The 56662-nt window shown below is 70.0% G+C and carries 54 protein-coding genes (1 of these 54 running past the window's edge); 29 read left to right on the top strand and 25 right to left on the bottom strand.

All coding sequences use genetic code 11. The features are described 5' to 3' along the window. The first annotated feature begins 111 nt into the window (after positions 1–111). From AC3RX1_RS15035 to AC3RX1_RS15020, 4 genes are all read left to right on the top strand, one after another. Positions 112–1368, top strand: a complete 1257-nt coding sequence (locus AC3RX1_RS15035) for an ABC transporter substrate-binding protein (protein ID WP_491502071.1) — start codon at positions 112–114, stop codon at positions 1366–1368. A 61-nt stretch (positions 1369–1429) separates the two neighbouring features. Next, positions 1430–2371 (top strand): carbohydrate ABC transporter permease, encoded by a 942-nt coding sequence (locus tag AC3RX1_RS15030; RefSeq protein ID WP_491502070.1) that lies wholly within the window; start codon positions 1430–1432, stop codon positions 2369–2371. Further along, positions 2368–3189 (top strand): carbohydrate ABC transporter permease, encoded by an 822-nt coding sequence (locus AC3RX1_RS15025; protein WP_491502069.1) that lies wholly within the window; start codon positions 2368–2370, stop codon positions 3187–3189. The genes AC3RX1_RS15030 and AC3RX1_RS15025 overlap by 4 nt, the downstream gene beginning before the upstream one ends. Before the next feature lie 75 nt (positions 3190–3264). Beyond that, positions 3265–4512 (top strand): alpha/beta fold hydrolase, encoded by a 1248-nt coding sequence (locus AC3RX1_RS15020; protein ID WP_491502068.1) that lies wholly within the window; start codon positions 3265–3267, stop codon positions 4510–4512. Between the two features lie 155 nt (positions 4513–4667). Here AC3RX1_RS15020 and AC3RX1_RS15015 read toward each other — a convergent pair whose 3' ends face one another. Beyond that, a complete protein-coding gene (locus AC3RX1_RS15015) occupies positions 4668–5690 on the bottom strand; it encodes a zinc-dependent alcohol dehydrogenase family protein (RefSeq protein ID WP_491502067.1) in 1023 nt (340 codons plus the stop codon). Between the two features lies 1 nt (position 5691). Beyond that, on the bottom strand, positions 5692–6309 hold the full coding sequence (locus tag AC3RX1_RS15010; protein ID WP_491502066.1) for an NAD-dependent epimerase/dehydratase family protein: 618 nt from the start codon (positions 6307–6309) through the stop codon (positions 5692–5694). 65 nt (positions 6310–6374) lie between these two features. Between AC3RX1_RS15010 and AC3RX1_RS15005 the strand changes: the two genes are divergently transcribed. The 14 genes from AC3RX1_RS15005 to AC3RX1_RS14940 all read left to right on the top strand — a co-directional run bounded on the left by AC3RX1_RS15005 (position 6375) and on the right by AC3RX1_RS14940 (position 21571). After that, positions 6375–7541: a trans-sulfuration enzyme family protein gene (locus AC3RX1_RS15005; RefSeq protein ID WP_491502065.1), complete on the top strand. Its 1167-nt coding sequence runs from the start codon at positions 6375–6377 to the stop codon at positions 7539–7541. Between the two features lie 235 nt (positions 7542–7776). After that, complete coding sequence (locus AC3RX1_RS15000) at positions 7777–8451, top strand: acyl-CoA synthetase (RefSeq protein ID WP_491502064.1); 675 nt, start codon at positions 7777–7779, stop codon at positions 8449–8451. Next, positions 8448–8813, top strand: a complete 366-nt coding sequence (locus AC3RX1_RS14995; protein ID WP_491502063.1) for an amino acid transporter — start codon at positions 8448–8450, stop codon at positions 8811–8813. The genes AC3RX1_RS15000 and AC3RX1_RS14995 overlap by 4 nt, the downstream gene beginning before the upstream one ends. Positions 8814–8949: 136 nt before the next feature. After that, positions 8950–9570 carry a TetR/AcrR family transcriptional regulator gene (locus AC3RX1_RS14990; protein WP_491502062.1) on the top strand — a complete coding sequence of 207 codons (621 nt, stop codon included), beginning with the start codon at positions 8950–8952 and terminating at the stop codon, positions 9568–9570. 131 nt (positions 9571–9701) lie between these two features. Next, positions 9702–11072: a flavin-containing monooxygenase gene (locus AC3RX1_RS14985; RefSeq protein WP_491502061.1), complete on the top strand. Its 1371-nt coding sequence runs from the start codon at positions 9702–9704 to the stop codon at positions 11070–11072. Beyond that, positions 11072–11497 (top strand): RidA family protein, encoded by a 426-nt coding sequence (locus AC3RX1_RS14980; RefSeq protein ID WP_491502060.1) that lies wholly within the window; start codon positions 11072–11074, stop codon positions 11495–11497. The genes AC3RX1_RS14985 and AC3RX1_RS14980 overlap by 1 nt, the downstream gene beginning before the upstream one ends. Next, positions 11494–12165, top strand: coding sequence for a DUF1028 domain-containing protein (locus AC3RX1_RS14975; protein WP_491502059.1), 672 nt, complete (start codon positions 11494–11496; stop codon positions 12163–12165). Before AC3RX1_RS14980 ends, AC3RX1_RS14975 begins: the two co-directional genes overlap by 4 nt. A gap of 6 nt (positions 12166–12171) precedes the next feature. Then, on the top strand, positions 12172–13353 hold the full coding sequence (locus AC3RX1_RS14970; protein WP_491502058.1) for a M20 family metallopeptidase: 1182 nt from the start codon (positions 12172–12174) through the stop codon (positions 13351–13353). Between the two features lie 124 nt (positions 13354–13477). Beyond that, positions 13478–15037, top strand: coding sequence for an APC family permease (locus AC3RX1_RS14965; RefSeq protein ID WP_491502057.1), 1560 nt, complete (start codon positions 13478–13480; stop codon positions 15035–15037). Continuing rightward, positions 15037–17067, top strand: a complete 2031-nt coding sequence (locus AC3RX1_RS14960) for a primary-amine oxidase (protein ID WP_491502056.1) — start codon at positions 15037–15039, stop codon at positions 17065–17067. The genes AC3RX1_RS14965 and AC3RX1_RS14960 overlap by 1 nt, the downstream gene beginning before the upstream one ends. 3 nt (positions 17068–17070) lie before the next feature. Then, positions 17071–18552, top strand: a complete 1482-nt coding sequence (locus AC3RX1_RS14955; protein ID WP_491502055.1) for an aldehyde dehydrogenase family protein — start codon at positions 17071–17073, stop codon at positions 18550–18552. A 10-nt stretch (positions 18553–18562) separates the two neighbouring features. Beyond that, positions 18563–19048, top strand: a complete 486-nt coding sequence (locus tag AC3RX1_RS14950) for a hypothetical protein (RefSeq protein ID WP_491502054.1) — start codon at positions 18563–18565, stop codon at positions 19046–19048. A gap of 89 nt (positions 19049–19137) precedes the next feature. Next, positions 19138–20055 carry a LysR family transcriptional regulator gene (locus AC3RX1_RS14945; RefSeq protein WP_491502053.1) on the top strand — a complete coding sequence of 306 codons (918 nt, stop codon included), beginning with the start codon at positions 19138–19140 and terminating at the stop codon, positions 20053–20055. 148 nt (positions 20056–20203) lie between these two features. Next, positions 20204–21571: an MFS transporter gene (locus tag AC3RX1_RS14940; RefSeq protein ID WP_491502052.1), complete on the top strand. Its 1368-nt coding sequence runs from the start codon at positions 20204–20206 to the stop codon at positions 21569–21571. A gap of 213 nt (positions 21572–21784) precedes the next feature. On the opposite strand, the gene purB is transcribed toward AC3RX1_RS14940, so the two are convergent. Both purB and AC3RX1_RS14930 read right to left on the bottom strand, forming a co-directional pair. Continuing rightward, positions 21785–23161 carry an adenylosuccinate lyase gene (gene purB, locus AC3RX1_RS14935; protein ID WP_491502051.1) on the bottom strand — a complete coding sequence of 459 codons (1377 nt, stop codon included), beginning with the start codon at positions 23159–23161 and terminating at the stop codon, positions 21785–21787. A 31-nt stretch (positions 23162–23192) separates the two neighbouring features. After that, positions 23193–23696, bottom strand: coding sequence for a low molecular weight protein-tyrosine-phosphatase (locus tag AC3RX1_RS14930; RefSeq protein ID WP_491502050.1), 504 nt, complete (start codon positions 23694–23696; stop codon positions 23193–23195). A gap of 126 nt (positions 23697–23822) precedes the next feature. Between AC3RX1_RS14930 and AC3RX1_RS14925 the strand changes: the two genes are divergently transcribed. Both AC3RX1_RS14925 and AC3RX1_RS14920 read left to right on the top strand, forming a co-directional pair. Continuing rightward, positions 23823–24095, top strand: a complete 273-nt coding sequence (locus AC3RX1_RS14925) for a hypothetical protein (RefSeq protein ID WP_491502049.1) — start codon at positions 23823–23825, stop codon at positions 24093–24095. 86 nt (positions 24096–24181) lie between these two features. Further along, positions 24182–25585 (top strand): alpha/beta hydrolase family protein, encoded by a 1404-nt coding sequence (locus AC3RX1_RS14920; protein ID WP_491502048.1) that lies wholly within the window; start codon positions 24182–24184, stop codon positions 25583–25585. 24 nt (positions 25586–25609) lie between these two features. Here AC3RX1_RS14920 and AC3RX1_RS14915 read toward each other — a convergent pair whose 3' ends face one another. Together AC3RX1_RS14915 and xylA are read right to left on the bottom strand one after the other, a co-directional pair. After that, positions 25610–26992: an FGGY family carbohydrate kinase gene (locus AC3RX1_RS14915; RefSeq protein ID WP_491502047.1), complete on the bottom strand. Its 1383-nt coding sequence runs from the start codon at positions 26990–26992 to the stop codon at positions 25610–25612. Between the two features lie 124 nt (positions 26993–27116). Next, on the bottom strand, positions 27117–28304 hold the full coding sequence (gene xylA / locus AC3RX1_RS14910; protein WP_491502046.1) for a xylose isomerase: 1188 nt from the start codon (positions 28302–28304) through the stop codon (positions 27117–27119). A 143-nt stretch (positions 28305–28447) separates the two neighbouring features. Here xylA and AC3RX1_RS14905 point away from each other — a divergent pair, with 143 nt between their 5' ends. Further along, the gene (locus AC3RX1_RS14905; protein WP_491502045.1) at positions 28448–29611 is read left to right on the top strand and encodes an ROK family transcriptional regulator; all 1164 of its coding nucleotides are present in this window, start codon (positions 28448–28450) and stop codon (positions 29609–29611) included. A 184-nt stretch (positions 29612–29795) separates the two neighbouring features. Here AC3RX1_RS14905 and AC3RX1_RS14900 read toward each other — a convergent pair whose 3' ends face one another. From AC3RX1_RS14900 to AC3RX1_RS14860, 9 genes are all read right to left on the bottom strand, one after another. Then, the gene (locus tag AC3RX1_RS14900) at positions 29796–31061 is read right to left on the bottom strand and encodes a sugar ABC transporter permease (RefSeq protein ID WP_491502044.1); all 1266 of its coding nucleotides are present in this window, start codon (positions 31059–31061) and stop codon (positions 29796–29798) included. Continuing rightward, the gene (locus tag AC3RX1_RS14895) at positions 31058–31870 is read right to left on the bottom strand and encodes an ATP-binding cassette domain-containing protein (RefSeq protein ID WP_491502043.1); all 813 of its coding nucleotides are present in this window, start codon (positions 31868–31870) and stop codon (positions 31058–31060) included. The genes AC3RX1_RS14900 and AC3RX1_RS14895 overlap by 4 nt, the downstream gene beginning before the upstream one ends. A 67-nt stretch (positions 31871–31937) precedes the next feature. After that, positions 31938–33050: a sugar ABC transporter substrate-binding protein gene (locus tag AC3RX1_RS14890; RefSeq protein ID WP_491502042.1), complete on the bottom strand. Its 1113-nt coding sequence runs from the start codon at positions 33048–33050 to the stop codon at positions 31938–31940. A gap of 174 nt (positions 33051–33224) precedes the next feature. Beyond that, a complete protein-coding gene (locus AC3RX1_RS14885; RefSeq protein WP_491502041.1) occupies positions 33225–34415 on the bottom strand; it encodes an ROK family transcriptional regulator in 1191 nt (396 codons plus the stop codon). A gap of 114 nt (positions 34416–34529) precedes the next feature. After that, positions 34530–35894: an FAD-binding oxidoreductase gene (locus AC3RX1_RS14880; protein WP_491502040.1), complete on the bottom strand. Its 1365-nt coding sequence runs from the start codon at positions 35892–35894 to the stop codon at positions 34530–34532. A 390-nt stretch (positions 35895–36284) separates the two neighbouring features. Beyond that, positions 36285–36818, bottom strand: coding sequence for a bifunctional nuclease family protein (locus AC3RX1_RS14875; protein WP_498239551.1), 534 nt, complete (start codon positions 36816–36818; stop codon positions 36285–36287). A gap of 48 nt (positions 36819–36866) precedes the next feature. Next, the gene (locus AC3RX1_RS14870; RefSeq protein ID WP_491502038.1) at positions 36867–37202 is read right to left on the bottom strand and encodes a HepT-like ribonuclease domain-containing protein; all 336 of its coding nucleotides are present in this window, start codon (positions 37200–37202) and stop codon (positions 36867–36869) included. Beyond that, the gene (locus AC3RX1_RS14865; protein ID WP_491502037.1) at positions 37199–37645 is read right to left on the bottom strand and encodes a type II toxin-antitoxin system Phd/YefM family antitoxin; all 447 of its coding nucleotides are present in this window, start codon (positions 37643–37645) and stop codon (positions 37199–37201) included. The genes AC3RX1_RS14870 and AC3RX1_RS14865 overlap by 4 nt, the downstream gene beginning before the upstream one ends. Before the next feature lie 48 nt (positions 37646–37693). Then, on the bottom strand, positions 37694–38995 hold the full coding sequence (locus tag AC3RX1_RS14860) for a M18 family aminopeptidase (RefSeq protein ID WP_491502036.1): 1302 nt from the start codon (positions 38993–38995) through the stop codon (positions 37694–37696). Positions 38996–39081: 86 nt separating this feature from the next. On the opposite strand from AC3RX1_RS14860, the gene AC3RX1_RS14855 reads away from it, so the two are divergent. Further along, positions 39082–39762 (top strand): SDR family NAD(P)-dependent oxidoreductase, encoded by a 681-nt coding sequence (locus tag AC3RX1_RS14855; protein WP_491502035.1) that lies wholly within the window; start codon positions 39082–39084, stop codon positions 39760–39762. A 67-nt stretch (positions 39763–39829) separates the two neighbouring features. Here AC3RX1_RS14855 and AC3RX1_RS14850 read toward each other — a convergent pair whose 3' ends face one another. The 9 genes from AC3RX1_RS14850 to AC3RX1_RS14810 all read right to left on the bottom strand — a co-directional run bounded on the left by AC3RX1_RS14850 (position 39830) and on the right by AC3RX1_RS14810 (position 48484). After that, a complete protein-coding gene (locus AC3RX1_RS14850) occupies positions 39830–40900 on the bottom strand; it encodes a TM2 domain-containing protein (protein WP_491502096.1) in 1071 nt (356 codons plus the stop codon). A 179-nt stretch (positions 40901–41079) separates the two neighbouring features. Next, positions 41080–41433, bottom strand: coding sequence for a DUF2695 domain-containing protein (locus AC3RX1_RS14845; protein WP_491502034.1), 354 nt, complete (start codon positions 41431–41433; stop codon positions 41080–41082). Positions 41434–41961: 528 nt separating this feature from the next. After that, positions 41962–42258, bottom strand: a complete 297-nt coding sequence (locus AC3RX1_RS14840; protein WP_491502033.1) for a DUF503 domain-containing protein — start codon at positions 42256–42258, stop codon at positions 41962–41964. Positions 42259–42282: 24 nt separating this feature from the next. Then, positions 42283–42627 (bottom strand): type II toxin-antitoxin system PemK/MazF family toxin, encoded by a 345-nt coding sequence (locus AC3RX1_RS14835; RefSeq protein WP_491502032.1) that lies wholly within the window; start codon positions 42625–42627, stop codon positions 42283–42285. Continuing rightward, positions 42620–42859: a hypothetical protein gene (locus AC3RX1_RS14830; RefSeq protein WP_491502031.1), complete on the bottom strand. Its 240-nt coding sequence runs from the start codon at positions 42857–42859 to the stop codon at positions 42620–42622. The genes AC3RX1_RS14835 and AC3RX1_RS14830 overlap by 8 nt, the downstream gene beginning before the upstream one ends. Positions 42860–42878: 19 nt before the next feature. Then, entirely contained in the window at positions 42879–43829 is a 951-nt protein-coding gene (speB, locus tag AC3RX1_RS14825; protein WP_491502030.1) for an agmatinase, read from the bottom strand. Positions 43830–43872: 43 nt separating this feature from the next. Then, positions 43873–45465, bottom strand: coding sequence for a thiamine pyrophosphate-binding protein (locus AC3RX1_RS14820; RefSeq protein ID WP_491502095.1), 1593 nt, complete (start codon positions 45463–45465; stop codon positions 43873–43875). 13 nt (positions 45466–45478) lie between these two features. After that, complete coding sequence (locus tag AC3RX1_RS14815) at positions 45479–47149, bottom strand: amidohydrolase (RefSeq protein WP_491502029.1); 1671 nt, start codon at positions 47147–47149, stop codon at positions 45479–45481. A gap of 12 nt (positions 47150–47161) precedes the next feature. Continuing rightward, on the bottom strand, positions 47162–48484 hold the full coding sequence (locus tag AC3RX1_RS14810; RefSeq protein ID WP_491502028.1) for an MFS transporter: 1323 nt from the start codon (positions 48482–48484) through the stop codon (positions 47162–47164). A 249-nt stretch (positions 48485–48733) separates the two neighbouring features. Between AC3RX1_RS14810 and AC3RX1_RS14805 the strand changes: the two genes are divergently transcribed. Both AC3RX1_RS14805 and AC3RX1_RS14800 read left to right on the top strand, forming a co-directional pair. Next, a complete protein-coding gene (locus tag AC3RX1_RS14805) occupies positions 48734–49624 on the top strand; it encodes an Lrp/AsnC family transcriptional regulator (RefSeq protein WP_491502027.1) in 891 nt (296 codons plus the stop codon). Between the two features lie 262 nt (positions 49625–49886). Next, positions 49887–50522, top strand: coding sequence for a cyclodeaminase/cyclohydrolase family protein (locus AC3RX1_RS14800; RefSeq protein WP_491502026.1), 636 nt, complete (start codon positions 49887–49889; stop codon positions 50520–50522). Between the two features lie 15 nt (positions 50523–50537). On the opposite strand, the gene AC3RX1_RS14795 is transcribed toward AC3RX1_RS14800, so the two are convergent. After that, positions 50538–51344 (bottom strand): DeoR/GlpR family DNA-binding transcription regulator, encoded by an 807-nt coding sequence (locus tag AC3RX1_RS14795; protein ID WP_491502025.1) that lies wholly within the window; start codon positions 51342–51344, stop codon positions 50538–50540. Between the two features lie 215 nt (positions 51345–51559). On the opposite strand from AC3RX1_RS14795, the gene AC3RX1_RS14790 reads away from it, so the two are divergent. From AC3RX1_RS14790 to AC3RX1_RS14770, 5 genes are all read left to right on the top strand, one after another. Beyond that, positions 51560–52855, top strand: a complete 1296-nt coding sequence (locus AC3RX1_RS14790) for an ABC transporter substrate-binding protein (RefSeq protein WP_491502024.1) — start codon at positions 51560–51562, stop codon at positions 52853–52855. A 71-nt stretch (positions 52856–52926) separates the two neighbouring features. Continuing rightward, complete coding sequence (locus tag AC3RX1_RS14785; RefSeq protein WP_491502023.1) at positions 52927–53877, top strand: carbohydrate ABC transporter permease; 951 nt, start codon at positions 52927–52929, stop codon at positions 53875–53877. Continuing rightward, the gene (locus tag AC3RX1_RS14780; RefSeq protein ID WP_491502022.1) at positions 53874–54725 is read left to right on the top strand and encodes a carbohydrate ABC transporter permease; all 852 of its coding nucleotides are present in this window, start codon (positions 53874–53876) and stop codon (positions 54723–54725) included. Before AC3RX1_RS14785 ends, AC3RX1_RS14780 begins: the two co-directional genes overlap by 4 nt. A gap of 40 nt (positions 54726–54765) precedes the next feature. Continuing rightward, positions 54766–55629: a ketose-bisphosphate aldolase gene (locus tag AC3RX1_RS14775; RefSeq protein ID WP_491502021.1), complete on the top strand. Its 864-nt coding sequence runs from the start codon at positions 54766–54768 to the stop codon at positions 55627–55629. Between the two features lie 28 nt (positions 55630–55657). Beyond that, positions 55658–56662: the 5' portion of an ADP-dependent glucokinase/phosphofructokinase gene (locus AC3RX1_RS14770; RefSeq protein WP_491502020.1), read on the top strand. Its footprint extends 183 nt past the window's final position; only the first 1005 of its 1188 coding nucleotides appear in the window; it begins with the start codon at positions 55658–55660; its stop codon lies off the right edge, out of view.

Below are 56662 nucleotides of genomic sequence, written 5' to 3'. Positions count from 1 at the left end.
CAACTGTGAAACCGCTTTCAGGAAGGGTGGCTTGCACCGGCCGCGTTACGCGGGTAGATTCCGACTACCCGCCCGATCCAGCCGAGTTCACGATCACAAGGGAGTGAAGACATGAACGCACGCAGGGTAGCACTCGTCCTCAGCGCCACCGCTGGGCTCGCCGTCGTGGGTGTCGTCGCGACCGGCTGCGCCGGTGGCAGCGGGGGGCCGGGCGGTGATGCCAAGCTTGAGATGCAGACCGGGCTCGGCGCTGCCGACCCCACGCTCGCGGTGCTCAAGGAGGTCACGAAGACGTGCACTCCCGACGGCACCACGATCGACCTCGTCCCCATGACGAACACGTACGAGGCCGACATGAAGACCCGGATGGCCTCGGGCGATCTTCCCGACATCTGGTCGACGCACGGCTGGTCTCTGCTGCGGTACAGCTCGTTCCTCGAACCCCTGAACGACCAGGCGTGGGCGAAGAACTTCAACAAGGCCCTCGCGCCGGCGATGCAGAACAAGGACGGGCAGTTCTTCGCCCTGCCCATCAACACCGACCTCGCCGGCATCCTGTACAACAAGGACACGCTCAGCAAGGCCGGGGTCGACCCGTCGACGCTGAAGACGTGGGATGCGTTCACTCAGGCGCTCGCCACGCTGAAGGCCAAGGGCGTGACGCCGATCTCCTCGTCGTCGAAGGACTCCTGGATGGCCGGCAACATCGCCGACTTCATGGCCTCCGGGGCGTTCACCGAGGCCGACCTCGAGCAGTTCACCAAGGGCACGTTCGTCTCCGACGGCTACACCACGATGCTCGACCAGGTGAAGACGTGGGCCAAGGCCGGCGACTTCAACGCCGACTTCTCCTCGATCACGATGGACGAGATCGGCAAGGGCCTGGGCAAGGGCGATGTGGGCTTCGTGTTCGTGCAGAACTCGCTCGTGAACACGGCGCTGGAGCAGAACCCCGACGCGAAGCTCGGCTTCATCCCGATCCCGTCGTTCGTCGGCGACCCGTACTTCGTGGGCGGCGAGGGCACCGCCTACGGGGTGTGGAAGGACTCTCCGCACAAGAAGGAGGCGCTCGAGTACATCGACTGCCTCGCGAAGCCCGACAACATCAGCAAGCTGGCGAAGGCGCTCGGGGCCATTCCCGGACTGACCGACGCCACGGCCGACCTGGGGGTGCTGCAGGACACCTACGACACCCTGGTGAAGCCGAACACGTTCGCACTGGAGCCCTACTTCGACCGGGTGTATCTGCCGGGCGGGATGTGGGACACCATGGTGACCACCACGGGAGCGGTCATCAGCGGACAATCCGAGCCGGCCGCGGCGACGAGTCAGGTGAAACAGCAGTTCGCGTCGCTGTACGGCCAGTGATCGCTGGGGGCGGTCACACGTGGCCACGCGTGGGGGCGCGCGGCCACAGGGAGGCGGGGGGATGACGGGGGTCGCCCCCCGCCTCGGTCGCGCGCGCAGCGCCGGCCGTGCGGGGCGCCGCGCGCATCCGGCCCCCTTCGCCCGGCGAGGGATCAACCTCCTGTACCTTCCGGCGCTCGCCGTGTTCGGCGTGTTCACCGTGTACCCGCTCGTGAGCGGCATGCTGATCTCGCTGACGAAGTGGGACGGCTACAGCCCGAACCGGGTCTTCGTGGGCCTCGACAACTACCTGCACATGTTCGCCGATCCGCTCGTCGGGCAGGCGCTGCTGAACACGTTCGTCTACGGATTCGGCTCGACGATCGTGCAGCAGGTGCTCGGCCTCGCGCTCGCCCTCGCTCTCGACCGGGCGCTGCGGGGCCGCAACGTCGCACGGGCGATCGTGTACCTGCCGGTGCTCGTCTCGCCGGTCGTGATGGGCACGATGTACTACCTGCTGTTCTCCTACTCGTACGGCGGGCTGAACGACATCGTCGTCGCGCTCGGCGGCCAGCGGGTGGCGTGGCTCAGCAGCTCGGCCTCCGGGGTGGCGATCATCGTGATCGTGAACTCCCTGCAGTTCGTGGGCATCTCGATGGTCATCTATCTTGCCGGACTGCAGTCGATCCCGGTCATGTACTACGAGGCCGCGCGCATCGACGGCGCAGGTGGTTGGCAGCAGTTCACCGGGATCACGGTGCCGCTGCTGCAGCCCGCGTTCGCGACCAGCATCGTGCTGAATCTCATCGGCGGGCTGAAGCTTTTCGACGTGATCCGGGTGATGACCGGGGGCGGCCCGGGCTACTCGACCGATTCGATGTCGACGCTCATCTCGAAGTTCTACTTCGACAACCAGAACGCCGGATACGCCTCGGCGGTCGGTGTCGTGCTGTTCCTCATCATCGCCGTGTTCACCCTCGCGCTGAACACGGCGCTGAACCGCCGCCGCCTGGAGATCTCGTGAAGCGCCGGCTCGGAGCGGTCGGACTGATCGCCGGCCTCGTCGTCGCCTGCGTCGTGCAGCTCGTGCCGTTCTACATCACGCTCACGACGGCGATGAAGCCGCGCACCGACTTGTCGTCGCAGTGGATCTTCCCGACGCAGGGCATCTACTGGCAGAACTTCCAGACGGCGATCGTCGACGGGAACATCCTGCTCGCGATCGGCAACAGCGCGGTCGTCACGGTCGCCTCGACGGTGCTCATCTGCCTGCTCGGCGCGCTCGCCGCGTACCCTCTGGCGCGGCGGCCCACGCTCGGCAACCGGCTCGTGCTCGGCGGCATCATCGGGCTCATCATGATCCCGCCGCTGTCGATCCTCGTGCCGGTGTACACGCTCATGGCGCAGCTGCACTGGATCAACACGTACTGGGGCGCCGTCGCGCTCATGGTCGCGTCGCAGCTGCCGCTGAGCATCTTCCTCTACGCGAACTTCATGCGGGGACTGCCTCTGTCGATCGAGGAGGCGGCGACCGTCGACGGCGCCGGCGTGCTGCAGGTGCTGTTCCGGGTCGTGTTCCCGATGCTGAAGCCGGTCACGGCGACCGTCATCATCCTCACCAGCGTCTCGGTGTGGAACGAGTATGCGTTGAGCGTCTTCATCCTGCGCGACCCGTCGGTGCGGACCACGGCACCGGCGATCGGCACGTTCTTCGCGAGCCAGGGGAGCGACCCGAACGCCGCCGCGGCCGCCGCGCTGCTGACCGTCATTCCGGTGCTCGTCGCGTACCTCGTGCTGCAGCGGTACTTCATCAAGGGCATGGTCGCCGGCTCCGAGAAGTGACCCTGCCCGGGTGCGGCGGCGGAGCCCGGGGGCGCGCCGCGGGGCGCACGACAGGGCGACTCTAGACTCGAGCGCATGACCGTCACGACCCGCCGCATGCAGGACCTCACCGTCGAGGATCACACGATCACCGTCCCCCTCGTGTGGGGCGACGCATCCGACACCCGCACGATCGAGGTGTACGCGGCCGTCGTGGCACGGGAGGGCGGCGAGAACCTGCCGTACCTCGTGTTCCTGCAGGGCGGGCCCGGGTTCGAGGCGCCGCGCCCGTACCACTCTCCGGCTGCGCCGCCGTGGCTGGATGCGGCACTCGAGCACTACCGCGTCGTGCTCATCGACCAGCGCGGCACCGGGCGGTCGACGCCGCTTGGCGACGCCGACCTCGCGCGGGGCACCGATGAGCTCGTCGAGTACATCACGCACCTCCGGGCCGACAGCATCGTGCGCGACTGCGAGGCGCTGCGCGAGCACCTGGGGGTGGCCGGCTGGAGCGTGCTGGGTCAGTCGTTCGGCGGGTTCACGACGCTCGCATATCTGTCGACGGATGCCTCGGCCGTGCGCGAGGCGTTCTTCACGGGCGGTCTCCCGGCGACCGGGCGGCATCCCGACGAGGTCTACGCGCTCACGTACGACAAGATGCGCGCGGCGTCGGAGCGGTACTACCGGCGCTTCCCGCACCACCGCGACGTGGTGCGGCGGCTCGCCGATCTCGCGGCGGCGGGGGACATCGTGCTGCCCGACGGCGAGGTGGTGTCGGTGTCGCGACTGCGCTCGCTGGGGATGCTGCTGGGGACGAACGACGGTTGGCAGACGCTGCACCATCTGCTCGAGGAGGAGCCGAGCACGAACGCGTTCCGCTACGACCTGGCCGCGGCGCTGCCGTACTCGGCGCGGAATCCGCTCTACCTCGCGTTCCATGAGTCGAGCTACGCCGATGGGCATGCCACAGGGTGGTCGGCCGATCGGGTCGAGCCCGACGACTTCCGCTCCGACCCGACGCTGCTCACCGGCGAGCACGTGCGCCGGGACTGGCTCGACACCGTGCCCGGGCTTCGGCCCTGGAAGGACGTGACGCTGGCGCTCGCCGAGCACGAGTGGCCGTCGCTGTATGACGCCGACGCGCTGCGGGGCTCCGGAGCGCGCGGGGCGGCCGCGGTGTATGCAGGCGACGTCTACGTGCCGATTGAGTTCTCACTCGAGACCGCGGCGCTCATGCCGGGCGTGACGCCCTGGGTCACGAGCGAGCACGAGCACTCGGGGCTGCGTCAGGGCGACGTGCTGCCGCACCTCATCGACCTCGCGCAGGGGCGCCGCGTCCGTTGAGCTGGGCGATTCGGCGCGGTGCGCCGTCGCGAGATCAGGCGATGTGGTGCCGCTTCCGTTGTGCGCCGTCACGAGATCAGGCGACGTGACGAGATCAGGCGAATTCTCGGGGAAATCGCCTGAATCCGTGTCATCGCCTGAATCGAGGGCGGCTGCTACGGCTGGAGCAGGGTCTTGATCGCGCGGCGCTCGTCCATCGCGCGGTAGCCCTCGGCCACCTCCGACAGCGGAAGGGTGAGGTCGAACACGCGGCCGGGGTCGATCTCGCGCCGCTCGATCCGCCCGATGAGGTCGGGAAGGTAGCGGCGCACGGGCGCCGGACCGCCGAACAGGTGCACTTCGGCGTAGAAGAGCAGGTCGCCGGGCAGTGATACGTCGTGCGAGACGCCGACGAAGCCGACGTGTCCGCCCGCCCGGGTCGAGCGGATCGCCTGCAGCATCGACTCCTGCGTACCCACCGCCTCGATCGTCGAGTGCGCGCCGAGACCGTCGGTCAGGTCCTTGATGCGGGCGATGCCCTCGTCGCCGCGCTCCTCCACGACGTCGGTCGCCCCGAACTCGCGGGCGAGCGCCTGCCGGTCGGCGTGCCGGCTCATCGCGATGATCCGCTCCGCTCCGCGCTCCCGCGCCGCCAGCACACCGAGCAGTCCCACCGCGCCGTCGCCCACGACCACGACGGTCTTGCCCGGGCCCGCCTCCGCCGCCTCGGCGCCGAACCAGCCGGTGCCCAGCACGTCGGATGCGGCGAGCAGCGAGGGGACGAGATCGGCGTCGGGCTCGCCATCCGTCGCCACCAGGGTGCCGTCGGCCCAGGGCACGCGCAGCAGCTCGGCCTGGGCGCCCAGACGCCCCATCGGCACGACGTTCACGCAGCGAGACGGATAGCCGGCGCGGCAGATCTCACACGTGCCGTCGGATGCCATGAAGGATCCGACGACCGTGTCACCGGGCTTCACGGTTCGCACATCTGCGCCGACCTCTTCGACGACGCCGACGTATTCGTGGCCCATCGGCGTCGGGCGGCGCACCGGATTCGCGCCGCGGTACGACCACAGGTCGGATCCGCAGACACACGTGGCGGTCAGCCGGATGACGGCATCCGTCGCCTGCTCGATGCGCGGATCGTCGCGCTGTTCGTACCGCACGTCGCCCGGCGCGTGGATCACCGCTCCGTACATGTCAGTCCTCCTGTCCGCCCGCGACGCGGCGGGTTCCTTCGTCGGTGATCTCGAGGATGCCGGTGTCCTCGTGCAGCGCGGCGACGGTCGCCTCCGCGGCCCGGTCGATCTGCACACGCGGCCCCTCCGGGAGGGCACCGGGATGGAACGTGCCCTCGCCGTAGAACTGGCCGTAGCGCAGCACCACCCCGCCGAACGCGAGCGTCGCGCGCTCCAGCTCGGCGGTGGCCTCCTGCGCGGGGCCCGGCGCCATCGGCCACGCGACGCTCTGCGCGAGGAACCGGGCGGCCGATGCGGCGCGCGCCGCCGCGATGAGGTTGTGCGTGCCCTCGGTGCGGATGCGGGCGTGACGCTCGCGGAACTCCGCGATCTTGCCCGGATCGTCGGGCAGGTCGGTGAGCTCGTGGATGACGAGGTTCGGCTCGAACGCGACCATCGCATCGGTGAGGCCGGCGCTGTCGTACACGTCGCACACGACCGGCTCGGCACCGAGCTCGGCGAGCCAGGCCGCCTTCGCCTGAGTGCGGGTCAAGCCGGCCACTGTGTGGCCGCCCACGCGGAGCAGGGGGATGAGGCGACTGCCGATCACGCCGGATGCCCCGGCCAGGAACACGCGCATGCTCCGATCGTAGGACGACCCGCCGCTCGGCGGGCCGCCGCATCCGACGCCATAGTGTGGTGCCCATGGGACATGATCTCGATTTCGACACCCGTGCCGTCCATGCCGGCCGCGACGACCTCGCCGCCCTCGGAGTGCACGCCCTTCCGATCGACCTCTCCACGACGAATCCCCTGCCCGACATCGAGCGCGGCGGGGATTCCTACGAGTCGATGGCCACCGGCGGCCATCCGCTCGAGGCAGGCGGCATGGTGTACGCGCGCCTGTGGAATCCGACCGTCGCCCGGTTCGAGGAGGCGCTCGCCGATCTCGAGGGCGCCGAGGCGGCCGTCGCGTTCGCGTCCGGGATGGCGGCGACCACGGCGATGATCATCGCCCACACGGGCACGACGGGAAAGCGCCACATCGTCGCGGTGCGTCCCCTGTACGGCGGCACCGACCACCTGCTCGAATCGAACCTGCTCGGCACCGAGACCACGTACTGCGCCGAGGATGCGGTGGCCGACAGCATCCGGGATGACACGGCGCTCGTCGTGATCGAGAGCCCGGCCAACCCGACGCTCGACCTCGTCGACATCGCCGCGGTGGTCGCGCAGGCCGGATCCGTGCCGGTCGTCGTCGACAACACGTTCGCCACCCCGGTGCTGCAGAACCCTCTCGCGCTCGGCGCGCGCATGTCGCTGCACAGCGCCACGAAGTACATCGGCGGGCACGGCGACGTGATCGCCGGCGTGATCGCGTGCGACGAGGGGACCGCGGTGCGACTGCGCAGCGTGCGCGCGATCACCGGCGCGCTGCTGCATCCGCTCGCCGCGTACCTGCTGCACCGCGGACTGCAGACGCTGCCGCTGCGGATGCGGGCCCAGCAGGAGTCGGCCCGCCGCATCGCGGAGTGGCTGCAGACGCACCCTGCCGTGAAGACCGTGCACTACCCGGGTCTCGACGGCGATCCGCGCGGGATCGTCGCGCGGCAGATGCACGGCACCGGCGCCATGATCGCGGTGTCGCTGCACGGCGGATACGCGGCCGCCGACGCGCTCACCTCCCGGGTGCGGCTGTTCACGCACGCCGTCTCGCTCGGCGGCGTGGACTCGCTCATCCAGCTGCCCGCCGCGCTCACGCATCGGCCTGTGGCGCCCGAAGCGAGGCCGGGGGCGGATGTCGTGCGCATCTCGGTCGGCCTCGAGAGCGTCGACGACCTCATCGCCGACCTCGCCCAGGCCCTCGACTGACCGGAGCCTGCCGGCGCTCGCGTGCCCGAGCGGCAACAACTCAGGCTGGGCGCGCCGCGCCGCCGGGAGCCCACACGGAATCACGCGGGCTGCCTCTGCACCGGCCGGCTGCCAGCCTGAGTTGTTGCACGAGCGCAGGGGCAGCCGCCCGGGCGGGGCCACACTCAGGCGCGGGAACTAGACTGGACGCATCCGTCGCGCGTTCTGCGCGCCCCGTCTGCCGAGGATTCCGTCCGTGTCGCCTGCCACCGTCGCGCGCCCGCTCCAGGTGCGTCACCTGCAGATCGCGCGCGCCGTCGTCGCGGCGATCGCGGCCGCGATGATCACGTTCTCGCCGGATCACTCCGCGGTGCTCGGTCTGTCGGTGTTCAGCGGATTCGCGATCACCTCGGCCTTCGTCCTGTTCGCGTCGGTGTGGCTCGTCTTTCCGGCGGGCTCGCGCGGCCGCGGGCTCGCGGTGCTGCTCGCGATCGTCGACGTGGTGGCGGGCATGGTCGCCGGCGTTGCGACGATCCGCACCGACACCCTGTTCTTCGTGCTGCTGATCGTGTGGGCGCTCGCATCCGGCATCGCCGAGGGAGTCGCCGGGCTCCTCGCGCGACGGGCGGCAGCGGGTAGCACCACCCAGGCCCGTGCCGACGCCCGCGACGGCATCGTGATCGGCGCCCTCGGGGTCGTCTTCGCGATCGCGCTGCTGTTCGTGCCGGCCGGGTACGCGCTCAACTACCATGTGGAAGAGGCGCATCGCACGTTCACGCTGACGGGCATCACCATCGGCGTCGGGATCTTCGGCTTCTACGCCGCGATCCTCGCCGTCTACCTCGGTATCGCGGGATTCTCGCCGCGGGCCGACACCGAACTCGCGGCCGACGCCGCCGCATCCGACGAGCACTCCGGAGGTGCCGCATGAGCGAGAAGCGCCCCACCACCCGCCGCGATCTGATGAAGCCCGCGCAGCTGCTCGGCCTGGCGCTGATCGCCGCCCTGTTCGCCGGCGTCGTGACCCTGATCTCGATGGGTTTCTTCCAGTCGCGCTTCCCGGGGGAGTCGCAGCACGCGCTGCTGGTCGGCTCGATCGTCGCCGGCATCACATTCATCGTGACGATCGTCGTGATCGCGCTGCTGTTGCTTGCCGTGCAGCCCGACCAGGTGACGCACGCCGTCGACAAGCCGGTGCTGCTCGCCCGCGACGAGGCCGTCGCCGCGGAGAAGGCGGCGAAGGATGCCTCGGCCAAGCCGGCCGACGGGGAGAGCCCCCGTTCGGGCCGCTGACCGGCCCTTCGACTCGCTGCGCTCGCTCAGGGACCTGCGCTTCGCGCGCTCGCTGACCTGAGCCTTCCGTCAGGTCACTGAGCGAGGAGCGCAGCGACGAGTCGAAGTGCCGGCCCCTTCGCCGGATAATGGCGTGGTGGCGAGGGTCAAGAATCAGGGTGCCCGACGTGCCGAGATCGTCGAGGCCGCGAAGCGGGCCATCGCCGAGCGCGGCCTGACCGGGCTGCGTCTCAAGGACGTCGCGGCGCACAGCGAACTGACCGCGGGCGCGGTGGCGTACTACTACCCCGACCTCGAGGACCTCATCCGCGAGGTGCATCAGCACGCGCTCGATCGGTTCTACTGGGGGCGCAAGCGCGAGACCGAGCGCGACGAGGACCCGCGCATCACCCTTCGACGCACGATCCGCAGCGGCGTGCCCGAGTCGGCGCACGACACGGACTTCCAGGTGCTCAACGAACTGCACGTCCACGCGTATCGCGATCCGTTCCACGCGCAGCTCATGGCCGAACTGTTCGACCGCGAGGTCTCGCTCTACGTCGACGTGCTCGAGAAGGGCGTCGCCGCCGGCGCGTTCGACCTGAAGGCCTCGACGCTGACCGTCGCCCGCAACCTCGTCGCGCTCGAGGACGCCTACGGCCTGCACCTGCTCGGCGGGTCGCATCTGGGCCGCGGCGACATCCGCGATCTCATCCTGGCCAACGCCGGAGTCCTCACGGGGTGCGACCTCGCCGCCGTTCGCGTCCCGGCCCGGTAAGCCATCGACCTGATCGATACCCTCCTCCTGCTCTTTCTGATTTATCTTTGGCGTCCATCGCAATAGCGTGACCTCAACGAGGGCCCAGCACGAAGCTGTGCGGAAGGCCGGCCCACGAGAAGAGGAGCACCATGTCGTACACCGACACGGACCACCACCCCCGCACCGACGAGGCGATCGAGCAGACGGATGTCGTCGTCATCGGCGCCGGCCAGGCGGGCGTCGCGATGAGCGAGCACCTGAGTGCCCGCGGCATCCGCCACATCGTGCTCGAGCGCGGCCGCATCGCCGAGCGGTGGCGGTCGATGCGGTGGGACTCGCTCGTCGCCAACGGGCCGGCATGGCACGACCGCTTCCCCGGGCTGGAGTTCTCGGACGTCGCTCCCGACGGCTTCGCCACGAAGGACCAGGTCGCCGACTACTTCGTCGATTACGCCGAGCACATCGCGGCCCCGATCCGCTGCGGCGTCGAGGTGACCGCCGTCCGCAAGCAGGAGGGGCGTGCGGGCTACCGCGTCGAGACGAGCGACGGCACCATCGACGCCCGCTACGTCGTGGCGGCCACGGGACCGTTCCAGCTTCCGGCGATCCCGTCGATCGTGCCCGAAGGCAGCGGCATCGCGCAGCTGCACTCCAGCGCCTACTTCCGGCCCGAACAGCTCGCCCCGGGCGGCGTCCTCGTCGTGGGGGCAGGCTCCTCGGGCGTGCAGATCGCCGCCGAGCTGCAGCGCGCAGGCCGCGACGTGTACCTCTCGGTCGGGCCGCACGACCGACCGCCGCGCGCATACCGCGGCCGCGACTTCGTGTGGTGGTTGGGCGTCCTCGGCCTCTGGGAGATGGCGACGCCCCCGCAGGGCGCCGAGCACGTCACGATCGCGGTGAGCGGCGCCGACGGCGGGCACACCGTGGACTTCCGCCGGCTCGCGGTCGAGGGCATCACACTCGTCGGCCGCACGAACGCGTACGAGGGCGGGACGATGCGCTTCGGCGACGATCTGCGCCGCAACGTCGCGCTCGGCGACGAGAACTACCTCTCGCTCCTCGACGCCGCCGACGAGTTCATCGAGCGCAACGGACTCGACCTGCCCGAGGAGCCGGAGGCGCGCGAGATCATCCCCGATCCGCCGTGCCTGGCGGACCCGCTGCGTGAGCTCGGCCTCGCCGAGGCCGGCGTGACCACGATCATCTGGGCGACGGGCTTCCGCGCCGACTACAGCTGGATGCACGTCGACACGTTCGACGAGGCGGGCCGGCCGCTGCACAATCGCGGCGTCGCACGCGTGCCCGGCATCTACTTCCTCGGGCTCCCGTGGCAGTCCCGCCGCGGATCGAGCTTCATCTGGGGCGTGTGGCACGATGCGAAGTACCTCGCCGACCAGATCCAGATCCAGCAGGGCTACCTCGCCTACACCGCGCCCGACGCCGCCGCGAGCGCACAGCCACACGAAACCGACCGCGCGCACGGCGAGGGCGCCGCGGTCCTGTCGGCAGGAGCCGCCTGATGCCCACGCACACCCGCATCCGTCCGTTCAACACGAAGCAGACATACCCCGAGCAGAACCTCGACAACGACCTGTGCCAGGCGGTCGTCGCGGGCGGCGTCGTCTATCTGCGCGGCCAGATCGGCCAGGACCTCGACACGCGCGAGAGCGTCGGCATCGGCGACGTCGGCGCGCAGACCGAGAAGGCCATGGCGAACATCAAGATGCTGCTCGAAGAGGCGGGCAGCAGCCTCGACGACATCGTCAAGGTCGTGGTCTACCTCGTCGATGTGCGGCACCGCGAAGAGGTGTACCGCATCATGGGGCGTTGGCTCAAGGGCGTCTACCCGGTCTCGACCGGCATCGTCGTCTCCGCCCTCGCGCGCCCGGAATGGCTCGTCGAGATCGACGCGACCGCGGTGATCAGCGAAGGCGACGCCTCGTGACGTTCTCGATCGTCGCCCGCGACGCGACGGGCGCCCTCGGCATGGCGGTCTCATCCTCGTCGCCCGCGGTGGCCGCGCGCTGCATCCACCTGCGCTCGGGGGTGGGCGCCGTCGCGTCGCAGAACATCACCGACCCGCGCTACGGCGCCGTTCTGCTCGACGCGTGCGCCGCCGGTCAAGAGGCCGAGGAAGCACTCGAGCACCTCGTGGCGACGGATGCCACCGCGCCGTACCGCCAGGTCGCGGTCGTGGATGCCGCCGGCTGCGCCGCCGTGCACTCCGGTGCACGCACGCTGGGCCGTCACGCGACGGCAGTCGGAGACGGCGCTGTCGCCGCGGGGAATCTCCTCGCCGACACCGGCGTTCCGCAGGCGATGATCGCGGCGTTCGCAAAGACAGGGGGCGACCTCGAACGGCGACTGCTCGCCGCGCTGGAGGCGGGCCTGGCTGCCGGAGGCGAGGAAGGCGACGTGCACTCGTGTGGACTCGCCGTCACCCGCGAGTCGGGATGGAACGAGACCGACCTGCGCATCGACTGGGCCGACGAGGACCCCATCGGCCGGCTGCGCGAGCTCGTCGAGCTCTGGCTGCCGCAGCGCGACGCGTACGTCACCCGCGGCATCCACCCCGAGACGGCGCCTGCCTACGGCGTGCCCGGCGATGAGTGAGGGCAGATGACGGAGACGACGACGGCCACGACAGTGAAGGATGCCGCACAGGCGGTCATCCGGCAGAACAAGACCCCGCTCGTGGCGCTCTCCGAGCAGCTGCACGACGACCCCGAGACCGCCTGGCACGAGGAGCGGTCGGCGCGAGCGATCGAGGATCTGCTGCGGGACGCCGGGTTCACCGTCGAGAGCGGATACCTCGGCCTGCCGACAGCGTTCCGCGCCGTGGCGGGCGACGGCCCCTTCCGCGTCGGCCTCATGGCGGAGTACGACGCTCTCCCCGGGCTCGGACACGCGTGTGGCCACAACCTCATCGCGGCGATGAGCACCGGCGCGGCCCTCGGGCTCGCACGTGTCGCAGACGAGGCGGGATTGACGGTCGAGGTGTACGGCACCCCCGCCGAAGAGGGCGGCGGGGGGAAGATCGAGCTGCTCGACCGCGGCGCGTTCGCCGGGCTGGACCTCGCCCTGATGGCGCATCCTGCGCCCGTCGACGTCGCCCAGGCGCGGCCGTTCGCCGTCGCGCACTGGCACGTCGAATACCGCGGCCGCACGGCGCATGCCGCCGCCTACCCGACGCAGGCGGTCAACGCGGCCGACGCGTTCACGATCGCGCAGGTCGCGATCGGCCTGCTGCGCCAGCAGCTTCCGGGCACCGTGCGCGTGCACGGCGTCGTCACCCACGCCGGGGAGGCGCCGAACGCGATCCCCGGCCACAGCGAAGGGCGCTGGTACGTCCGCGCCGAGACGCTCGCGCAGCTGGAAGAGCTCATCCCGCGCGTCGAGGCGTGCTTCCAGGCGGGTGCGCTCGCGACCGGCTGCGAGCTCGAGATCACCCCGGAGAGCAAACCGTACGCCGAGTTCCGCACCGACGAGCGCGCGCTCGCGCGTTACGTCGCGAACGCGGAGGCGCTCGGCCGGGTGTTCGAGACGGAAGGGCCGGCCACCACGATGGCCACGGCATCCACCGACATGGGCAACGTCTCGCAGCATGTGCGGGCCATCCATCCGTACATCGGTGTGGGGTCGTATCCGGTGTCGAACCACCAGCGCGAATTCGCCGATCACTGCGTGGGCGAGGCGGCCGAGCAGACCCTCATGGACGGGGCGACGGCACTCGCCTGGACGGCCCTCGACGAGGCGGCCGGCGCGGCGGGCGCTGAACGGTTCACCGGAACCGATCGCTGATCTCGACGAAAGTCATATCCCGAACTGCCGATGTCCCTTCCATGTGGCGGTGGAAGGTGCAATTCTTTACGACACGCCACAAAGAATTCCGGGAGACCCGGAGACCACAAGGAGGTGGGGACTGGTGGATGACCACTCGACGGTCTTCGCACAGACGCAGACCAGTCATCTGAAGAAGTCGCTGGGGAGATTCGACATCATCTTCCTGGTCATGTCGGCGGTGCTCAGCATCGAGGTGCTCGCGCAGACCGCGTCGTTCGGATCCGAGACGTTCACCTGGACGCTCGTCCTCGCGGTGTTCTTCCTGATCCCGTACGCGATGATCTTCGCCGAGACCGGCAGCACGTTCATCGGCGAGGGCGGCGCGTACCTCTGGGTGCGGCGGGCGTTCGGACGCCCCGCCGGTGCACTTGCGTCGATCCTCAGCTGGATCACCCAGCCGGTGTGGGTCGGCGGCTCGATGGCGTTCCTCGCCGCGGCGACATGGGACCAGTTCATCTCGCCGCTGCCGTCGGGCTCGGTCGCCGACTGGGTCTTCAAGATCGTGTTCATCTGGATCACGGTGGTCGCGGCGATCCTGTCGCTCGCCAAGGCGAAGTGGATCCCGAGCCTCGGCGCGATCCTCAAGCTCGTGTTCCTCGCGTTCTTCCTCGTCACGACGGTCGTGTACGCGCTGCAGCACGGGATCGAGCCGATCGACGTCGGCTCGTTCAGCCCCACCCTGTCCGGCTTCCTCGGCCTCGTGCCGCTGCTGCTGTTCGCCTACCTCGGCTTCGAGTCGGCCAACAGCGCCTCGGGTGAGATGAAGAACCCGAAGCACGACATCCCGGTCTCGATCGCCCGGTCCGGCGCCGTGTCGGCCGCGTGCTACCTGCTGCCCATCCTCGCGATGCTCCTCGTGCTGCCGACGAAGACGATCACCGGCATCGGCGGCCTGATGGACGCGGTGCAGGAGGTCTTCAGCGTGTACGGCCCGCTCGCCGGCCCGATGGTGTTCGTCGCCGCCCTCATGTTCGTCATCATCCTCGCGTCACAGGGCGCCGCCTGGATGATCATCAGCGACCGCATGCAGGCGCTGACGGCGGCCGACGGCGCGTTCTTCGGCGGGTTCTTCGGCAAGTTCCACAAGAACCTCGGCACGCCGGTGCACGTCAACCTGCTCTCCGGCACGGTGGCGACGCTGTTCCTCATCGCCGCGATGCAGCTGACCGGGACGTCGGCTGCCCTGTTCGGCGTCGTGCTGTCGATCTCGATCTCCACGTTCCTGCTCAGCTACCTGCTGATCATCCCCGCGGCGATCAAGCTGCGGTTCGCCTACCAGCACGTCGAGCGCCCCTACCGCGTGCCCGGCACGAACGCGGTGTTCGCGTCTCTCGGAGTGGTCGCGTTCCTCTGGGTGCTCCTGGGGTCGTGGACCACGGTGTTCCCGGGCACGCTCGAGGCGCTGTTCGGCGTGGACTACGACTTCTTCGAGGTGTGGGGCGTCGAGCAGGGCGCGTTCGAGGCGCTCACGATCGGCACGCTCGTCGTGCTCATCGCGCTCGCCCTCGTGGGATACGTCCGCGGCGCTCGCATCCGCGCCGAGCGGCCCCTGCCTGACACGACGACGCTGACGACGATCGAAGACGAGACGACGGGGGTCGCGGTCCTGCCCGCACCCGTCGCATTGGAAGGAGAGCAGTAGTGACCATCGCCGAGACCCTGACCACCGGCATCCACCCCCTCGCCCGGCTCACCGCCGACGAGATCGAGGCGAACCGCGTGATCGTGGTCAATGCCGGCTACGTCACCGACGACACGCTCTTCACGCTGGTGACCCTCGTGGAGCACGGCAAGAAGGCCGTGCTCGCCGGCGAGACCGGACTCGACCGCCGGGTACGGTCGCTGCTCCTCGAGCGCCGCACGCAGGAGGTGACCGAGGTCGTCACCTCGCTCACCGACGCCCTCGTCGTCTCTGCGCGGGTCATCGACATCCGTTCCGAGGGCCAGCCGCCGATCACGCTCACGGAGTACGAGCAGGCCGAGCAGATGATCCGTGCCGACGCGGGCTGGCGCGAGGCGCTCGCCCGCCGCGGGGTCACGGATGTGTCGACCGCGCGGGTGTGTGCGCTGTCGGCGGGATGCTTCGACATCCCCGGAGAGGAGGGTCGCCGGCTCGTGCGCGGGTCGACGTTCATCCAGCACGACCCGAGCGACAACGCGTGGGCGCACCCGGTCGAGGGGCTCGTCGCCTACCTCGACATGAACACCGGTGAGGTCGTGGAGCTCATCGACACCGACATCGTGCCGGTGCCGCAGGAGCGGTTCGACTTCCACCGCGACGAGTGGATGCCGCAGCCGCGCACGACGCAGAAGCCGATCGAGATCACCCAGCCCGAGGGGCCGAGCTTCACGGTCGAGGACGACGTCGTGACGTGGGAGAAGTGGCAGGTGCGCCTTGGCTTCGACCCGGTGGAGGGTCTCGTGCTGCACCAGCTCAGCTTCGAGGACAAGGGAATACGCCGGCCCATCGTGTACCGCGCGTCGGTGCCCGAGATGGTCGTGCCGTACGGCGACCCCAGCCCGGTGCGGTTCTGGCAGAACTACTTCGACGCGGGCGAGTACTCCATGGGCAAGAACGCGAACTCGCTCGAGCTCGGCTGCGACTGCCTCGGCGACATCACCTACTTCGACGCGGTGCTCGCCGACGACCAGGGGCATCCCCGCACGATCCGCAACGCGATCTGCCTGCACGAGGAGGACGCCGGCATCCTCTACAAGCACACGGACGAGTTCACGTTCTCCGCCGATGTGCGGCGCAACCGTCGCCTGGTGATCTCGTTCTTCATCACGGTCGGCAACTACGACTACGGCTTCTACTGGTACCTGTACCTCGACGGGACGATCGAGCTCGAGTGCAAGGCGACGGGCGTGGTGTACACCGCCGCGTACGCCGACCAGGCGCAGCGCGCGACGTGGTCGACGCCGCTCGGCGACGAGGGGCTCGGGATGCCGTTCCATCAGCACATGTTCTGCGCGCGGCTCGACATGCAGATCGACGGCGACGTGAACGCCGTCGACGAGATCGAGGCGGTCCGGGTTCCGATGGGACCCGGCAACCCCTGGGGCAACGGCTTCACGAAGTCGGTCACGCGCCTGCGCCGCGAGAGCGACGGCGCGCGCCTGGCCGACAACACGGCGGGCCGCGCGTGGCACATCGTGAACCCGGAGCGGAAGAACCGGCACGGGCAGAGCGTCGGGTACGAGCTGCGGCCGAGCGGTCAGCCGACGCTCATGGCCGATCCCGGCTCGTCGATCGCGAAGCGTGCGGCCTTCGCGACGAAGAACCTCTGGGTGACCCGGTACGACGAGGACGAGCGGTTCCCGTCGGGCGAGTACGTGAACCAGAACCCCGGTCATGGCGGCATCGCCGAGTGGGTGGCGCAGGACCGCCCGATCGACGGTGACGACATCGTCGTGTGGCATTCGTTCGGCATGACGCACTTCCCGCGCCCGGAGGACTGGCCGATCATGCCCGTCGACCGGCTCGGGTTCGTGCTCAAGCCGTACGGCTTCTTCGACGAGAACCCCGCGCTCGACCTGCCGAGGCCGGAGTCGGCGCACTGCGCTTCGCACGTCGGCCACGATCACGCGTCCCACGGTGAGAAGGCGGGTCACTCGGCGCACGACGATGCCGGTCACGAGCACGCCGTCCACGATCACGGAGGGCGCTGAACCATGACGGGGACGTGGCACGAGCGCGCCGCCGCGCTCGACTACGACGGACGTGCCGTCGTCGACGGACAGCGGCTGGATGCCGCAGACGGTGCGACGACCGATGATGTCAACCCCGCGACCGGTAAGGTGCACGCGCGCGTCGCGGCCCTCGGGGCGTCGGACATCGACCGCGCCGTGACCGCCGCGCGCACCGCGTACGAGGACGGCCGGTGGTCGCGCCGCGGCGCTGCCGAGCGCAAGCAGGTGCTGCTCCACCTGGCCGACCTCGTCGACGAACATGCCGACGAGCTCGCGCTGCTCGACAGCCTCGACATGGGCAAGCCGGTCCGCGAGGCGCGGGGCGAGGACGTTCCGGGGACCGCCGCGACGTTCCGCTGGTACGCCGAGGCCGTCGACAAGCTGCTCGACGAGATCCCCGCGACACCGCCGGGGTCGACCGCCCTCGTCACGCGCGAGGCCCTCGGCGTGGTCGCCGCGATCACGCCGTGGAACTATCCGCTGGAGATCGCCGCCTGGAAGCTCGCTCCCGCGCTGGCGCTCGGCAACAGCGTCGTGCACAAGCCGGCCACCGTGTCGCCGTTGTCGGCGCTGCGCCTGGCCGAACTCGCACTCGAGGCCGGCTTGCCGCCGGGCGTGCTCAACGTCGTCCCCGGTCCGGGCGGCACCGCCGGCGAGGCCCTCGGGATGCATCCCGACATCGACGCCCTCACCTTCACCGGTTCGACGGCCGTCGCCAAGACGCTGCTGCAGTACTCGGGGCGCTCGAACATGAAGCGACTGAGCCTGGAGGCGGGCGGCAAGAGCGCGAACATCGTGTTCGCCGACTGCGACGACCTCGACGCGGCGGCCGAGACGGCGGCACGGGGCGCCTTCTACAACCAGGGCGAGGTATGCTCGGCGAACAGCCGGCTGCTGGTGGAGCGATCCATTCGAGACGAATTCGTCGCGCTCGTCGCCCGTCACAGCGAGGCGTACCGGCCGGGTGATCCGCTCGACGAGGCGAGCGGATCGGGCGCCCTTGTGAGCCGTACCCACGCCGACGAGGTGTGGGCGGCCGTCGAGTCGGCGCGGGCCGACGGCGAGATCGTCGCCGGCGGTGAACGGCTGACCTTCGGCGGGTCGGATGCGTTCATCGCACCGACGATCGCGACGTCACTGCCCGATGGCCATGCGCTGCTGCACACCGAGGTGTTCGGACCGCTGCTCACCGTGGAGACGTTCGACGATGAAGACGAGGCCATCCGGAAGGCGAACGCGACCGACTACGGGCTCGCCGCGTCCGTCTGGACGGGGTCCCTCGCCCGCGCGCATCGGGCGTCGTCGCGGCTGGTGGCCGGCACCGTGTCGGTGAACACCGTCGACGCGCTGGGGCTCACGACGCCGTTCGGCGGCTTCAAGCAGTCGGGATTCGGACGCGATCTGTCGGTGCACGCGTTCGACGCGTACTCAGCGCTGAAGACGACCTGGATCCAGTTCGGCTGAGGCTCACCTCATGGTCGCTCTGGCAGCAGCGGACCTCATTCCGCGTCGTCGGCGTACAGGTCGCGCGTCGCGTGTCGGGCTGCAGCGCGCTGTGGGGATGCTGCGGCATGCCGTCATGATCGCCGCCATGGTGCCATGTCTCGTCGGCGGGGACACCGTGGTGCACGCCGGCGCGGCGGTTGCGCTGTTCGCCCTCGCGGTGGCGCACGCGCCGCGTTCCCGGCGCGATCCGCGTGGCCTGCCGGTCGTGCTGGACGCCCTCGCCATGGCGGTGCTCTCGGTCGCGGCGACGCTGTGCGGCGACGCCGTGAGCGGGCACGCGCACTCCGGCGGTGTCATCGGCACAGCCACGATCCTCGCGGTGCTCACCGTCGCCGGATGGACGGGGTTCCGGCTCGCCGCGCGGCCCGACGGAAGCCGCCCCGACGTGGGTCTCGTCGCCGCGGCCGGGATGATCGTCGGGATGGCGACCATGACGCTGCTGCACACACTGTGACAACGGTCTCTCGGCGCCCGGTGGCGCCGCGTCGCAATGCCGACGGGAGCGCGGTCGACGGATCCGGTGCCGCGTCTAAAGTGGGGCGCATGGCGCGCGTCACCCTCCGACAGCTGGAGTACTTCGTCGCCGCGGCGGAGACCGGCAGCGTCACCGCGGCGGCCGCGCGTGTCTTCCTGTCGCAATCGGCGGTGTCGACGGCGCTCGCCGAGCTGGAGGAGGGCCTCGGCGTGCAGCTGTTCATCCGGCACGCCCGTGGCCTGACGCTCACGACCGTCGGTCAGACGATCCTGCGCGACGCGCGCCGGCTGCTCGACCAGGCCGACGAACTCGAGCGCAGCGCCGAAGAGCACAACGAGGCGCTCTCGGGCCAGCTCACCGTCGGCTGCTACACGACGCTCGCGCCTCACCTCCTGCCGCCCGTGCTCGACGCGTATCTGACGGCGCATCCCGATGTCGACCTGAACTTCGTCGTCGGCTCACACGCGCAGCTGCACAGCCGCCTGCGCGACGGCACGTGTGACGTCGCGCTGCTGTACGACTACGAATTCGCGTCGGGGCTGCTGTCCGGTGACATCGAGAAGATCCAGCTGCAGAGCATCCCGCCCTATGTCCTGCTCTCCGCCGACAGCCCGCTCACGGCGCTCGACGCGATCCCCATCGAGCGGCTCGCGGAGGAGCCGCTCATCCTGTTCGACCTGCCGCCCGGCGGGGAGTACTTCACCTCGCTGTTCACGCTGCACGGGCTGACGCCCACGGTGCGGTTCCGGACCACCGAGTACGAGCTCGTGCGCGCCCTCGTCGCTCGGGGGCTCGGATACTCCATCCTCAACCAGCACACCGACATCGATGTGAGCTACGAGAACCGGCGGCTCGTCGCTCGGCCGCTCGCCGGCGAGTGGCATGGCCTCTCCGTCGTGGGCGTGAGACTCGGCGGGGGAACTCCGACTCGTCGCGCACAGGCCTTCATGGATCAGTGCGAGGCATCGCTGGGCACGGGCCGGTAGGCGGAAGCGCGGGCCTCCCGGCGGCTATCGATTCAGTCGAAGAGGGATGCCGCTTTTATCTGTTTCCCTGATGGGAACCGCACGGTCAGACTTGTCGCATCCCGAAAACGTGCACAGCACGGCTTCTCGATGTGGAGAGGATCAGTCGATGTCGACACCTGCCGGAACTGAGATGAGCGACTTCGTCGACCCCAAGAGCCTGCGCAAGAGCGTTGTGGCGGGGTCGATCGGGGTGCTCGTGCACTGGTTCGACTGGGCCGTGTACGCGTACATGGCCGGAACGATCGCCGTCGTGTTCTTCCCCGAGTCGAGCGCGACGGCCGGTCTGCTGGCGGCGTTCGCCGTGTTCGCCGTGTCGTTCTTCGTGCGGCCCCTCGGCGCGATCATCTTCGGCCGGCTGGGCGACCGCCTCGGTCGAAAGACGACCCTTTCGATCGTGATCATCGCGATGGCCGTCGCGACGCTGGCGCTCGGCCTGCTGCCCGGGTATGGGACGATCGGCATCTTCGCCCCGATCCTCCTGATCGTGACGCGCATCGTGCAGGGCCTCGCTGCCGGCGGCGAATTCGGCAGCGCCGCGGCCTTCCTCGGCGAGTTCTCGCCCCGCAAGCGCCGTGGCTTCGGCTGCAGCTGGCTCGAGTTCGGAAGCCTCATGGGCTTCCTGCTCGCCTCGTTCGCGGTCTTCCTGCTGAATGCCGCGTTCCCGAACGACGTCATCGTCGCGTGGGCCTGGCGCATCCCGTTCCTGTTCACCGCCCTGCTCGGCGTCATCGGCCTCTACATCCGGCTGAAGATCGAGGACACGCCCGATTTCGAGCAGCTCAAGGAGCTGCAGGCGGTGTCACACGCTCCCGTCAAGGAGGTCTTCCAGCGCAACAGGCGCGAGTTCTTCCAGACGTGCGGCATCGAGATCTTCATGAACGTCACGTTCTACGTCGTGCTGGTCTACCTGCTCACTTATCAGGAGGAGACGATCGGCTTCGACGCGGGCCGCGCCGCGCTGCTGTCGACGCTCGCCTCGGCCCTGGGACTCATCGTGGTGCCGTTGGCGGGCATCCTGTCCGACCGTGTCGGACGCAAGCCGGTGCTGATGTTCGCCGCGATCGCCCAGACGGTGCTGTCGGTTCCCCTGTTCCTGCTCATGCAGGTGGGATCCGACTGGGCGGTGTTCCTCTCGACGTTCGGCCTCGCGTTCCTGCTCGCCCTGGTGCTGGGCACCCACGCGGTCACGGTCGTCGAGCTCTTCCCGACGCGGACACGCCAGACCGGCCTGTCGATCGCTTACGCCGTGACGGCCGCGCTGTTCGCCGGCACCGCGCCGTACCTCCTGACGTGGCTCATCGACGTCACCGGCAACGGACTGGTGCCCGGATGGTTCCTGCTGGTCGTGGGGCTCGTCGGTGTGGTGACGGTCGCGACGATCCCCGAGACCCGGGGCATCTCGCTGATCAAGGAGCAGGACCTCAACACCGCGACCGTGCGCCTTCCGCGCCTGCCCCGCCGCGCACGCGCCTGAATCGCCGGTTCCGGCCCTTCGACTCGCTGCCCTCGCTCAGGGACCTGCGCGTTTCCGCCAGGTCACTGCGCGAGGAGCGCAGCGACGAGTCGAAGCGCCGGGCCTCGGCGCGCTCGGGCAACCGCCGAGCACGTTCCACGAAACAAGGCATTCGCGGCGAAGCCGAGGCCATCGGCGCTTGTCTCGCGAATTGTGTCTCAGCGGCCGGGGCGGCTACCCCTCGACGAGGCGCGGGGCGAGGCCGGTGTAGGTCGCCGGCGTCAGAGCGATGAGGCGCTGCTTCGCATCATCCGAGATGTCGAGGCCCTGCACGAACTCGGCGAGCTCGGCCGCTCCCACCCGGTGCCCGCGCGTGAGGTCCTTCAGCAGCGCATACGGGTCGGTGATCTGCGAGCGGCCCGCCGTGATCTCGGCGCGCACGACGGTCTGGATCGCCTCGGCGAGCACCTCCCAGTTCGCGTCGAGATCGGCCAGCAGCACCTCACGGCGCAGGGAGATCGCGTGCAGCCCCTTCAAGAGGTTGTCGAGCGCGAGCAGGGAGTGGCCGAATGCGACGCCGATGTTGCGCTGGGTCGTCGAGTCGGTGAGGTCGCGCTGCAGCCGCGACGTCACGAGCGTCGAGGCGAGCGTCTGGAACAGGCCGCCCGAGATCTCGAGGTTCGCCTCGGCGTTCTCGAACCGGATGGGGTTGATCTTGTGCGGCATCGTCGACGAGCCGGTCGCTCCCGCCACCGGGATCTGGGCGAAGTATCCGAGCGAGATGTAGGTCCACGCATCCGTCGCCAGATTGTGCAGGATGCCGCCCGCGTGCCGCGCGCGGTCGTACAGCTCGACCTGCCAGTCGTGCGACTCGATCTGCGTCGTGAGCGGGTTGAAGCCGATGCCGAGGCTCTCGATGAACGTGCGCGTGAGCTCGGGCCAGTCGACGTTCGGCTCGGCCGCGATGTGCGCCGACCAGGTGCCGGTCGCACCGGAGAACTTCGCCAGGAATTCGGATGCGCCGATCTGGTCGGCGATCCGCCGCAGCCGCCACGCGAACACGGCGAGCTCCTTGCCCATCGTCGTGGGCGTCGCCGGCTGCCCGTGCGTGCGTGCCAGCATCGGAGCGTCGGCGTGCTCGCGAGCGAGCTCGTCGAGGGTCGCGATGACCTCCCGCAGCTTCGGCAGCCACACCTCATGCACGGCACGCTGCACCGTCAGCGCATACGAGGCGGAGTTGACGTCCTCACTCGTGCAGGCGAAGTGGGTGAGCTCGGCGATCTGCTCGAGGCCGAGAGAGGCGAGGCGGTCGCGCACGAGGTACTCGACGGCCTTGACGTCGTGGTGGGTGACGGCTTCCTTCGCGGCGAGCCAGTCGATCTCGTCCTGACCGAAGTCGCGGTAGAGCGCGCGCAGCCGCTCCTTGTCGTCCTCGACGAGCGGCGACGTGCCGAACAGGCCGCGATCGGTGAGGATGATGAGCCACTCGACCTCGACCTCGACGCGGGCGCGGTTCAGACCCGCCTCCGAGAGGTGCTCGCCGAGCGCGGCGACGGCATCCCGGTACCGTCCGTCGAGCGGGCTGATCGGCTGCGGGGCAAGAGTGGTCACGGGGCTCCCGTTCGTGAGCAGCCGCCGGGTGTCAGGCGGCGCGGATCGCCGGTTCGAGTTGCCGGAAGAGCGCCCGGCACGCGCTCTCGATCATACCGAGCACGTCATCGAACATCGCCGGGTCGGCGTAGTACGGGTCGGGCACATCGCCCGTGCCGCGCGCGTTCGGGTCGAACGACAGCAGCCGGGCGATCTTCGCCTCGTCGTCCTCGTCGCGCGCCCACTCGCGCAGCACCCGCTCGTGCCCGCTGTCGAGGGCGACGACGAGGTCGTTGTCGTCGAAGTCGCGGAACGTGAACTGCCGCGAACGATGAGTGGTGGCGTCGTAGCCGTGCCGCGCGAGAGCCGCGATCGTCCGGCGGTCGGCGCGCTCCCCGACGTGCCAGTCCCCGGTGCCGGCGCTCGTCGACACGACGCGTTCGCCGAGCCCCACCGAGTCCGCGAACCAGCGGAAGACGACCTCGGCCATCGGCGAGCGGCAGATATTGCCCGTACACACGAACACGACCCGGAAGGGGTCGGGTGCGGCGGACATGCCTCCATTCTGGCGCCGAGCGCCGGGTTCTGCACAGTCGGTGCGCAATGGCCGTGTGCGGTGGATCTGTCCACCGACCCTCGGTCACGTCGTAGCCGGCGTGGGCGGTGCTGGCACCGTGGAGGGATGGGCACCGTCACACCGGCCGATCTCCAGGAACTTGACGCCGTGATCGCCGCGCTGCGCGACGTGCAGGACCGCCTCCACCGGGTGCGGGATGCCGCGGCCGCGATCACGCGCGACACCCAGTGGCAGGCCAAGGCGGTGCGGGCGTACCAGCAGAAGGCTGCGGCGTGGGACGACGGCGTGGGCGCCCTGGTCGCACGGCTCGCCGACGAGGAGGGGAGGGTGCGCACGCTGCGCGCGGGGGCGTACGCCGCGCTGGCGGCCGGCGGGTGAGGCGGGCGGATGCGTCGGACGGGTGGGTCGGGCGGTAGGGCGAGTCCGCGAGGGAGCGGATGCGTCGAACGGACGAGAGGACCAATGTGGGAGACGACATCGACATCCGGGAGGGCGGGGTGGTCGCCGTCGACACCGGGTCGCTGCGGGCTGCGGCATCCCGCTACCGGTCGCTGCGGCAGGATCTCGACGGCTGCGCGGTGACGCTGCGCGCGCAGGGCGAGGTCTTCGCCGGACGCGGGGTCGTCGCGCTGAGCAGCGGCGCCATTCCCGACCTGCTCCGGCACTCGGCGGCGGTCGCGGCGGCGCTCGCCGACGAGGCCGAGACCACGGCCGGCGAACTGGGTGACCTGGCCGACACGTACGAGATCGTCGACTTGCGCGCACGCCGGGCGATGGTGCTGGGAATCGGCGCCGGGATCGGCCTCGCCGCCGCGACGATGATCGCCGAGGCCAGGCATCCGGAGGCGGCGCAGCGCGCCGACGGGGCGGAGTTCGGGCGTGACCTCGAGGTGAGCGCGGGGGTGGTCTCCGTCGCGAACCTGGGCGCGGCGGCGACGATCGCAGCCGGCGCCCATGTGCTGCTGCCGGGATTCGCGATGTGGGTCGATACGGCGTTTCTCGTCCTGCCGCTGCTGGGCCAGAACCTGCAGGCGCTACTGCGCGAGCTCGGCCACGGCACGATCGAACAGGGGTCACGACTGCGCGGTGAGCCCGAACCGGTGCGCGTCGCACAGGTGGGCGCTGTCGGCGTCTCGGCGCCGCCCGAGGGTCTGGGCGATGCGCTGTCCCGGATCCCGGGCGACGACGCCCGCGTGCGGATCGAGACGTACACGATGCCCGACGGCACGAGGCGGTACGCGGTTTATCTGGCCGGCACGCGCGACTTCTCGGTCGGCGGCGATGACCCGTGGGACATGACCTCGAATCTCCAGCTGTACCAGGGGATGGATGCGTCGGCCTACGAAGCCGTGGTCCAGGCGATGCGCGACGCGGGAGTCCCCGACGGGGCCGGCATCTACCTGTTCGGGCACTCGCAGGGCGGCATGATCGCGGACTGGCTCGCGATGCAGGGCGGGTACGACGTGAAGATGCTCGTGACGGCCGGTTCGCCGACGGAAGCGGCAGTGGGCGAAGAGACGCTGAGCGTGCAGCTGCGGCAGACCGACGACGTCGTGCAGTCGCTCGCGGCCGGCGGCTCGACGGGCCGAGTCGGCGCGGAGGGGAGCCTGGTGGTCGAGCGCGTCGGCGATCCGGTGCCGCGCATGGACGACGTGCGGCTGGCGCCGCATCATCTCGTCGCCTACGTCGCGACGGCACGGCTGGTCGACGCGTCGACCGACCCGCGGACGGCGCACCTGCGGTCCCGCCTCGGGGAGCTGCGCGGAGCGACATCGGTCACGTCGGTCCAGTACGACGCGCAGCGCGCCGCCCCCGACGGCGACCGGGCTCGCACCCGGACGCCGGCGGCCACGAAATCTGTGGGGTGATGTTCCGCGGGACCGCTGGCAGCCTTACGCGAGCGTGCCCGCCGCCTGGCGAGCGGCGCCGAGTGCGACGTACTCGGCAGGGGCCGGCACGTCGACCGGCATTCCGAGCACCTCGGGTGCGATGTGCTGGACCGCCTCCGACTGGGCGCCGCCGCCGATCAGCAGCGCGCGCCGCAGCGGCACTCCGAGCTCGCGCAGTGTCTGCATGCCGACCGCGAGGCCGCCGAGCATCCCCTCGACCGCCGCCCGGGCGAGGTTCTCCCGCGTCGTCGACGCGAGTGTCATGCCCGACAGTGTCGCCGTCGCGTCGGGCAGATTCGGCGTCCGCTCGCCCTCGAAGTACGGCTCGAGCCGAAGGCCGCCGGCACCGGCCTCGGCGGCCAGAGCCAGAGCGCTGAGCTGCGCGTGGTCGACGTCGAGCAGGCCGCGTACCACCTCGAGCACCCGCGACGCGTTGAGGGTCGCGACCAGCGGTAGCCAGTTGCCGTCGGCCGCGGCGAACCCCGCCACCGTGCCGCTCGGATCGATGACCCGATCCGCGCTCACGGCGAACACCGTGCCGCTCGTGCCGATCGACACCACGACGTCGCCCGGGGCGGCACGCAGCCCGAGGGCCGCGGCGGCGTTGTCGCCGGCCCCCGCGCCCACGCGACGTGCAGGAGTGCCCCGGCGCGTGGCGGCGCCCACCCCACGCACGGCCGCACCCGCCTGACGCGCGTCGCCCGGCTGACCCGTCGCCATGCCGGCGTTTCCTGCCGCCGCCGCATCCGTCACCCACTCGTCAGGACCGAGCACCCGGGGCAGCACCGCGTCGTGTCCGAGCGCGGCGGTGAGCAGCTCGCGGTCGTAGCCGTCGGCGCCCCAGTAGCCGGTGCCCGAGGCATCGGACCGGTCGGTGACCAGCTCGTCGAGCGCCGGATTCTCGGGGCCGAACCCCCGCAGGCGCCACGTGAGCCAATCGTGCGGCAGGGCCACCGCCGCGACCCGCGCGGCGTTCCCGGGCTCGGCGTCGCGCAGCCACCGCAGCTTCGTGATCGTGAACGACGCCACCGGAACGACGCCCGTGCGCGCGGCGAGCGCCTCGACGCCGAACTGGGCGATCAGGTCGGCTGCCGCGCCGGCCGACCGCGTGTCGTTCCACAGCAGCGCCGGGCGGACGACCCGACCGCGCTCGTCGAGCGCGACCATCCCGTGCTGCTGGCCGGCGATCGCCCACGCCTCGACGTCATCCATCCCTCCGGCGGCGGCGATCGCGCTCTGCAGCGCGAGCCACCACGCCTCGGGGTCCACCTCGGTGCCGGCCGGGTGCGCCGTGCGCCCCTCCCGGACCACACGTCCGGTGGCGGCATCCGTCACCACGACCTTGCACGACTGCGTCGACGAGTCGACTCCCATCACGAGCGCCATGGCATCCTCTCGTCAGACGGTCGGTGAGAGTGCATCTGACGGACGAGAGTGCGGGTGTTCCCCCTGCTTCTCGTCCGGCAGATGCATTCTCGCGGGTGTGGGGGTGCGACGGGGTCGACGCGCGTCAGCGGGCGCCGAGCAGGTGCTCGGTCGCCAGCTGCTGCAGCCGGACGAAGCCGAAGCCGCGACCGCCGAAGTACGCGTCGGCGTCGAAGTCCTCCCAAGCCGAGCGGTCGGCCAGCAGCTCGGCATAGCCCTCGCCGTCGCCGAGTGTCGGCTCGGCCAGCTCGGGCACCCGCGCGGCGGCCAGCGCCTCCTGCACCTCCGTGTCGGCGCGGAACGCTGCGGCGCGCTCCTTCAGCAGGAGGTACGTGCGCATATTGGCGGCCGCCGACTCCCAGACGCCGGTCTCGTCCTCGGTGCGGCTCGGCTTGTAGTCGAAGTGGCGCGGGCCGTCGTACGCGCGGCCGCCGTCCGGGCCGCCGTTCTCGAGCAGGTCGACGAGCGCGAACGCATTGTGCAGGTCACCGTGGCCGAACACGAGGTCCTGGTCGTACTTGATGCCGCGCTGACCGTTGAGGTCGATGTGGAAGAGCTTGCCGTGGTACAGCGCCTGCGCGATGCCGGCGGCGAAGTTCAGCCCCGCCATCTGCTCGTGCCCGACCTCCGGGTTCAGACCGACCATCTCCGGGTGCTCGAGCGAGCCGATGAACGCGAGCGCGTGCCCGACGGTCGGCAGCAGGATGTCGCCGCGCGGCTCGTTCGGCTTCGGCTCGATCGCGAAGCGCATGTCGTAGCCCTTGTCGATCACGTACTGCGACAGCAGGTTGACGCCCTCGCGGTAGCGCTCGAGCGCCGAGCGGATGTCCTTCGCCGCGTCGTACTCGGCGCCCTCGCGACCGCCCCACATCACGAGCGTCGTCGCGCCGAGCTCGGCGCCGAGGTCGATCTGCCGCAGCACCTTGCGCAGGGCGTAGCGGCGCACCGCGCGGTCGTTCGACGTGAACCCGCCGTCCTTGAACACCGGGGGGCTGAACAGGTTGGTGGTGACCATCGGCACGACCAGGCCGGTGTCGGCGAGGGCCTGCTTCAATCGATCGATCTGCGTCTGCCGCTCGGCATCCGTCGAACCGAAGGCGAACAGGTCGTCGTCGTGGAACGTGAGCCCGTACGCGCCGAGCTCGGCGAGCTTCTCGACGGCGTGTACGACGTCGAGGGCCGGACGGGTCGGTCCGCCGAAGGGATCGGTGCCGTTATAGCCGATCGTCCAGAGGCCGAACGTGAATTTGTCGGCGGGGGTCGGGGTGACCATGACGCTCCTTCGCGGCGCTAAGTGGCGCGGATGCGGCGTCCAGGCGGGCGCCTCGGCTAAATGTTGCTGACGACAACCTATAGCGTGTGGGCCGCCGTGTCCACTTTTTGTCGGCTTCGACTACAAACCCGTACAGTTGTCGCGTGCAGAGTGCGAGACCGGCCGGAGTCCGCGAGGCGAACCTCGCCCAGGTGCTGCGGCTCGTGCATCTCGACGGCCCGCTCTCGCGTGCGACGCTCACCGCCCGCACCGGTCTCAACCGCTCGACGGTCGGCGACCTCGTGACGGCTCTTGCCGACGCCGGGCTGGTGCGCGAGCAGGAACCCGACGGCCGCGGCCGCGTGGGCCGGCCCTCGCCCGTGGTCGCCGTCGCCGAGGCTCCCGTCGCGATCGCGGCGAATCCCGAGGTCGACGCGCTCACCCTCGCGGTCGTCGGCCTCGACCGCAGCATCCGTGCCCGGGTCCGCCTCGAGCGCGACACGCTCCTCACGCCGGAGGAGACCGCGACGCTCATCGCCGAGCAGATCCGGGCGTGGCGGAGCGGCCCGCTGCGGCACGCGCGCGTCATCGGGGCCGGCGTCGCGGTGCCGGGGCCGGTGCGATCCGACGGACTGGTGCGGAGCGCTCCGCACCTGGGGTGGACGGATGCTGCGCTGCAGCCGCTCGTCGCCGACGCGACCGGTCTGCCCGCCGTCGTCGGCAACGACGCGAACATGGGCGCGGTGGCCGAGCATCTCTTCGGTGCGGCACGTGGCGTCGACGACGTGGTGTACGTGAACGGCGGGGCCAGCGGCATCGGCGGCGGGATCATCGTCGGCGGCGTGCCGCTCGCGGGGGCGGGCGGCTACGCGGGGGAGTTCGGGCAGAGCCGTCCGGCGGTCGCGCGCGAGGGCGACCGCCGCAGTCCGGATGGCGTTCTCGAGGACGAGGTGAGCCGGCGGAGGCTGCTGGACGTCGTCCGACTGCACGCGGCCGACGACGCGGCGCTCGCCGAGGCGCTGTCGGCGGCGGTCGACGCCGACGTATCCGAGGAGGTCGCGCGGCAGCGCCGCATCCTCACCACCGCTCTGGCGAACGCCGTGAACGCTCTCAATCCCGCGGTCGTGGTGCTCGGCGGCTTTCTCGCGATGCTCGGCCGGCCCGACCTGCCCGGACTCATCGCCGACGTGCGGGCGCAGTCGATGCCGAGCTCGGGCGAGGGCCTCGACATCCGTCTGGCCACCCTCGCCGACGACCGGCTGCTCATCGGGGCGGCCGAGGCGGCGTTCGCCGACCTGCTGCGCGACCCCACCGCGGTCATCCGCTGACGCGCGCAGCACTCAACCCGTCGCCACCCTCGCCTCACGATCGTCGAACCCGACTCGCTGTGGCGAGATCGTACGATGCCGCCGAGTGCACATCAAACGGCGCCCAGGATCATGTGGTTTCGCCGGAATCGTACGATCTCGCCGTACCGATCCCGGCGGACAGGCACCGGGGCGACGTGCGGCGTCAGGCCGCGCCGTGGCTGGCACGCGAACGGCGCGAGAGCGAGTCGATGATCACGGCGAGCAGCAGCACCACGCCGGTCACCATGAACTGGACGTACGACTCCAGGCTCAGCAGCGTGAGGCCGCTCGCGATCGACTGGATCACGAAGATGCCGAGCAGCGCCGACCACGCCGAGCCGCGACCGCCGAACAGGCTCGTCCCGCCGATGACGGCCGCCGCGATCGCGACGAGGTTCGTGGTGCCGCCGCCGCTCGAGATGCTCGCCGCCGTCAGGCGCCCCGCCGCCATGAGCCCGCCGACCGTGGCGAGCACCGTGCCGACCATGAGCGCCGAGATGTAGATCGCCTTCACGTTGATACCCGCACGGCGTGCTGCCTCCTCGTTGCCGCCGACGGCGTAGATCCACCGACCCCACCGCGTGCGCGTCAGCAGCGATGCCATGATCGCGACGAGCACGATGAACACGAGGAACATCACGCCGACGCCGCGGTCCGTGGCGAGGTACGCGATCGCGGCGGCCGCGACGATCGCGATCACCACCGCCTTGATCACGATGAGCGAGATCGGACCGGTCGACAGTCCCGACTGCGCGCGGCGACGCATCCGGGCGACGTCGTTGACGACGATGCCCAGAACGGCGAGCCCCGCGAACGTGTAGGCGAGCCAGGGCGGCAGGAACCAGGATGTCGCGAACTGCACGATCCACGACGAGTACGGCAGATTGATCGTCCCGGTGGGTCCGAGCACCCACAGCTGCACCCCGAGGAACGCCATCAGGCCCGCGAGCGTGACGACGAACGTCGGCACGCCGAACCGCGTGAACAGGAAGCCGTAGACGAAGCCGATCGCCGCGCCGATCGCGATCGCGAGCACGATCGACAGCCAGATCGGCCACTGCCAGCTCACGAACGAGACGCCGAGGAGGGCCGAGGCGAGACCGCTGAGCGAACCGACCGACAGGTCGATCTGCGCGACCAGCAGCACGACGACGACGCCCAGCGCGATCGTGCCGGTCGCGGCGCACTGCAGCGTGAGGTTCACGAGGTTGTCGGCGGAGAGGAAGTTCGGGTTGAGGATCTGGAAGACGATCCAGATGATGATCAGCCCGATGAAGATCGGCAGCGACCCGAGGTCGCCGGTGCGGACGCGGGTGCCGAACGCGCCGAACGCCCCGCGCAGGCCTTCCCTGCGCATGAGCCGCTCGTCCTGCAGGTCGGCGGCGACGGTGGTGGGCGCGGAGTTGTCCTTCGTCTGCTGCTCGCTCATTCTGCGTCCTTCTCGATCGCTGCGCCGCGGGTGCCGGCGGGATTGTCGGTGGCGCCGGTGATCGCGGCGACGATGTCTTCGTAGCTCACATCGGCGGTGCGGAACACGCCGTTGTTGCGGCCCAGGCGCAGCACCACGACGCGGTCGGCGACGGCCTGCACGTCGGCCATGTTGTGGCTGATCAGGATGACGCCCAGTCCGCGCTCGCGCAGCCGCTCGATGAGGTTGAGCACTTCGGCGGTCTGGGCGACGCCGAGCGCGGCGGTCGGCTCGTCGAGGATCACGATCTGCGGCTCGCCGATGAGCGACCGGGCGATCGCCACAGTCTGCCGCTGGCCGCCGGAGAGCGACGCGACGGCGATCCGCACCGAGGGGATCTTGGCCGACAGCTGCCGCAGCAGGTCCCAGGCGCGCTGCTCCATCCCCTCCTCGTCCATCGTGAGGCCGCCGAGCTCCCGGCCGAGGAAGAGGTTGGCGACGACGTCGAGGTTGTCGCAGAGTGCGAGGTCCTGGAAGACCGTCGCGATGCCGAGCTCGCGCGACGCGGTCGGCGACGGGATCGAGACGGATGCGCCGTTGAATGTGATCGTGCCGTGGTCGGCGGCGTGCACGCCGGCCAGGATCTTCACGAGCGTCGACTTGCCGGCGCCGTTGTCGCCGACGAGGGCGACGACCTCGCCCGCGTAGACGTCGAGATCGACGTCGGTGAGGGCCCGCACGGCGCCGAAGCCCTTCGAGATGTTGCGGATCGAGAGCACCGGTTCTCGGGTGGGGGTGTGCTGCTCGTCGAGTTCGGATGCCAGGGTCACGGCGTCTCCTTCGTTCGGGTGTGCGCGTGCCGGCCGGGTCGCCCCGGCCGGCACGCGGCGTCGGATGCTACTCGAGACCGTTCTTGGTGCAGGCGTCCTTGTAGGCGCTCGTGCAGATCTGGTCTACCGTGTAGAGCCCGTCCTTGACCACCGTGTCCTTGATGTTGTCGACGGTCACCGCGACCGGCGTCAGCAGGAACGACGGGATCGACGCGCCGTCGGCGGTGTCGGCCGACGCATCCGCCTTCGGCTTCTCACCCTTCGTCAGCGCCACTGCCAGCTCGGCGGCCTGGTAGGCCTCGGGCTTGAACGCCTTGTACACGGTCATGTACTGGTCGCCGGCGAGGATGCGCTGGATGCCGGAGAGCGCCGCGTCCTGACCGGTGACCGGGGGCAGCGGCGTGATGCCGCCGGCCTTCAGCGCCGCGATCGCGCCGCCGGCGGTGTCGTCGTTGGCGTCGTAGACGCCCTTGATCTTGTCGCCGAACTTCGTCACCTGGCCGGCGACCCAGTCCTGGGCCTTCGGCGGCTCCCATCCGGGGGTGTCGTACTCGGCGAGCACGGTGAGGCCCGACGAGTCGATGACGCTGTGCGCGCCCTTCTTGAACTGCGCGGCGTTCGGGTCGGTGGGCGAGCCGTTGACCATGAGGATGCCTGCGTCGGCGGGGAGGTTGAGTTTCTTCATCTGGTCGACGAGAGCCTGCGCCTGGAGCTGACCGACCTTCTCGTTGTCGAACGAGACGTAGTACGACACGTCGGGGCTGTTGACGAGGCGGTCGTACGAGACGACGGGGATGTTCTTCGCCTTCGCCTGGTTGACGATCGCGGCGGCGGCCTTGCCGTCGAACGGATCGAGGACGAGCACCTTGACGCCCTGGGTGAGCATCGACTCGGCCTGCTGCTGCTGCTTGGCCGCGTCGCCATCGGCGTTCGCGTACAGCACCTCGCAGCCGGCGCAGAGGTCCTTGACCTTCTCTTCGAAATACGGCTTGTCGGCGCTCGCGTAGCGCTCGGTGACGTTGTCGGGGAGCAGCAGCCCGATCTTGGCGTTGGCGGCGTCAGCGCCGCCCGGGGCCTTGTCGCCTCCGGTCTGTGCGCCGTTCGAGCACGCCGAGAGCATGCCCATCGACAGGAGCAGCGCCGTCGTCGCGACGAGCGCCCTCTTGGTGGTGATCTTCATCGAAAAACCTCCGTTGCTGTGCCGTCCACGGTGGCGACTCCCTGAGCATGGCAGTGTCGCGCGTTGGCGTCAAGACTTGAACACAACGGTCCGGCAACGGTGACGGATGCGTCAGCCTGCCGCGCATCGGAGACGGATGGTTTCATGCTCCCGCGTGGCCCGAGGCCGGATGCGTCAGCCGGCCGCGGGCTCGACGTTCGCCGCGTTGACGTTCGCTTCGTCGATCGCGTGGACGGCGGCACCCATCGCGGCGGCGCTCACGCCGAGCTGGCCCTGCACGACGTCGGGGGCCTGCGACGGCGCGACGAGCACGGTGTGCTCCATTGCCAGGCGGATCGGGCCGAGCAGCAGTTCCCCGGCACGGGCGAGGTCGCCCCCGACCACGATGCGCTCGGGATCGAACAGGTTGCACAGATTGCCCGTCGCGAGCCCGATGTGGCGGCCGGCGTCGGCAAGGGCGCGGATGCACCCGGCGTCGCCGCCCATCGCCCGCACCACGATGTCGCTGAGCTTCAGAGGGCCGGCGTCGCGCTCCAGACGTTCGAGGATCGCGGGGCCGCCGGCGATCGCCTCGAGACAGCCGCGGTTGCCGCACCGGCACAGCGGACCGTCCTCCAGGATGACCGTGTGGCCGAGCTCACCGGCCGTGCCGTTGTGCCCGCGCAGCAGTCGCCCGCCGAGGAGCAGGCCCGAGCCGATCCCGTCGCCCACGTCGATGAAGATGACGTTCTGCCGGCCGCGCGCTGCGCCGAGACGGGCCTCGGCGAGGGCGGAGAGGTTCGAGGCGTTGTCGAGGAAGACGGGGCGGCGCAGCCGGCGGTGCATGACGTCGGTGATGTTCACGCCGGTCCATCCGCGCAGGATGCCGCGGCCCGCCACGCGGCCCGTGTCGCGCTCGATCGGGGCCGAAACGGCCAGGCCGACGCCGAGCAGTTCGTCGATGCCCGATTCGAGGGTTCCGAGCATGTCGGCGAGGAGCAGGGTGGCGCGGTCGAGCTCGTTGTCGGCGCGGTGATCGCGCGCCAGCGGCATGTGGTTCTCGCTGAGCACCGTCCCGTTCACGTCGGCGACGATGATGCGCAGGTGCCGGGTGGAGACGTGGATCCCGGCGACCAGTCCGACCGCACGGGCGAAGCTGACAAGGCTCGCACGCCGACCGCTCCGCGTGCTCGGTGTGGTGCGGAGGACACCGGCGCCGGCGAGCTCGCGGACGATGTTCGACACGCTCGCGGGCGACAGGCCCGTGACGCCCGCGAGTTCGACCTGCGTGAGCCCGCCGTGCTTCTTGATCGCGGCGACGATGCGCGAACGATTGGCTTCACGCAGTGAAGTCTGCGAGCCGGGAGTCCGCCGTTGGGTTGCCACGAGCACACCTTAGCGGCACCCGGGCCGCTCGCCGGTGCGGGTCTGCTCCGACACCGGCGAGGACCCGGTCCGCTCGCCGGCGCCGGTCCGGTCCGACACCGGCGGCGACGCGCCTCAGGTCACCGGGTGAGCGGCGACGAAGACGTCCTGCGGGTCGAAGCGCTGCTTGAGCGCGGCGAGCCGTTCCGCCGCCGTGCCGAACGCCCGCGGTCCCACACTGTCGGTCTCCAGGAACGTGAGTGCCACGTCCGGTCCGTGCCAGGGCGCCACTGCATCGGTGACGGCGCGGGCCGCGGCCCGGGCGCCGGGCATGGCCTCGGGCGCCGGCACGATCGACATCGCCGCGAGGAGGTACTCGCCCTGGACGGCGCTGATCGCTCCGCCGCTCGCGCCCGGTCGGGCGAACGCCCCGCCGGTGTGACGCAGCTCGCTCATCATCGGCCGAGCCTCGAACGCCGCGCGCACGAGCGCGGCGACGGCGTCCTCGTCGAGGTGGTCGAGCATCACGTGCGAGTTCACCGACGGCGAGGGTTCCGGCGGATCCATGTGCACCTCGACGAGAGCACCGGCCGGGATGCGCGCGAACGTGTCCATCTCGGGCTCGAGGGCGCGCAGCGGCGCGAGCAGCTCGGCGGCCACGCCATCCGTCTCGAGGATCGCCCCGTCGATCGCGACGACCGAACGACCGGCGAGGAACGGCGGAAGGGTCGGCAGCTGGGGAAGGTGCAGGATGCGCAGCGACGTCGAGACGCTCTCGGGGACCGTCGCGGTCCAGCCCGTCCACGCGTTCACGATCTCGGCGGCCCGGGCGCCGTCCCACAGCATGAGGCCGGCGAACACATCGGCGTACGGGAGCAGGTCGATCTCGAGCGAGACGACGACGCCGAACGCGCCGGAGCCGCCGCGCACGGCCCAGAACAGGTCGGCGTTCTCGTCGGCCGAGGCCGTCACGATCTCGCCATCGGCCGTGACGATTCGCACTGAGCGGACCGCGTTCACGGCGAGGCCGTGCTGACGCCCGTAGAACGAGACGCCGCCGCTGAGAGAGTAGCCGGCGACCGAGACATCGCCGGCGCTGCCGTGCAGAGCGGTGAGCCCGGACTGCGTGGTCGCGTCGAGCACGTCGTGCCACTGGGTGCCGCCGCGGACGGTGGCGGTGCGCTCGTCGGCGTCGACGGTGACGCCGCGCATTCCGCGCAGCGATACCAGCACCGTCTGCGAGAGGTCGGCCGTCGCCATGGCGCCCGCGCCGTGCCCCGTCGACTGGGGTGCGACGCGGAGTCCGGATGCGGCGGCCGCGCGCACGATCGCGACGACCTCCTCCTCGGTCTCGGGAAGGGCGACCGCGAAGGGCCGCTGATCGACGGCGATGTTCCACGGCATGCGCGCCGCGTCGTAGGCGGCGTCGCCGGGGAGGACGATGCGGGCGCCGAGAGCCTGGCGCAGCCGCTCGGCTGCGTCGTCGGTGAGAAGGGTCATGGTGGTCCGTTCCGGTCGAGGGACGCCGCTGGTCGCGGTGCGAGGCGGCGGTGCGTGTCGCACTCCTGCGCAGAGGCGGCAGAACGCCGTCTCGATACACGCCCGATCACATCCCTGCAGGCATCATGCCGCGGGGCTCCGACACGGCGGAAGATCGGATCGGGCGCTTCGACTCGCGGCTGCGCCGCTCGCTCAGCGACCTGGCACGCTGGCTCGCTCGCTCAGCGACCTGGTGGCGCCGGCCGCGCCGCTCGATCAGTGACCCGGGCGACCACGCGGCGCCACCGCGCGAGCAGCGCCCCGTCCGACTCCGCAGCGCGCCACCGCTTGATCAGCGACCGGGCTGGCCGAACGATGCCTCACCGCTCGATCCGCGATCCGCCCGGTCGCTCACTCCTTGAAGTCGTCGGGGTCGACCTCGTCGAGGAACTTCGAGAACTCCTCGACATCCGCCTCCGCCTCGGCGGTGGACTCGTCCGCCTCGCCGATCACGTCGTCGACGCCGGCCTCGGCGAGCACCTCATCGGCCACGAAGATCGCGGCCGACGTGCGAGATGCGAGGGCCACCGCATCCGATGGTCGTGAATCGATGCGGTGCACCATGCCGCCTGCGCTCACCGTGATCTCGGCGTAGAACGTGCCGTCGTCGATGCGCGTGATCTCGACGCGCTCGACCGTCGCTTCGAGGGTCTCGAGCATCGTGCGGAGCAGGTCGTGGGTGAGCGGACGCGGCGTCTCGGCGCCCTCCACCGCGACCATGATCGCCGTGGCCTCCATCGCGCCGATCCAGATCGGCAGGATCTTGCGCTCGCCGGGCACGGGCTCGATCGGCTGCAGCAGGATCACGTGCTGGCCGGATGTGTCGAGGGCCACTCCGGCGACCCGTACCTCGACCATGTTCCCTCCCGGTGCTCGTCTCGCCATGGTACGCACGGTGAAGGCTGCCGTGGGCAGGCCGCTCGCGCCCGGCGGTCAGATTCGCGTATCGGTCACCAGCTCGTGCAGCAGAGGGAACGCGGTGGTCACGGTCTTCCAGAGCACGTCGAGGTCGATTCTGTCGTAGTGATGCACGACGAAGTCTCTGTTGCGTGCGGCCTGACCCCAGATTGGGTCGGCGAATCGCTCACGATCCGTGTCCCGCAGGCGCTTCGCCAGCTCTCCCACTCGGGTGCACAGCGCTTCGAAGGCGAGGGGCAGAGCCGGGTCGGTGCGGTAGGCGCCCTCGCCGCGAGCGACGAGCGCCGCCGCCTGCGACAGAACGGCATCGAGATCATCGAGCCAGTGCGGAATGCGATCGTCCGTCCTCACAGCTCCACCGCCTCGGCGAGCACCTCAGCGTCGCGGTTAGCGTCAAGAGACGTGGTGGACACGGCGGATGTCGGGACACCGAGCAGCATCTCCATGTCCATCTCGAACTGTGCGATATCGAACAGCGTGGCCTCGGGGTCGGGCGCGACGAGAAGATCGAGGTCGCTGGCCGCCGTCTGATCCCCGCGGGCGACCGAACCGTACACCCGGACGTCGTGCAGGTGTGCGGCGTGCGCCAGCCGAGTGATGAGCGGAGCAAGGGAACGGATGCGGGCGAGATCGGGCACTGCCTGCCGTTCGTGGTATCGGCTGAAGGGAAGGAGGACGGCTTCGGGGCGCCGATGGGAACCGATCACGACAGGCTCAGCGTCCGACGACGCGCGAAAGCGCTTCAGAGTCTTTGACAGTCCGGCTCTCGCCTCGGCCACCGGAGTGACGTCCATCGATCCTCCCCAAAGATGTACATATTTTTGCACATAAATGAGGGGAAATCACGCGCGGAAGAACACCTCGGCGACGCGGCTCAGGTCGTGCAGGTCGGTCACCCCGGCGAGCTCGCGCGCCGAGTGCATCGACAGGATGGGGATGCCGACGTCGACGGTGCGGATGCCGAGCCGGGTCGCGGTGATCGGCCCGATCGTCGAGCCGCACGGCACGGCGTTGTTCGACACGAACTCCTGGCTGTGCACGCCGGCCCGCTCGCACCAGCCGTTCCACGCGGCGGCGCCCGACGCATCCGTCGCATACCGCTGGTTCGCGTTGATCTTGAGGATCGGTCCGGAGCCGAGCCGCGGCTGCACGACCGGGTCGTGCTTCTCGGCGTAGTTCGGATGGACCGAGTGGCCGACGTCGCTCGAGACGCACCACGATGCGGCCAGGGCGCGCAGCTGCTGCTCGCGATCGGCGCCCAGGCCCAGCCACACGCGCTCGAGGACCTCGGCGAGGAACGGCCCCGCCGCGCCGGAGCGTGTGGCCGACCCGACCTCCTCGTGGTCGAACACGGCGAGCATCGGAATGCGGCCACCGGGCTCGTCGATGCGCGCGAGCGCTGCGACGCCGGCGTGCACCGAGGCGAGGTCGTCGAGACGACCGGCGGCGAAGAACGCGTCGTCCTTGCCGAAGACCCTTCCGTGCGCCGTGTCGGCGGTGACGACGTCGTACCCGCGGATGCGGGATGCGTCGACGTCGGCCGCGCGGGCGAGCTCACCGAGGATGTCGGCCGACTCCGCTTCGCCGAGGCCCCAGACCGGCTGCGTCTGGGTCTGCTTGTTGAGCGTGAGGCCGTCGTTGTTCACGCCGCGGTCGAGGTGGATCGCGAGCTGCGGCAGGCGCAGCAGCGGCCCTGTGGAGGCGAGGGCGACGGTGCCGTCGTCGAGCACGAGCCGCCCGGCGAGGGTCAGCTCGCGGTCGAGCCAGGAGTTCAGCAGCGGCCCGCCGTAGACCTCGACGCCGGCCTGCAGCCATCCCCGGCTGCTCGTCGTCGGCTGCGGCTTGAGCTTGAACGCCGGGGAGTCGCTGTGCGCGCCGAAGATGTGCACGCCCGTCGTCGCGTCGGCGCTCGCCGGCACGATCCACGCGATCACGGCGCCGTCGCGGACAACCAGGAAGCGTCCGCCGGCCGGCGCGGGCCACTCATCCGCCTCGTCGAGGCGCGTGAATCCGGATGCCTCGAGCCGGCGCGCAACCTCGGCGGCGGCGTGGAAGCTCGACGGCGATGCGGCGACGAAGTCGGCGAGGTCCTCGGCGTGGGCGAGCGCCTGCGCGGAGGGGGTGGTGGCGGCGGATTCGGGCACGGTTCGGCCTTTCCGGTCGGCGGATGCGGTGTTTCGATCGTACGCGGGCGGGCTTCCGGCCTCGCCCGCGCGCTATCGTCGCCGGTATGGATCTCGAACTGTACGACCGCGTCATCCTCGTCGTCGGCGGGACCGGCCTGCTGGGCACCGCCATCGTGGATCGACTGCGTTCCGAGGGAGCAGCGGCGGTCGCCGCATCCCGCCACGCCACCGAGGGCATCGTGATGGATGCCGGCGACGACGCGTCGGTCCGCGACGGCGTCGAGCGCGTGCTCGCCGAGCACGGCCGCATCGACGGGCTGGTCGTCGCCGCGGCGCCGAGCGCGCGCACGCTCGACCCCGAGCGCAACTCCGACCCGGAGCAGGCGATCCAGGCGATCGACGGCAAGGCAATGGCGTTCCTGCGCGTGGCGAACGCGGTGATGCCGGCGATGACGGATGCCGGTTTCGGGCGTGTCGTCGGGATCAGCGGCCAGAACGCGTTCCAGACGGGGAACATCACCGGCTCCGTGCGCAACGCGGCACTGGTGATCGTGGCGAAGAACCTCGCCGATCAGGCGGCGGGAACCGGGGTCACGGTGAATGCCGTCAACCCGGGGATCGTCGTCGAGGAGCCGTCATCCGACATCCCACTCGGCCGCTCGGGCCAGTGCACGCCGGGGCAGGTCGCCGACGTCACGGCGTTCCTGCTGTCGCCGCGCACCGCGTCGATCTCGGGCGAGAGCATCGCCGTGGGCCATCGCGTGCGGGGTGCGACCGGGCTTTAGGTCCCGGCGCCGGACCGGCCGTCTCGCCAGCCGGTCCGTTGCTGTCTGCCACGGGACCGCGGCGGGGTCAGGCCGCGCCGGACGCCTTGTCGAACTCGCGCTGCCAGTCCTCCATCGCCTGGTTCGACCCGAGCATGCCGTCGAGGACGACCTGAAACACCATCGCCCGGTGGGCGTTGACCTTGCGGATGTTCGCGACGAGCTCGGCGTCGACGGCCGCGACGGCGCGCTGCACTTCGCTCACCCGCTGTGCGGGGTCCTCCCACAGGTGCGGATTGACGAGCACGTCGAGCAGATGGTCGCGGCCGAGCGCCGCGGCGAGCTTGCCGAGTTTGATGTCGTACTCGCTCGCGGCCACGCCGCGCTGCATCGGCTCGCCCTTGACCCACAGGCGCTGGAACAGGGCCTCCGCGTTGGTGGCGAGCGATCCGATGTCGCGCGCCACGCCCGCGGCGGTGCGGTCTCCTCTCCGGCCGCGAGCGGCGTAGAGCCGCCCCAGCTCGTTGAGCTGGCGGATCCGGTCGCTCACGCGGGGCGGAACCGGCTCGGCGTCCTGCCGGGCCTGCTCTGCCCGGTCGTCGAAGCGCCGGCGACTGGCCGAGAAGGCGAGGCTGCCTGCGCCGACCAGGCCGGCCATGACCAGGAGGACAGCGCCGAATGCCGCGAGGCCTCCCGCACCGGCGGCGGAGAGCGCCTGCAGGACGGCGATGTCGATCACGACGAAGACCGCGGCGATCACCCCGGCGATGAGCCATACCGCGCGCTTGTGCTTGGCGTACCCGGCGAGGCGGCGGCCGCGGGAGTCGCGCTGACCGCCGAACAGGGTGACGGCGACATCGACCAGCCACCAGACGCCGTAGCCACCGAAGGTCACGAGCTTCAGGAGGCCGGTCCCGAACTTGCCGAGGTAGAACCGGTCGGCGCCCAGCATGCCGAACAGATAGGCGAGGAGGAGCGTGGCGACGTAGCTCTTGCCGCCCTCCGCGTTCCGAGGCGGCGGCGTGATGCTCGCCAGCTCCGGATGGCTGCGCAACGGCATCGCGTGGAACGTCCCCGGCAGTCTGAGGGAGACCGCGTACCGGTCGCTCGGCCGCGGTGAGACGCGCGGCGGTGCCCAATCCTGCGGAAAGCTGCTCATCACGTCTACCCCCTCGTTGGGTGTCGGATGCAGGACAGTCTAGGCTCGGCCGGCGGCGCGGGGGCCGGTCGCTTCTCGACGCCCGGTGGCCGCGCTCGTGCTTGTCGCGCGGACCGTCACCGTCGTGCCGGACCGCCCCACATCCCCGAGCGCGAGAGGGCCGCATCGCCAAGGCCGCCCTACCACCGGTATCGACGCCGGTGTCGGAACCACAGCTCGCACGGCTGGGTCGAACCGGGGCGCACCCCGCGGCACGGTCGCACGGTGTCGCTCTTCGACCAGTACACGTTGTAGAGCACCTCGCAGTCGCAGCAGCTGCCTCCCTGGCTCAGGCGTCGCAGCAGCGCCGTCGCCCGTGGTGCCTTCGCGTCGCGGTATCGGCGTGCGAGCGCGTGGGTGCCGTCGCAGCGGACTTCGCGCAGCACCCGGTCGAGGTAGCACGCGAGGCACTCCCGCTCCTGTGGCTCGGTGATCGAGGCAGCGAGCTGTTGCAGGAGGCCTTCGGCCTCGGTGATGATCTCGTCGCGTGTCACGGCGCGCTCCCGTCCGGTCGTTCAGCGCGCAGGACGGCGCTGGCTTACCGGGGACGATACGCACGCTGCGGGGTCCGGATCAGCGCTCAGGGGCACTCCGTGGAGAATCGGGCCGGAAGTCGACGTTCACCGCTCCTGGGGAGGCGCGCGGGGCCGTGAACCGCCGGCGCCGCAGCCGGGCGCCGTCGCGCCGTCGTCCCTCAGGCGAACCGCCGGGCCGCCGCCGGGGCGCTGAGTGGCGCTGGGCCGGACGCCGGGGCGGCAGTTTCCCGCTGATGCGCCACGTTTTTCCTGGCGCATGAGCGGGAAACTGTAGCCCTCGGTGAAATCGTGTGGCATCAGCAGCGTGCTACAGCATTCGACCTGGAGGATCTCGAGGAGTGGCCAGGGCACTGAGACGTGACCTCCGTCCTCGCGTCGTCGTCCCGTCGTCGCGCCGTCCTGCCGCTGTGCCGCCGTCGTCGTCGCGTCGTTGCGCCGTCGCGTCCTCGCGCCGTCGTCCCGCAGGTGAACCGCCGCCGAGCGCGGTCAGTCGGCGCTCGAGCGGAGCCCGCGACGCGTTGAGAGCAGCGTCAGCTCCGGGTACTCCTCCGCGACGTGCCGCTCGGCGCGGTCGAGGACGTCGCGCACGTGCGACGCATCCGACCCGACGACCGCGACCCCGACCTGGGCGCGTCGGTGCAGATCCTGATACCCGACCTCGGCGGTCGCCGCCTCGGTCCGCCGACTCAGATCGGCGAGAAGAGGACGAAGGATGCTGCGCTTCTGCTTGAGCGACTGGACGTCACCGAGCAGCAGGTCGAACTCGATCCAGCCGATCCACATGCGGGCGAGTATGGCAGACGAGCGTTACAGGTCGAGGAAGTCCGCCAGCCACACGCGTGCGGTGTCGAGGCACTCGCCGCTCACGTGTCCAGCGACGCCCGTGAGCCGCTCACGGCTGAGGGTCCGCGGCTGCTCGGTCATCACCCACGAGGGGCGGCCGAGCCCGCTCGGTCCGTCGACGGCGACATGGTTGGGCCACCCTCTGTCGACGCTCGTGATGGGAAGCACGATGACCAGCGTGGTCACTGCATCGAGATGACCGCTCGATGAGACCACGAGCACCGGCCGGTGGCCGCCCTGCTCGCGACCGCGGACAGGTTCGAGGGTCGCCCAGGCGACCGTCCCGGGCGCGATCCCGAGATCAGGCACGCCGAGTGTCGGCGAGTTCCGTCGCCTCCCATTGCCGCGACTCATCGAGGTAGTCGTCCATCACCGGTCTCGGGCTCTCGGCGATCGCCTGCTTCGCCGCCGCGAGGCGCGCCTGGCGGTCGGCGAGATCCGCCAGCGAAGCAAGATGGGCGCCGAGGGTGACTCCGGCGCGGGATGCCTGTGCCTTCAGTCGGTCTCGGAGCTCATTGCTGACCTTGATGGTGGTGGTCATACTCCGAGTATACCAACGGTCAGCCGCGCCCCGCCTGGGCCGCCAGCAGCGACATGAGCTCGTACATCACGTGGCTCGCGGCGATGCCGGTCACCTGCGCGTGGTCGTATGCTGGCGCGACCTCGACCACGTCGGCGCCGACGACGTTCAGGTCGCCGAGCGCGCGCAGCATCCGCAGCAGCTCCCGGCTCGTCAGCCCGCCCGCCTCGGGCGTGCCGGTGCCGGGCGCGTGCGCCGGGTCGAGCACGTCGATGTCGATCGACACGTACACGGGCCGATCGGCCAGTCGCCCACGCATCCGCTCGATCGCCGCGGCGACGCCCTCCTCCTCGATGTATTCGCTCGAGACGATCGAGAAGCCCAGCCGCTCGTCGTCGAGCAGGTCCTGCTTCGAGTACAGCGGCCCCCGCGTGCCGACGTGGCAGCTCGCGGTGAGGTCGATCAGCCCCTCCTCCGAGGCCCGCCGGAACGGCGTGCCGTGCGTCACGGGCGCCCCGAAATAGGTGTCCCATGTGTCGAGGTGCGCGTCGAAGTGGAGCACCGCCACCGGTCCATGCCGCTTGGCCGCCGACCGCAGCAGCGGCAGGGCGATCGTGTGGTCGCCGCCGATCGTGATGACCCGTTCCACGCGCGAGTGCAGCTCGTCCACCGCCCGCTCCACCTCGGCGACCGCGGCCGAGATGTCGAACGGGTTCACCGGGATGTCGCCGGCGTCGACGATCTGCGCGAGCGCGAACGGCGACACGTCCTGCGCGGGGTTGTACGGACGCAGCAGCCGCGACGACTCGCGCACGTGCGACGGACCGAACCGCGCCCCGGGCCGGTAGCTCACGCCCGAGTCGAACGGGATGCCGACCACGGCGATGTCGGCGGCCGGCACGTCCTCGATGCGCGGCAGGCGCGCGAACGTCGCGATGCCGGAGTAGCGCGGGCTGACGGATGCGTCGACCGGCCCGATGGGTTCACTCATGGTGTCTCTCCTCCTCTGCGAACGCACGCGGTGGCGCGCCCGCTCACACCTCCTGGCGGATGTGCACGAGCTGCACACCGCCCTCCGCGATCGCGGCACGGATCGCAGACGCGATGTCGTCGCCAGCCGCGATCGTCCGCCCGGTCGCGCCGAACGCCGTCGCGAGCGCTGCCCAGTCGGGCTGCACCAGGTCGACGCCCACCGGCGTGATGCCGCGGTCGACCTCGTTCTGCTTGATCTCGGCGTACCCGCCGTTGTCGACGCACAGGACGGTGAGATCCAGCCGCTGCTCGACGGCGGTCACGAGCTCGTTCACGCAGAACATCAGCGCTCCGTCGCCGATCACCGTGACGACGGGGCGCGTCGCGTCGGCGATGCGCGCGCCGATCGCGGCCGGCAGCCCGTAGCCGAGCGTCGCGTACGTCGGCGTGTACAGCATGGAGTGCGGCGTCGCCTGGCGCAGCAGGTTCGCGACCGCCATGTACACGATCTGCGACGAGTCGCCCGCGACGACCGCGTCGTCGGGCAGCGCCGCGACGATCCGCTCGCCGAGTGCCACCGTCGCCGGCAGCGCCGCGCGGGTCTCGGCGAGGATCGCCGCCCGCTCCTCGGACAGATCCGGCACGCGGCCGCCCGCCGCGGGCAGCACCGACAGCAGCCGCTCCACGACCGCGGCGGCGTCGCCCTCGATCGCGATATCGGCGGCGAGATTCTTCTGCAGCTGGGCCGGCGAGATGTCGACGCGCACGACAGCGCCGTGCGGACGCAGCGCAGGCGCCCACAGCTCGGCCTCGCCGAGCTTCGACCCCAGCACGATCAGGACATCGGATGCCTCGGCCACCGCCCGCGCGGAATCAAGGCGCAGATTCGCCCCGAGCGCGAGCGGGTGCCGCTCGTCGACCGTGCCCTTGCCGTTGAGCGTCGTGAGCACCGGCGCCCCCAGCCGCTCGGCGAGGGCCGTGACATCCGCTCTCGTGGCTCCGCCGCCCGCCAGGATCACCGGACGCGTCGCGCCGGCGATGAGCGCCGCGGCACGGGCGATCGCATCGGCATCGCCGTCGGCGGCGCCCGCGACCGGCCGTGCCTCGCGTGCTTCGGCGGGCACCTCGGCCGGCGCCTCCAGCACGTCGAGCGGGATCTCGATGTGCACGGGCCTAGGCCGCCCGGTGCCGAACAGCGCGAACGCGTCGTGCACCGCCTCGACCGCCTCGCCGGCGGACCGCACCCGGCGCGACCATTCCGCGACGGCGCCGGCCATGGCCGATGCATCCTTCGTCTCGTGCAGGGTCCCGCGATCGGCGAACTCGTCACCCAGCGCCGGGCCCGGCGAGAGCACGATCATCGGCCGCGATTCGCAGTACCCGGTGCCGACGGCGCTCATCGCGTTCTGCAGCCCCGGCCCCGAGGTCGTGATGACGACGCCCGGCAGGCCCGTCTGCTGCGACCAGCCGTCCGCCGCGTATCCCGCGCCCTGCTCGTGCCGGGTCGTGACCGCCCGGATGCCGAGGTCGGCCAGCGGCCGGTACAGCTCGAGGTTGTGCGTGCCGGGGATCCCGAACACCGTCGTCACCCCGTACGCGCGCAGCGTCTGCAGGACCGCGCGCCCCGCGGTGTCGGCGTAGTCGGGGGAGGCCATGGTCATGCTCCGATCATTCCGTTGCGTAGCGCTGCTCGCCGCCGACCCAGGTCTGTCGCACGGCGATCTGCGCGATCTCGTCGCCCGGCACCGCCAGCGGGTCGTCGGAGAGCACCGCGAAGTCGGCGCACTTGCCGACCTCGAGCGACCCGAGGTCACGCTCGCGACCGAGCGACACGGCGCCCTCGTAGGTGTGCGCGCGGAGGGCCGCGGCGGCCGAGATGCGCAGCGAGTCGGGCCCGAGCTTGTGGCCGCGGCGGGTGATGCGGGTGACGGCGGTCTGGATGGCCTCGAGCGGGATCGGCTCGGCGACCGGCGCATCCGACGACAGCGTCATCGGCACCCCGGCCGCCTCGAACTCGCCGAGCGGGTTGAAACGCTCGCCGGGCGTGCCGATGGCCTCCTCGACGCCCTCGCCCCAGTTGTAGTAGTGCTGCGTCTGGTTCACCGGACGGATGCCCGCGGCCGCCATCCGGTCGATCTGCTCGGGGGTCGGCAGGCCGCAGTGCTCGATGCGGTGGCGGGCGTCGGCGTCGGGCCGGTCGGCGAGGGCCTGCTCGATCGCCGAGACCACCATCTCGATCGCGGTGGGCGACTGCGCGTGGGTCGCGGTCTGCAGCCCCGCGGCGTGCGCGCGACGGATGAGCTCCGTGTACTCGGCAGGCTCGTGGTAGAGCTGCCCGGTGCGGCACGGGTCGCCCACGTAGCCGTCGGGGAAGTACGCCGTCCACCCGCCGAGCGTGCCGTCGGCGTAGAGCTTGATGCCGGCGAAGCTCAGGTAGGCGTTGCCGAACTGGCCGACGAGGCCCATCTCGAGCGCGTCGTCGAGCAGGTGCGACAGCAGGTACATCGAGACGCGCAGCGGCAGCCCGTTCTGCTGGGCGAGCCGCAGGTACATGTCGAACTCGCGGCGTGTGACCTGGCAGTCGCCGAGCGCGGTCACGCCGCCCGCGAGGAAGCGCCGGGTCGCGGCATCCAGCTGGCGCAGGTGCTCCTCGGGCTCGTCGGCGAGGTGGAAGTTCGGCCCGTGGTGCCCGATCTTCACGCCGTGCAGGCCCGTCAGGATGTTGCACGCCGCGTCCGACAGCTCGCCGGTCAGCTCGCCGTCGCTGTCGCGGAAGAACTCGCCGCCGGTGGGATTCGGGGTGTCGCGGGTGACCCCGTTCGACTCGAGCGTGAACGAGTTCACGACGCCGCCGTGGCCCGACGCGTTCATGAGGTACACCTCGCGGTCGGCGGCGACCTCGTCGAGCTCGAACCGGGTGGGGTGGCGCTTCTCGGCGAGGTTGCGCTGCTCGTACCCGTACCCGCGCACCGGCCGGCCGGCCGGGAGGTCGGCGGCCGCCGCCTTCAGCAGGGCGACGATCTCGGGGATCGACCCGGCCTTCTCCGGTCCGCAGTCGACCCACGTCATCATCTGCCCGTACATGAGGGGGTGCGAGTGGGCGTCGACGAATCCCGGCACGATGACCGCGTCACCCAGATCGACGTGCTCCGGCGACAGTCCGCGGCGGGCCGCGGCATCCCGGCACTCATCGACGGTGCCGATGGCGAGGATGCGACCGGCGTCGGTGAGCATGGCGCTCGCCGTCGTGCCGGCGGAGTCGACCGTGTGGATGAGGCGGGCGGTGACGAGCCGCGGTGTCGTCTGGGCGGGGGTGTCGAACGGGGCGAGTGTGCGCATCGGGCGGCTCTCTCAGATCGTGCGGGCGGTGGTGGTGTCGGTGCGCGGCGTGAACGAGTCGGTGACGGGCGCCTCGTCGGAGTGCTGCGGAGCGAACTTCGTGCACACCGCGGCGAGGACCGCCATCGCCGTGAACATCGCGATGACCGACCAGACGCTGCCGGTCCAGGCGACGAGCATCGTGGCGAACCAGGGCGAGAATCCGGCCCAGACCGCGGCGCCGACGCCGTAGGCCAGGGCGACCGAGGTGTAGCGCGCCTGCGGGCGGAACATCTGGGTGAGGATCGTCGCGAGCGGCGCGTAGGTGGCGCTCATCGTCACGCGGATCAGCGAGGCGAACAGGAAGATCACCGGCTCGATGCGGCCCGGCATGAGCAGCAGGAACGGGGCGAACACGAGCACCGAGGTGCCGAGGCCGAGGTACATGACGGTCTTGCGGCCCCACTTGTCGCCGAGCCAGGCGACGGGCAGCGTGACGAGGAACTCGACGAACGAGGCGATCGTCATGGCGTCGAGGATGACGCCCTCGTCGAGCTTGATCGGCTCGCCGATCGCGTACGAGGTCGCGAACGTCGTGGCGAGGTAGTAGCCGCCGGTCGAGATGGGCAGCAGTCCGATGCCGAGGAGGATCGGCTTCCAGTTCACCCGCAGGGCGTAGGCGAGCGGCATCGCCTGCTTGCGGCCCTCGACCTTCTTCTCGAAGACCTCGGTCTCCTCGACGCGGTAGCGCACCCAGATGCCGACGCCGATGAGCACGATGGACAGGAGGAACGGGATGCGCCAGCCGCCGTTCATGATGAAGTCGTCGCCGAAGCGGGCCATGATCGCGAAGATGCCCGAGGCGAGGAGCGCGCCGGCCGGGTTGCCGAGCTGGGTGAAGCCGCCGTAGAACGTCTTGTGCTTCACGGGCGCGCTCTCGACGCTCATGAGCGCCGCGCCGCCCCACTCGCCGCCGACCGCGAGGCCCTGCACGGCGCGGAGCGTGACGAGGAGGATGGGCGCCCAGACCCCGATCGTGCCGTAGGTCGGCAGGAGGCCGACGAGCACGGTGGCCGTGCCCATCGCGAGCAGGGTGATCACGAGCGAGAGGCGGCGGCCGAGCTTGTCGCCGATGTGACCGAAGAGGATGCCGCCGAACGGACGCACGATGAACGCGACGGCGAACGTGGCGAAGGCCGACGCGGTCTCGGCGATCGGGTCGGAGCTCGGGAAGAACAGGGGTCCGAGCACGAGGGCGGCGGCCGTCGCGTAGACGTAGAAGTCGTACCACTCGATCGTGGTGCCGACGAAGGCGGCGATGCCGGCGCGGCGTGCGCGGGTGTGGACGGTGGTCATGACCGCTCCTTTGCGGGGGTGCTGGATGCTGCGGGTCTGCCGGTGGCGGACGGCGCCTCGGCTGCGTTGGATGCTAGCCCTCGAGGCAGGCGCCGACAAGGGTAGAACTCCAGCGCTCAGTCGCTTCCGCTGGCGAAGTGAACGGATGTGTCGGCAAACCTCCGTGTTCTGTCATCCGTTCAGCTACGGTGGCACGCGTTATGATCGCCGCGAGGTGCAGTTCCGGGAAATTCGCGCGGAGGATGAGAGATGGACATCGACACCGAGCTCGTGCGGGCGCTGCAGCACGACGGACGGGCGAGCATCCAGGAGCTGTCGGCCGCGCTCGGCCGGCCGCGGGCGGCGGTGTCGGCGCGGCTGCATGCGCTGCTGCGCGACGGGACCGTGCGGGTCGTGGCGGCGGTGGACCCGGGGTTTCTCGGGCAGCACGTGCTCGCGCACGTGTCGATCCGCACGGACGGTGCGGTCGAGCCGGTCGCCGAGCGCCTGCGGGAGCTGGAGGAGTCGGTGCTCGTGTCGGCGATCGGCGGCGTGCACGACCTGATCACCGAGGTGCGGGTCGGGTCGATGGCCGCGCTGCGGGAGCTCGTCGCACAGATCCGCGGCATCGAGGGGGTCGTGGAGGCGAACACCCTGATCTACGAGTCGGTGATCAAGGGATTCTTCATGTCGCACTACCGCGGCGAGGTCGCGCTGGACGAGACCGATCGCGCGCTGATCGACCAGCTGCAGCGCGACGGCCGGCGCAGCTACCGCGCGCTGGGAGAGACGGTGCGGCTGTCGCCGTCGGCGGTGGCGACGCGGGTGCAGCGGCTCGTCGATGCGGGAGTCATCAACATCAGCGCGGTGGAGGCGCGGGGGCTGGCGCGGCGGCAGCTGTCGCTGGGGGTGGGGCTGACGCTGACGGCGGACGCGTCGGCCGTCGACGCGCTGGAGTCGTGGCCGAGCGTCGACTTCGCCGCCCGCACGGTGGGTCGGTTCGACGTCGTGGCGACGCTCGTCGAGCCGGCGTCGGGCGACCTGTTCGCCGACCTCGAGCGCCTGCGCACGCTACCGGGCGTCGAGCGGACGGAGTCGTGGTTCCACCTGCGCGTCCTGAAGGAGGACTACGCCCGCACGATGCGCCTCGCCGGCACGTGATTCCGGTTCGCCGGCCCCTGAGCGGGCGCAGCGAGTCGAAACGACCGCCTGTCGCCGACCGGCGGCGAGCGCCGGCGTCACGCTCACGAAGCGGCGGTTCGGGGCGGAGACCTGCACCAGAGGATGCAGAAACCTGCCCCGAATGCAGAAATCCGCCCCAGTGCCGACGATTCGCCGCTCGTCACCCACCGGACGTCCCAGTAGAGCGTCAGACACAGCTAGCCTCGTTCGTACCGAGACCCCTGAGCGACGGGAGTGTGGCATGACGGATTCTGCGCATGTGCCGACGTCCATTCCGCTCGCCTCGTGGCTGGAGCGGCTGGGGCAGTCGAACGGGGCGCCGGGCGGTGGCGCGGCGAGCGCGATCATGCTGGGCCTCTCCGCGGCCCTGCTGCGGATGGTGGCGGGCTACACGCACGATGGGCGGGCCGCCGATTGCGCGCGCCGGCTGTCTGAGCTGCGGATGCGGACGCTCGAGGGGTCGGAGGAGGACGGCGTGCGCTCGGTGGGGCTCGGGTCGGCCCTGGCGTTGAGCGACGACGACCCCGATCGCGACGCACGAGTGCGCGCCGCCGCGCTCGACGCCGCGCAGTCGGCGGTCGACGTGGGGGAGGTCGGTGGGCCCCTGTGCGACGAGCTGCGTCTGCTCCTCGAGATCGGCAATCCGGCGCTCGCCGCAGATCTCGCCGTCGCAGCCGAGGCTCTCGCGGCCGGCCTGGCCGCCGCATCCATCAATCTCCGGTCGAACATCCAACTCGCCGGCGCGCACCGGGAGGAGGGTGGCGGAGCGGACGACGCGCTGCGGGACCTCGAATCGGCCAGCGCCCGGCTCTCCGCCCTGCAGCAGGACGTCCGAGCCACCGCCGACACGCTCTCCGCGCGGATCTCCCAGGAGTGACGCGTGGGTGTGCGCTCACTCGGCGATGAGAACGTCGACGCCACCCTCCTGCAGCTCCGCCATCAGGTCGGCTGGCGGCTGCGCGTTGGTGATGAAGTAGTCGGGCGTGTCGAGCGCGGCGATCTGTGCGAACAGGTCCTTGCCGAACTTCGATGAGTCGGCGAGCACCGCAACGCGTGCCGAGTGGGCCATCATCGCTGCCATCATCGCGGCGTCGCCCAGGTTGCTCGTGGAGTACCCTCCGGTCGTCGACACTGCTCCGACGCCGATGAACGCGATGTCGCTGCGCACCTCGATCTCTCGGTCGCTCGGGCCCAACCGCAAGGAGATCGGTCCTGTCGTCGTCTGCGAGACGGTGCGGACCTGCCCGCCGAACATGTAGAGATCCCGAAGAACGTTGGGTGAGATCTCGGCGGGAATACGCAGGTTGTTCGTGGCGATCGTCAGGTTCCGATGCTTGCGCAGGTGACGCGCCAGGGCGAGTGTCGTCGTGCCGCCGTTGAGCATGACGACCGACCCGTCCTCGATGAGCCGCGCCGCACGACGCCCGATCGCCTCCTTCGCGGCGGTCTGCACATGGAGCCGGACCTCGAGTTCGGTGTCGGGCCGTGTTCCGGCCGTCAGGCTCACCGCGCCGCCGTGCGTGCGGATCAGCAGCCCTTCGGTGTCGAGGCGATCCAGGTCGCGGCGGATCGTGTCGGTCGAGACGCCGAAATGCGATGCGAGCTTGGCGACAGTGACCTCACCTGCCTCGGACACATAAGCCGCCAGCTCAGCCTTGCGCCCCGCCGGAAGTCGCCGTTCCGAATCGGACTGGCTCATCGGTCTCATCCCCTCGATGTTGAGATTCTGCGCACAGCACGAGCTTAGAGCAGCCGCATAGAGCCGCAAAAGAGTGCGAACAGTCGCGGCGTTCGCTGCGAGAGCTTCCGTGAGTTTGCTGATTTCTGCTTGACGCGGCCGCCTCCGCAAACCTAACATGCAGATACCTGCAGAAAGCAGTACACAACAGCAGACATTCCAACGACGGGAGAATCATGGGCAAGGAAGCTCGGAAGTCGCTGCGGCGGCTGCGATGGGTGCTCATGGCCACCGCGACCACGTCGGCGGCCGCACTCGCACTCACCGGCTGCAGCGGCGGCTCAGGTGGGAACGACCAGAACGTCACCCTCACCTTCTCGCAGTGGTGGGCGCCCGAGATGCCCAGCGGTGCGCTGCAGAAGATCGCGGATGACTTCCACGAGGAGCACCCGAAGATCACGATCAAGCTGATCAGCGCACCCTTCGCCTCGCTCCAGACGCAGACCATCTCACAGGCGGCATCGGGCACGCTGCCCGACATCGTGGGCCTCGACGGCTCCTGGGTGAACCCGCTGTACAAGCAGGGCGCGCTCTACAACCTCACCGACGCGATGAAGAAGGCGAAGTACGACGACAGCGAACTGGCCAGCCAGGTCGCCTTCAAGGGCAGCACCTACATGATCCCGGTCGTGAACTTCGTCTACCCGCTCTTCACCAACGACGCCATCCTCGCGAAGGCCGGCATCACGAACCCGCCGACCACCTGGAGCGAGTTCACCGCCGACGCCAAGAAGATCAGCGAATCGTCCGCGGGCGCAAAGGGCTGGGTGGTGCCCCTCGGCACGACGAACCCGAACGGTGCGCAGAACGACATCCTGTCGTGGGCGTGGGCCTCCGGCGGCAGCATGCTCAAGGACGGCCAGCCGAACCTCGTCGGCAACCCCGATGTCAGCGGCGCCGTCGACATGGTGAAGGACCTCGTCACGTCGAACGCGGTGCTGCCGGGCGCGAACAGCCTGCAGGAGACCGACAAGGTCACGAACTTCATCAACGGACGAGTCGGCATGATGATCGACTCGCTCGCACACGTGACGACGATCACGAAGGGCGCACCCGACCTGAAGTTCACCGTCTCCGCTCAGCCGGTGAAGGACGGTTACAGCGGCACGAAGGGGATGCTCACCGCCTCGTGGGGCATCGGCATGTCTGCCAAGACGAAGTACCCGACGCAGGCGTGGCAGTTCATCCAGTACCTGATGAGCAAGGACACCAACTCGCAGCTGTCCACCCTCGCGAACGGCTTCCCGGGCAACAAGACATCAGCGCCCGACTTCTCCGGTGCCGATCCGCACTTCCAGACCGCGTTCGGCATCTACCAGAAGAGCAAGCCGGTCAACGAGTTCACCGGACTCCCGGCAGCCGACCAGCTGATGACCTCGTTCCTCACCGAGTTCCAGAAGGCGGTGGCCGGGCAGGAGTCGACATCCACGATGCTCCAGAACGTCCAAGACCAGTGGAAGAAGCAATTCTGATCTGCCTCTGAGGCGCACAGCCGGGCCGGCCGCACTCCACGGTGCGGCCGGCCACCCGGAAAGGGAGCCCCATGACCACCTCGCCACCTGACACCGTGATGATCACGACGTCGGCACCCCGCCGCCCGTCACGGCCGCATTCCGGCCGGCGCGGTCGATTCGAGCCCTACCTCCTGATCGCACCGACCGTGCTGCTCGTGCTGGGCCTCATGGTCATCCCGATCCTCATCGTCATCGGGTACTCGCTCTTCGACAACGTCGTCACCAACCAGAATCCGGAGTTCGTCGGATTCGCGAACTACGTCACGGTTCTGACCGACCCGAACTTCTGGAACGCGGTCTCAAACACCCTGATCTTCACCGTCGCCAGCGTCGTCATCCACATGATCATCGGGGTGGCGTTCGCGCTGATGCTGAACTCCAAGCTCATTCACGCGCTGCCCCGGGTGATCTTCCGGGCGATCTACATCCTGCCGTGGATCTTCACGGCATCCGTGGTCGCGGTCCTGTGGCGCCTGCTCCTGGACCCATCGGGCGTCATCAACTACGTCTTGACGACGATCGGCGCGTTGCACGAAGCAGTGCCGTGGCTGGGCACACCCGCGACAGCGCTCATCGCGGTGACCGTCATCAACATCTGGTCGGGATATCCGTTCTTCATGATCAGCCTGCTCGCCGGTCTCCAGGGCGTGTCGACCGACCTGTACGAAGCGGCGCGGGTGGACGGGGCCGGCCTCATCCGCCAGTTCTTCAGCGTCACGCTGCCGGCGCTCCGGCCGATCCTCTACAGCATGGCGCTTCTCGACCTGCTCTGGACGACCCAGCAGTTCACGCTGATCTGGGCCACCACCGGAGGCGGCCCCATCAACCACACCGAGGTGGTCAGCACCTACACGTACAAGCTCGCGTTCAACAGCTACCAGTTCTCGCTGGCTTCCACGAGCGCCGTGGTCATCCTGCTGGCATCGCTGTTCGTCGCGATCTTCTACGTGCGCCAGCAGAAGAAGGCGAGCCAGTCGTGAGCACTGCAATGAGAGCGCACACGAGGCGCAACATCGGCCGCGTCTTCATCTACCTCGCCCTGCTCGTCGGCGCGGTCTTCGCCGGATTCCCCGTGCTGTGGATGCTGTCGAGCTCATTCAAGTCGAACGCGAACATCTTCGCCTTCCCGCCCAAGCTCGTCGACGGGTCGTTCTCCTTCGACGCGTACTTCGCCGTACTGACCGACCCCGTCAAGGTGGGCTACTTCGTCAACAGCTACATCGTCGCGATCTGCGTCGTGATCATCACGCTCGTCATCGCGCTGCTGGCCGCATACGTGTTCAGCCGCTACGACTTCAAGTTCAAGTCGATCATCCGCGTGGTGATCATCGGCGTCCAGGCCGTGCCGCCCATCACGCTGCTGATCCCGTTCTTCGGGATCATGGTGGCCCTGCAGCTGTACAACACCTATCAGGGCCTCATCCTCACCTATGTCGTGTTCACCCTGCCCTACGCGATCATCATGATGACCGCGTACCTCGACAGCCTGCCCCGCGAACTCGACGAGGCGGCGCGTGTCGACGGCGCCGGCTCGATGTCGGTCCTGTGGCGCATCCTCGTGCCGGTCTCCGTGCCGGGCATGGTCTCGGTCGGCCTGTACACGTTCATGATCTCGTGGAACGAGTACCTCTTCGCGTTGACCCTCACCCAGACCGACGACCGTCGCACGGTGCCGGTCGGCATCCAACTCCTCATGGGACAGAACAACTACCTCTGGAACGAGGTGATGGCCATGAGCATCCTCGGCTCCATTCCCGTGCTCGTGCTGTTCCTCATCTTCCAGCGGTACTTCATCGGCGGCCTTGCGGCCGGCGCCGTGAAGTCCTGACCGAGCCGTCCCCGAACCCAGAAAGAAAGAAGACACAACAGTGCTCTACACAGGCAAGTCCATCCTCGACGTCGCGAACGAGAACAACTTCGCCATCCCGGCCTTCAACATCAGCGACTGGGCCATGTTCAACGGCATCATGGACATCAGCGAGGAACTGGCTGCGCCGGTCATCATCGCGATCCACCCTGACGAGGTGGCGCACATCACGACCGATCTCATCCCCGCGATGCACTCCCGAGCGCACCGCTCCAGCGTGCCGGTCGCGATCCACTGGGACCACGGTGGCACATTCGACCAGATGATCACCGCGATCAAGTCGGGCTTCACGTCGGTGATGATCGACGCATCCCTCAAGCCCTTCGAGGAGAACGTCGCCCTCACCCGCAAGGTGGTGGAGGCCGCCCACGCCGTCGGGATCCAGGTCGAGGGCGAACTCGGCACGATCGGCGCCAACGACAGCTACGGCGAATCGGGCGCGGCGGAGATCATCTACACCAACACCGCCGACGCCGTGCGGTTCATCGCCGAAACCGGCGTGGACAGCCTCGCGATCGCGATCGGCACCTCGCACGGGCTCTACCCGGCTGACAGGAACCCCGAGCTGCGTCACGACCTCCTCGAGGAGATCAAGGCGGCCACCGGCATCCCGCTCGTGCTGCACGGCGGCTCCGCCAACCCCGACGCGGAACTGCGCCGGGCGGTTCAGCTCGGCATCAACAAGATCAACATCTCGAGCGACATCAAGGTCGCCTACCATAACCGCATGCGAGAGGTACTCGGCACCGACGAGCGTCTGCGCGAGCCGAACGTCATCCAGCCCGAACCGATCGCGGCGCTGAAGGCCACCGCCGCGGAGAAGATCCAGCTCTTCGATGCAGCCGGCAAAGCGGATCTCTACTGACGCGACGTCGCCCTCGGGGCCCGGACGCATGGTCCTGGGCCTCGGGGGCACGCTCGACGATGAGGTCGTCTGGGACGGCGACCTGCTCCAGCGCCTGGCGAGCGACTACGGCATCCGGATCGCGGAGTGCGATCCCACTGCAGTCATCCACGACGAGCGCGCACTGATCGCCGTGATCCTCGGCTTCGCGCTCCACGGCGGCGGTGGGGAACGGTTCGTGGAATCGCCCGACGTCATCGCCGAGTTCGCAGCGCGACACGACAAGACGGCGACGCTCGGCGGCACGTGCGTGCGTGCCGCTCTCGTGATGAGGGCGCTGGGGGTGCGCTCCACTGTTCACCTCGTGAGCATCGATGACACCTTCCGCCGGCTCTTCCCCGACGACTGCGACTTCATCTCGAGCGCGACGGCCGACGGCATGACTCCGCACCTCATCGTGCAGATGCCTGAGCGGGGCCTCATCCACCTGATCGACGGGGATGTGACGATCGCGGGGCCGAACCGACTGATCTTCGTGAACGACCCGCCCCACGTGGAGATGAAACTCAGCCCCGACCTCCCCGACGCACTCCGGTCCGCTCGATGGCTGCTGCTCTCCGGGTTCAATTCGATGAGCGACATCGACCTGCTGCGCGAACGGCTGCAAGAGCTGCGCGGAGCAGTGGCGGACATGCCTCTCGAGGGGCAGATCATGTATGAGGACGGCGGATTCCACGCACCCCGCCTGCACGCGGCGGTCCGCTCGGAGATCGCGCCCCTGGTCGATGTGTTCAGCATGAACGAGGACGAGCTCCAGGCACATCTCGGCCGAGAGGTCGACCTCTTGGATCCGCGTTCGGTCGCACAGGCGTTAGGTGAGCTGCGCCCGCGCATCCCGGGCCCGACGATCGTCGTGCACACCCGGCATTGGGCTCTCGCGACGGGGCCGGATTCCGGCCGGTTCCGGGCCGCGCTCGCCGGGGGAATCACCGCTGCGACCGCACGGTACGTGCACGGCGACGAGTTGCACGCGGATCGGGTCGCGGCGATCGCC

This window comes from Microbacterium altimontanum (assembly GCF_058349865.2).
Note: the sequence above shows the minus strand (reverse complement) of the source record. Positions and strands in the feature narration are given on the sequence as shown.

What these genes read in the sequence shown, in the direction of transcription:
- AC3RX1_RS15035 (WP_491502071.1), top strand. Translation starts at nt 112, where the DNA reads ATGAACGCACGCAGGGTAGCACTCGTCCTCAGCGCCACCGCTGGGCTC.
- AC3RX1_RS15030 (WP_491502070.1), top strand. Translation starts at nt 1,430, where the DNA reads ATGACGGGGGTCGCCCCCCGCCTCGGTCGCGCGCGCAGCGCCGGCCGT.
- AC3RX1_RS15020 (WP_491502068.1), top strand. Translation starts at nt 3,265, where the DNA reads ATGACCGTCACGACCCGCCGCATGCAGGACCTCACCGTCGAGGATCAC.
- AC3RX1_RS15015 (WP_491502067.1), bottom strand. Translation starts at nt 5,690, where the DNA reads ATGTACGGAGCGGTGATCCACGCGCCGGGCGACGTGCGGTACGAACAG.
- AC3RX1_RS15010 (WP_491502066.1), bottom strand. Translation starts at nt 6,309, where the DNA reads ATGCGCGTGTTCCTGGCCGGGGCATCCGGCGTGATCGGCAGTCGCCTC.
- AC3RX1_RS15005 (WP_491502065.1), top strand. Translation starts at nt 6,375, where the DNA reads ATGGGACATGATCTCGATTTCGACACCCGTGCCGTCCATGCCGGCCGC.
- AC3RX1_RS14995 (WP_491502063.1), top strand. Translation starts at nt 8,448, where the DNA reads ATGAGCGAGAAGCGCCCCACCACCCGCCGCGATCTGATGAAGCCCGCG.
- AC3RX1_RS14985 (WP_491502061.1), top strand. Translation starts at nt 9,702, where the DNA reads ATGTCGTACACCGACACGGACCACCACCCCCGCACCGACGAGGCGATC.
- AC3RX1_RS14980 (WP_491502060.1), top strand. Translation starts at nt 11,072, where the DNA reads ATGCCCACGCACACCCGCATCCGTCCGTTCAACACGAAGCAGACATAC.
- AC3RX1_RS14970 (WP_491502058.1), top strand. Translation starts at nt 12,172, where the DNA reads ATGACGGAGACGACGACGGCCACGACAGTGAAGGATGCCGCACAGGCG.
- AC3RX1_RS14955 (WP_491502055.1), top strand. Translation starts at nt 17,071, where the DNA reads ATGACGGGGACGTGGCACGAGCGCGCCGCCGCGCTCGACTACGACGGA.
- AC3RX1_RS14950 (WP_491502054.1), top strand. Translation starts at nt 18,563, where the DNA reads ATGGTCGCTCTGGCAGCAGCGGACCTCATTCCGCGTCGTCGGCGTACA.
- AC3RX1_RS14945 (WP_491502053.1), top strand. Translation starts at nt 19,138, where the DNA reads ATGGCGCGCGTCACCCTCCGACAGCTGGAGTACTTCGTCGCCGCGGCG.
- AC3RX1_RS14940 (WP_491502052.1), top strand. Translation starts at nt 20,204, where the DNA reads ATGTCGACACCTGCCGGAACTGAGATGAGCGACTTCGTCGACCCCAAG.
- AC3RX1_RS14930 (WP_491502050.1), bottom strand. Translation starts at nt 23,696, where the DNA reads ATGTCCGCCGCACCCGACCCCTTCCGGGTCGTGTTCGTGTGTACGGGC.
- AC3RX1_RS14925 (WP_491502049.1), top strand. Translation starts at nt 23,823, where the DNA reads ATGGGCACCGTCACACCGGCCGATCTCCAGGAACTTGACGCCGTGATC.
- AC3RX1_RS14915 (WP_491502047.1), bottom strand. Translation starts at nt 26,992, where the DNA reads ATGGCGCTCGTGATGGGAGTCGACTCGTCGACGCAGTCGTGCAAGGTC.
- xylA (WP_491502046.1), bottom strand. Translation starts at nt 28,304, where the DNA reads ATGGTCACCCCGACCCCCGCCGACAAATTCACGTTCGGCCTCTGGACG.
- AC3RX1_RS14900 (WP_491502044.1), bottom strand. Translation starts at nt 31,061, where the DNA reads ATGAGCGAGCAGCAGACGAAGGACAACTCCGCGCCCACCACCGTCGCC.
- AC3RX1_RS14890 (WP_491502042.1), bottom strand. Translation starts at nt 33,050, where the DNA reads ATGAAGATCACCACCAAGAGGGCGCTCGTCGCGACGACGGCGCTGCTC.
- AC3RX1_RS14880 (WP_491502040.1), bottom strand. Translation starts at nt 35,894, where the DNA reads ATGACCCTTCTCACCGACGACGCAGCCGAGCGGCTGCGCCAGGCTCTC.
- AC3RX1_RS14875 (WP_498239551.1), bottom strand. Translation starts at nt 36,818, where the DNA reads ATGGCGAGACGAGCACCGGGAGGGAACATGGTCGAGGTACGGGTCGCC.
- AC3RX1_RS14865 (WP_491502037.1), bottom strand. Translation starts at nt 37,645, where the DNA reads ATGGACGTCACTCCGGTGGCCGAGGCGAGAGCCGGACTGTCAAAGACT.
- AC3RX1_RS14855 (WP_491502035.1), top strand. Translation starts at nt 39,082, where the DNA reads ATGGATCTCGAACTGTACGACCGCGTCATCCTCGTCGTCGGCGGGACC.
- AC3RX1_RS14850 (WP_491502096.1), bottom strand. Translation starts at nt 40,900, where the DNA reads ATGAGCAGCTTTCCGCAGGATTGGGCACCGCCGCGCGTCTCACCGCGG.
- AC3RX1_RS14840 (WP_491502033.1), bottom strand. Translation starts at nt 42,258, where the DNA reads ATGTGGATCGGCTGGATCGAGTTCGACCTGCTGCTCGGTGACGTCCAG.
- AC3RX1_RS14830 (WP_491502031.1), bottom strand. Translation starts at nt 42,859, where the DNA reads ATGACCACCACCATCAAGGTCAGCAATGAGCTCCGAGACCGACTGAAG.
- speB (WP_491502030.1), bottom strand. Translation starts at nt 43,829, where the DNA reads ATGAGTGAACCCATCGGGCCGGTCGACGCATCCGTCAGCCCGCGCTAC.
- AC3RX1_RS14820 (WP_491502095.1), bottom strand. Translation starts at nt 45,465, where the DNA reads ATGGCCTCCCCCGACTACGCCGACACCGCGGGGCGCGCGGTCCTGCAG.
- AC3RX1_RS14815 (WP_491502029.1), bottom strand. Translation starts at nt 47,149, where the DNA reads ATGCGCACACTCGCCCCGTTCGACACCCCCGCCCAGACGACACCGCGG.
- AC3RX1_RS14810 (WP_491502028.1), bottom strand. Translation starts at nt 48,484, where the DNA reads ATGACCACCGTCCACACCCGCGCACGCCGCGCCGGCATCGCCGCCTTC.
- AC3RX1_RS14805 (WP_491502027.1), top strand. Translation starts at nt 48,734, where the DNA reads ATGGACATCGACACCGAGCTCGTGCGGGCGCTGCAGCACGACGGACGG.
- AC3RX1_RS14800 (WP_491502026.1), top strand. Translation starts at nt 49,887, where the DNA reads ATGACGGATTCTGCGCATGTGCCGACGTCCATTCCGCTCGCCTCGTGG.
- AC3RX1_RS14795 (WP_491502025.1), bottom strand. Translation starts at nt 51,344, where the DNA reads ATGAGCCAGTCCGATTCGGAACGGCGACTTCCGGCGGGGCGCAAGGCT.
- AC3RX1_RS14790 (WP_491502024.1), top strand. Translation starts at nt 51,560, where the DNA reads ATGGGCAAGGAAGCTCGGAAGTCGCTGCGGCGGCTGCGATGGGTGCTC.
- AC3RX1_RS14785 (WP_491502023.1), top strand. Translation starts at nt 52,927, where the DNA reads ATGACCACCTCGCCACCTGACACCGTGATGATCACGACGTCGGCACCC.